Origin of the sequence: Bradyrhizobium sp. BRP23 (genome assembly GCF_020194135.1) — a bacterium.
Taxonomy (GTDB): Bacteria; Pseudomonadota; Alphaproteobacteria; order Rhizobiales; family Xanthobacteraceae; genus Bradyrhizobium; species Bradyrhizobium yuanmingense.
On record NZ_JADYVW010000006.1, the window covers coordinates 230,448 to 283,256 of the forward strand.

The window sequence follows — 52,809 nt, forward strand, 5'->3', positions numbered from 1 at the left end:
CGCCGCGATGCTGTCGACCACGCCGGAGAACTTGCGCATGCCATAGGCATCGACCTTGATCGTCACCGGCTGTCCCGGGCGGATGCGCTTGAGCTGCGTCTCCTTGAAATTCGCATCGATATAGACCTCGTCCAGCGGCACGATGTTGCCGAGGCGCTGGCCGACCGCGACGAAGTCGCCGGTGTTGACCAGGCGGTTCGAGAACGTGCCGTTGACCGGTGCGCGCACCGCGGTGAAGCCGAGGTCGCGCTCGGCCTTGGCCAGCGTGGTCTTGAGCTCGGCGAGCTGCGCTTGCGCTTCGGCCTGCTGCGCCTTGGCGACGTCGACATTGCTGACGGCAACCTCAAAGGCGGCCTTTGCAGCCCTGACCGCGGCGGCGCCCTGGTCGCGTCCGGCTTCCGAGCTTTCGAAGGTGGCGCGCGAGGCAAAGCCCTTGCTGCTCAGCGCCTGCTGGCGCTCGTAATCGAGGTCGGCGCGCTTGAGGCCCGCTTCCGCGGAGACGAGCTGCGCCTTGGCCTGGGCGACCTGGCTGTCGAGTGCGGCGACCTGGCGGCCGATGCGATCGATGGTGGTCTGCTGGGTCGCGATCTTGGTCGCGGCGGCTTGGACCGCGATCCTGTAATCGCCGTCGTCGATGCGGAAGATGATGTCGCCGGCCTGGACGGGCGTGTTGTCGCCGGCGAGGATCGCGGAGATGTGGCCGGCAACGCGCGCGCCGAGCATGGTGTTGTTGGCGCGGACATAGGCATCGTCGGTCGAGATGTAGAAGCGGCCGACCAGCGTGTAATAGCCGGCATAGCCCGCAACGGCGAACGCGAGCGCGAGGCCGAGGCCGGTCAGGACGAATTTGCGCTTGCCGGATTTGGGCGCAGCGGCGGCGGGCGCTTCCGCCGCGGGTGCCGGCGGCTTGTCGGTCACCGGGTTCTCCGGCGCCTCGCGGGTCGGACGCTTCGTTTCCTCGGCGACATGAGGGCGCAACTGCTCGGCAGGGAGTGCGGATGCCTCGGAGCCAGCATCACCACCCGCCTGGTCCTCCACCGCTTCCTGGCGAAGGACGCGAGCCGTCTGGTCTCTCGATGCGGCCATCCAGGCCTCCCCAAAAACGCAACCGAGGGCGCCCGCTGCTGCGGGCGGTCTCCTCGCTGGATCTCAAATACCATTGACCGAACGGTTCGGTCAATATAGAGATCGTGTCCTGCAGACCTTACTGCCGCGAAGCCTTCGTTGGCGTTTCATGGCCCTGATCCGAACCAAAAAGCTTCCGAGACCCTAAACCAATGGTTGTAGCTGCCGGCGAACAATTGCACGTCGTCCCGGACGAGGACAATTCCAAGCGCCGCCAGATTCTGGACGGTGCCCGCAAGGTGTTCATGGATCTTGGCTTCGACGGCGCCAGCATGGGCGAGATCGCCCGCGCCGCGCAGGTCTCCAAGGGCACGCTCTACGTCTATTTCGCCGACAAATTCGCGCTGTTCGAAGCCATCGTCGAACAGGAGGCGCTCCAGCATGGCCAGGTCGTGTTCAGTTTCGATCCCGAGCGCGAGGCCGAGACCACGCTGAAGGAGTTCGGCCTCGCCTATCTTCACCTGGTCTGCCGCCCCGGTGGCGGATCGGCGATCCGCACCGTGATGGCGATCGCCGAGCGCATGCCGGATGTCGGCCGCCGTTACTATGCGCGCGTGCTGGACAAGAGCATCAACCGCCTCTCCGACTATCTCAAGGCCCGTGTCGCCTCGGGCGATCTCGCGATCGACGATTGCGATCTCGCCGCCTCGCAGTTCATGGAGCTCAGCAAGGCCTCGCTGTTCCTGCCCTTCGTGTTCCAGGCGGCGCCCGCGCCGTCGGAACAGCGCATGAGTGCGGTGGTCGAGAGCGCAACGCGGATGTTCCTGGCGGCGTATAAGGCGAAGTAGCCGCGCGTTGCGCCTGTGGGCCGGGCGGCTATATTGCGGCCATGTCTCGTGATCTTCGCCCGCCGCTCGACATCCTCCACTACGAGATCGTCCAGGAACAGGCTTCGGCGCTTGGACGGATGGGCCGCGCCCTCGAACAGAGCCTGTCGCGCTTGCGCGAGTTCGACGCCGCCCACGCAGCGACCGATGTGCCGGAAGCGATGCAACCGGCCAGGCGCAAGCTGGTGCTGGAAGCTGGCCAGGCGCTTTGGATGTTCGTGGTGCAACGCGAGGCGTCCGGCTTGCGCGACAGCCGCCACATCATGCGCACCTACAACGTCCCGGGTGAGGTGCAGCGCTGCATGGGATTGGCACCGGCGCCGCGGAAGCCGGCTGCGGGGTGAACTCCGGCTCGGCTGGGATCAAATTTCGATGTCTTCCATTGCGCGCCACCCGTGAAGGACGCGCCGCCCCTCCCGCGCGAACGCAAAGCAGTTGCCACCGCCGGCGGGCTGATCGTGGATGCGGGCGATGGGGTGGCCCGCAATGTGGCAAAACAGCAGCGTGCCGACTGCGCCGTGGCCGACGAACAGGACGTCGCCGGGACGATGTCGCGCCAGCACCGCCTCAGCCTCGCGCACGATCCGCGCCTGTGCATCCGCGGCACGCTCCCAGCCGCGCACGCTGAGATGAGGCGCGGCGAAGAACTGGTCGGCGACGGCTTCGAACTCGGCCGGCTTCAGGAAGCCGGTCGCCGAACGGTCGTTCTCGTGCATGGCCTCGCGGATCTCGATCATCAGTCCGAGACGAGCGGCAATGATCTCGGCGGTCTCGATCGCCTTCCGCTCGCCGCTGGCGACGATCTGCGTCGTGCTTGCAAGCCAGCCTGCATTCGCCAAGGCTTCGGTGCGCGCGCGACCGACCGGGCTCAGGCCCCATTGCGGCACCGGCACATCGGGATCGATTTGCACCTGCGGGTGGGTGAGATAGCGGACGATAGACATTGCCTTTGACGCGATCGTAGCCCGCATGGAGCGAAGCGGAATGCGGGGACAGTTCTTCCCGGATTGCGCTTCGCTCCATCCGGGCTACTGGCAAATCGGGCTATTCGTCGATGTACTCGTCGTCTTCCCGCTTGTGCATCGTGCTCTTGCGAGCACCGAGCGAACCGGTCACCGACGGCTCGCGCCCGCTCGCATAGGGTCTGCGCGATTGCGCGCGCGAGGCGACCTCTTCGCCCGACACCGCGGCCGGCTGGCAGATCAGGCGGCGGCTGGCGCGGCGCATCAGATCGACATGGATGTGATCGTAGTGAAAGACGTTGGAGCCCGGCGCCAGCACGGTCGTGAAGTGCGCGCAGGCCCCAGCCTGCACGTCGCGCAGGAAGCCCTGCTCTTCCGGCATGCCGCGCCAGCCGTCCTTGATGGTGATGCGGCGGCCGTCGGCGAGCACGAAGGCGGAAATGTCGAGGGCGTTGCCGAAGGCGTGCTCCGAAATATGGGCCCGCGAATTGCCGTTCATCCCGCGGCAGGAATAGGCGGAGATCTGCTTGATCTCGGCGACGCGCACGCCGAACCAGCGCATCGCCGACGGCTGCACGGTGTCGGCGAGCCAGCGGTCGAGCTCGGACACGATCGGACAGGCGAGCGTCGCGGTCGGCTTGATCGCGACGGGACCGACGCTCGTGACGGGATTACCCTGCGCTGGACCAAGACGCGGCAGCGGCTGCTGCGCCGGCGCCTGCGAGTAAGGCGCCGGACGAGCCGGATAGCTCGGTGTGTTCATGTAGCGCGCCGCCCCCGCGGCATCGGTGCCCTCCGGCGGCAGATCGATCTCGTCCTCCTGCGCGGCCACGCCGGGTGCGTTGAGCGACATCGGCCCGGACGACGTGCCGTAGCCGGCGGGCTGGCGCACCGCGCTCTCGGGATAGTTCGAGCGCTGCGGATAGGACGATGCCGGATAGGACGATGTTGGATAGCCTTGGCTCTGCGGATAATTCGACTGCGGCTGCACCGGCCAACGCGGCTGGTTGCCGATGCTGCCGGGCGGACGCAGCGCCTCGTCGGCAAAGCCATAGGTGCCGGAGGCTTCGCCGATGGCGGCGACCTTGAGCGGAAACTCGGCGCCGCAGCTGCCAGGCCCGGAGATCGGGTCGATGCGGACGATGTCCGCACTTTCCTTGACTGCGCCCGATTTCAGGCATGCGGCTTCTGCCTCGGCCCGCCAGGGTTCGCGTTCGGCCTGGAAGAAGCCGCGACCGCAACCCGCTAGCGAAACAAGGACGATGGAGCCGACGAGATACAAACGAACTCCGCGCGTCATGCACGCACGTTCGATGAATTTACTTAAAGACTCTTCAACGTGTTGATTTCAGTGTTCTTTAACCATACCGGGCGCGGCGGCACCGGTTGCTGCCGATGACGAGCGACAGCGAGCCTGACTTTTTCGAAAAGAGACTTTCTGTTAACCATAAGGGCTGCGCGCCAAGCAGCGCGCACCGAGGGAGCGACCTCATGACGTTCGCCGGCAGATTGAGCGTGATCACCGCCTACCTCGCCATGGCCTTCGTCGGCGCCATCGTGCTCGGGATGATTTAGACTCAAAGCACACAGTGACTCTCTTCCCTTCTCCCCTTGTGGGAGAAGGTGGCGCGCGAAAGCGCGACGGATGAGGGGTTCTATCCTCGCGGCACAGTGCTTGTGGAGACAACCCCTCACCCAAGTGAATTCGTGTCGACCAGCGGAGCTGCCCTCTCCCACAAGGGGCGAGGGCACAACAATGCGCATCGCCACGAGCTACGACCGCGCGCTCCATTGAGGTGACGTCGTGATCAGCTCCTCCCGTGGCGCATCGACCCGCGTCCAGTCGTTGCCGGAGCACCAGAAGCGGCCGAGCGCGCAGGCTTCGACGTGCAGCTTGCCGGAGCTCTTCAGCGTCATCGTGGCGTAGTAGGTGTTGCCGCTGGAGCGGCTGTAGATGCTGCCGGTCCAGACATTGTGCTTCTTCGGCTTCATGTTGACGAGCACGCTCTCGCCGCGGCTCGACGCTTCACTGAGCGCGTAACCGCACAACGCAGCTCCACAGCGCTCGATGCGGACCGTGCCCTTGGCGCCGGCGCTCTCCCATTCGCCGAGCAGCGCGTGGCCCGGGTCAGTGCTGATCTGCGCCACCGCTGCGGTCTGATTGATCTCGGTGCTCGGAACGATGACCGGCGGCTCGATGCGCGGCGGTTCGAGCGCGGCGGTCTTCGGCTGATCGGTGCGCTCCAGATCAACCCGCGGCGGACCGGGCCTCAACGTCTCCAGTCTCGAAATCTCCAAGCTTGGCGCCGGCGGCGGTGCAACGGGCTGCGACGTCGCCGCGGCAAGCACGGGAGGCGCCGGTGCCGGCACCACCACAGCCGCTTGGGGCGGCTTGACCGCTGCCGTCGGACAAGCCGGCTGCGGCGCCTGGACCATCAGCGTGGGCGCCGGCTGCGCGGCTCGTGCCATGCCGACATCGTCCGTCGACCTGAGGCTGCGCCTGGAAGCCACCGTGATACAGGACGCAGATCGGCAATTGCGCGGCGCCTCGACATGGAACCGGTTGCCGCCGATCGAGAACGTGTAGGCGCCGGCCTGCGCCGTCGGCGCGATCGCCAGCAACGCGATCGATGTGGCAAGACAGGTGGCAAGCCAGGTTGCAAGCCGCTGCATCTGCGTTTCCCTCGGTGTCGCGACGACGTTACGCAGCGCAGGCGAGGCTGAATGTGCGCTGCATCACCCAGGCGTTGTTCGCTCGTTGTGACGCCCATCACAGAACGCCCGACCGCCGCGGCTTAGGGTCGAACCACGCTTCATTCACCAGCGACACCAGTCCATATCGGGACCGCGCTATTTTCGGAGGTTGTCATGAACAAGCTCTCCATCGCCGCCACCGCCCTCTTCCTGGCTTCGACCGCCGCCGCGCATGCCGGCAATTCGATCTCGTTCCAGATCGAGGGCCAGCACATCCGCATCGAGACGCCGCGCAACTGCGCTTCGCTCAATTGCGTGACCATCGTCGCGCCGGGCCTGTCGGACAAGCCGATCAAGCTGAACAACATCAACCTCAAGGGTCTTGGCGGCTCCAAGGACGATGACGACGACACCACGCCGGCTCCGGCGCCCACGACGGCGCAACCCACGCCGGCTCCCGTGCAGCAGCAGCCCGTGCCGCAAGCGACTGCGCCGGCAGCGCCAGCCGCGCCCGCTGCCCCAGCCGCGACCGCTGCCGCCGCTCCTTCTGTCGGCTTCGACAGCTCGCAGCCTGCTCCTGTTGCTGCGCCTGCCCCTGTTGCCGCTCCCGTCGCCGCGGCTCCCGCGCCGGCTCCGGTGGCTGCCGCGCCCGTGGCCGCAGCGAACTCGCCGATCGGCATCTGGGCGACCGAAGAGAACAAGGGCAATGTCCGCGTCGAGCAGTGTGGCGCCAATCTCTGCGGCTATGCCGAGAAGACCAATGAGCGCATCCTGATCAACATGAAGCCCGAAGGATCGAAGTGGAGCGGCCGCATTCGCGATCCCAACTCCGGCCGCAACTACGACTCCACGATCTCGATGAAAGGTCCGAATACGATGCGCGTGCAAGGCTGCGCCTTCGGCGGCATGTTCTGCGGCGGCCAGACCTGGAAGCGCGTGAGCTGACCCGCGGAGCGCATCGCGAAAAGTAGACAACTCTTCGTCATGCCCGGGCTTGTCCCGGGCATCCACGTTCTTCGTACCGCAATCAAGACGTGGATGGCCGTGCCTTCGCCGCGCCGTAGCGGCTTCGTCCGTGCAGGCGGGACAAGCCCGGCCATGACGGAAGGATAGCTAGCCCCTGCCCCGACGACAGACGTTCATCCACCATTCAGCCACACCCCGTTGAAATCGCCCGATCTCGCCTCACGCTCTCACCGGGAGTCCTTCGTGACATCAATGCTGGCTTGGCGCCGCCTCGTATTCGCGCTCGCCCTGCTGGCCTTGCCGCTGGCAGGCGCTGGTGTAGCGTGCGCATCCGAGACGATCGAGTTCGCACAGGCGCAACCGCAAGCCCAGCCAACGCCCGCGCCTTCGCCGACGCCGACGGCGACGCCGGCACCGTCTGCAGACGCACAGCCCCCCGCCGTCGAGCCGATCGGCAACGTCGCGACCGTGACGGGGATCGCGACCGTGATCCGCGACAAGAATTCCTATCCGCTGCGCGTGCGCGACGATATCTATCTCAACGACATCGTGCAGACCTCGTCGAACTCCGCGCTCGGGCATCACCTTCAACGACGCCACCACGTTCAACCTCTCGGCCAGCGCGAAGATCACCATCGACAATTACGTCTATGACGACGGCGGCAAGCAGAATTCGGCGATCTTCGACGTCGGCAAGGGCACGGTTGCCTTCGTGGCGGCCGCGGTGGCGAAGACGGGCGACATGAAGATCACGACGCCGACGGCAACGCTCGGCATCCGCGGCACCACCGGGGTCGTCGACGTGCCCGAAGGGGCGGCGGCGAACCGGGCGCGAACGTCAACATCAAGCTCTATCCCGACGCCGACGGCCGGGTCGGCCACATCGATGTCGAGGAACGCGCGAGCGGCGCGCGGCTCGGCGCGCTGACGCAAGCCGCGAGCGGCTTTGCGATCCGAGCGGGCGCAGCCACGGCCGGCGGCATGCGCTTTGCTGCCGTGCCGATCATAATTCCCGCGCCGCAGATCGCGCGCGACCGCGGCTTCGTCGGCCAGGTGCATCTGGCGCAGACCGCGGGCCGGCAGATCGTCATCGAGCAGCGCGACTTCCGTCGCGCCAATCCGGCTGCGCTCAGCCGCATTCCGCGGCCGGCACAACCGCCGCAGCAGCAACAATTGCGGCCGACGACAACCCCAGGCCGGCAGCCGCAACGACCGAACGTCCAGCCGCGACAGGACAATCGTCCGGGTCAGCAGCAGCCGGGCACGCCGAGCCGGCAGGGACTACAGCAAGGCATGCAGCCGCAGCCCGGCCAGCCGCAAGGTGCCGGCCGTCCACGCGTACCGCAGACCCTGCCGCAGCGTGATGGACAGATTCAGCCCGGAGGAATCGTGCCGCCGCAACCGGGCGGGACACAGCAAGCAGATCCGCAGCAGCCATTGCCGCGCACAGGATTGCAACCGGGCCAGCCTCCGGCTCAACAACCAGGTATGCAGCGCCCCGGCGGCTTCCAGCCACGCCTCCCCGCCGCGCAACGTCCCGCAGCGCCGCACAGACCCGCGCCCGCTCCGAAGGAGAAGGAGCGGCGGTAGTCTTCCTTCTCCCCTTGTGGGAGAAGGTGGCGCGAAGCGCCGGATGAGGGGTTCTATCCACTCGCCGGACCCGCTCGTGAGGATAGAGACCCCTCACCCGTCTCGCCGCTATTGCGGCGAGCCACCCTCTCCCACAAGGGGAGAGGGTGCACCTTCAATGCCGCACTGAAATTGCGCGTAAATAACTCACGCCTCGCCGCGCAGCCAGGCCTTCACCTTCCGCAACAGGCCGTGCCGCAATTCATCGACGGAAGCTGCTTCCGCAGGTGTCAGCGTCTGCAAAGATGCATGGATGTCGTCTTTCGCCAACGGCGACACCGGCTCGGAAACCTGCTCCGGGGCGAACAGAGGCGCCAGCCCTGCCGCCGCGAGCGCGATCGGTCCGATCTGAGTCAGGAAGACGCGTTCGTATTCGCGCGACAGACGGGCGATCGCGTCGTCCAGCGTCAGCCAGTCGACCGCCTTGATGTCGTTCATCAGCTTGCGGACCGGCCCGCCGTCGGCCTCCATCCGCCAGTAATGCACGACCTTGGAGCGCCCGCCGGACTGATAGACCAGCGTGCCCAGAAATTCGTGCACGGCCACGTCGTGGCCGGTCTCCTCCAACACCTCGCGGTGCGCGGCTTCCCTCGGCGTCTCGCCGTCGTCGAGCTTGCCCTTGGGCAGGACCCATTCGTTGCGCTTGCGCTGGCGCACGACTGCAACCAGCGGCACCGGCGCGCGCCGCAACACAATACCACCCGCCGCCATGACCGGCGCCCGCGCCATCGTCACATCCGTATCGATCGAATCGTCCCCGCCCGACGATATAGGCGGCGGGGGCGGCGGATTGAAGGCTACTTTCTCCTGAGCAGCGCTTGACCGGCGCGAATGCGCGTGCCCTCGGCAATGCCGTCGCAGAACGAGAAATCGCCGGGCGCGAGGATGATGATGGTCGAGCCGTGCTCGAACCAGCCGAGCTCCTCGCCTTTGCTCACGTTGACGTCGCAGGGAAAATTGACCGGGCCGCGCGTCTGCGCGTTCAGCACCATGTCGAGGAAGTGCAGGCGGATGCTCGCGACCAGAATCGCCGCCACCGGCACCAGCGTCACGGCTTCGCCGGTCGACAAATGCGTGCGGATCACCGCGCGCTCGTTCTTGCAGAACAGACGCTCGACGCGCTTGAGCGCGATCGGGTTGACGTTCCAGACGTCACCGTGGATCAGCGTGACCCGCTCGATGTGCGCGTCATAAGGCGCATGGAAGCGGTGATACATGCTCGACGTCAGCCGCAGCGTAACGAAAGAGCCGTTGCGGTGCTGCTCGACCAGCGCGGAATCGCCGACGAGATCGAGCAGCGAATAGGGCGCGCCCTTGACCTGGAACAGCTCGGTGTCCGCGATTTTCCCGTGAGCGCCGACGATGCCGTCCGAGGGGCTCGCCACCACTGCAGGATCAGGATCGAACGGCCGCAGGCCCGGCTTCAGCTCCCGGGTGAAGCAGTCGTGCAGACTGCTGAACTGCGTCTTGCGCGCCTCCGACAGATCGAGGTCGGAGAACAGCTTCCACAGCGCGATCGAGAAGTCCCGCACCAGGGGATTCTCGATCTTGGAGAACCAGCCCATGAAGCGGGTCAGGGCCGCGCGCGGGATGCGGTTGGTCAACAGGAAGTTGAGGTCTTCCTGCTGGGTGAAAGAGGCGATGAGGGCTTTGACTGTCATGAATCTGTCAGCTCGCAGGTTTAGCGCTTGTTGTCATGGAAACGACACTCCCGATTCTCTCGATGTCCGTGGCCGCCGCAGCGTCCGCTGCCGCCGTCCTCCCGAAGATCAAGGCGCGGGTCGAACTCTCCCGCGCCAAGCACCGCTCGCTGGCCGGGCACTCGAAGATGTCGCGCCGGGTGGCGCGGCTGCTGCCGTTCTACGAGTTCGAGGGTGATCAATACTTCGCCTGCGACGGCGCGCCGGCGAACATCGCAGCGCAACGCAAGGACGCCTTTTTCCGTCTCGCCAGGCTTTACGCCGAGCGCTACCCCCGGGGTCGCGCGATGACGAAGGAAGCGGCGGAGACGATCTCCGACCTGAACTTCACCGAAAGCTACCGCGTGCCGTTCCAGTTCTCGCGTCTCGTCCGCGAGCATCTGGGCACGTCGACCTTCATGGAATCCTCGCGCGGCGTCACCGTCACCGACGTCGACGGCAACACCGCTTACGACCTCACGGGCTCCTACGGCGTCAACATCTTCGGCAACGACTTCTACAAGGAGTGCATCGAGGGCGCCGAGAAGCGCGCGCATGCGCTGGGCCCCGTGCTCGGCCCCTACCATCCCGTCATCCTCGAGAATGTGCAGCGGCTCTGCCAAATCTCCGGCCTCGACGAGGTCTCGTTCCACATGTCCGGCACCGAGGCCGTGATGCAGGCGGTGCGGCTGGCGCGCTACCACACCAAGCGCACGCATCTGGTTCGTTTCGCCGGCGCCTATCACGGCTGGTGGGGCGACGTGCAGCCGGGCGTCGGCAATCCCATTCCTGCGCACGAGACCTATACCCTCGCCGAGATGTCGGAGAAGACGCTGCATGTCCTGCGCACGCGCAAGGACATCGCCTGCGTGCTGGTCAACCCGCTGCAGGGGCTGCATCCTAACGCCAACGCGCCCGGGGATTCCTCGCTCGTCGATTCCTCGCGCGAAGGCCATTTCGATCGCGCGGCCTACACCGAATGGCTGAAGAAGCTGCGCGAAGTTTGCAGCGAACGCGGCATCGTCCTGATCTTCGACGAGGTGTTCGTCGGCTTCCGCCTCGCCGCCGGCGGCGCCCAGGAGTATTTCGGCGTGCGCGCCGACATGGTGACCTACGGCAAGAGCCTCGCCGGCGGCCTGCCGGTCGGCGTGGTCTGCGGCAAGCGCGAATTGATGCGGCGCTTCCGCGACGACCGCCCCGCCGACATCTGCTTCGCCCGCGGCACCTTCAACTCGCACCCCTACGTCATGACGGCGATGGACGAGTTCTTGAGCCGCCTCGCCAGCCCGAACTTCCGCGCCGTTTATGATGGGCTGGAGGAGACCTGGAACGGGCGCGTGAAGAAGCTCAACCAGATGATGCAGGATGCCGACCTGCCGGTGCGCTTCGCCAACTTCTCCTCGATCTGGACGGTGAAATACACCACGCCGTCCCGCTACAATTGGATGCTGCAATATTACCTGCGCGCCGAAGGCCTGGCGTTGAGCTGGGTCGGCACCGGACGGCTGATCTTCAGCCTCAACTACACCGACGCCGACTTCACCGAAGTCGCCGACCGCTTCGTCCGCGCCGCGCAGAAGATGAAGGCCGACGGCTTCTGGTGGCACGATGGCGTGCTCACCAACAAGCAGATCAAGCGCCAGATCCTGAAAGAGATGCTGGCCAAGCGCTTCGGGCGCTGAGGCTTTCTGACACTTGGCCCCGATCACCGCTCGCCCTTCTCCCTCGCCCCGCTTGCGGGGAGAGGGTCGGGGTGAGGGGGACTCTCCGCGCGTGCGGTGAGCATTGACGCACGACCATCTGGCAGCATCCCCGCGGAGAGTCCCCCTCACCCGAATTTGCGCTCCGCGCAAATTCGACCTCTCCCCGCACGCGGGGAGAGGTGAAGGAAGCACCGCGTTCGCAGTCCCGAACACGTGGATGCCCGGCACAAGGCCGGGCATGACGTAGCCATCAGACATCGGAGCGTGTCGCGTGCGCCGCGCGCTTCAAGCGTGCTGCTCTTCGAGCACGGGCTCGTCGATGAAGCCCAGCGTGTGCTCGGGATTGAGGTGCAGGCCGGGATCCATCAGCTCGCCGCGCATCAGGGCGAGCGGAGCACCGCGATAGAGCATCAAATCGTGGAACGGATCGGTCAGGATCTTGGTCATCCAGACGAGGCCGGTCTCGACGTCGCGGATGAAGAACAGGTGCACGGTGCGGAACAACAGGCCGCCGCCGCCGACCACGAGCCAGATCTTCGCCACCTGCCGCATGAAGTCGGTCGCGCTCTGCCAGGGCGTGAAGATGCCGAACAGGGTGGGATCGACGACCAGCACCAGCGGCGACAGCGCCCAGATCGCCATCAGCACCACCTTGCGCTGCAGATTGTAGCCGACCTTGATCTCTTCCTTGTACTCGTGCGTCGCCTGATTGATGTGGTCGTAGGTGTGCGGCTCGAAGAAGAAATGGCCGGCCTGGCGCGAGGTCATCGACACCAGCCAGCCGACCAGCGCGGAGACGACGGGATCGATGAACAGCCAGACATAGGCGAAGAGGAAGCTCAGCGCGCTGACGAAGTGCAGGCTCTGATTGATGCGGCTGTGGTGATAGTAGCGATGGTCGTCCCAGCGCTGGATCCGCAGCTGCTCGAGATAGTTCTTGATCATGCTCATCCCCAAAATGCTTTCGGGTTCAGGATTTACAGAGATTCGATGTAGGCCGTGTGACATCATCATTTTGTCATGTGACGATGTGCAGCGGCGCGATGACGCACGCGACGCGTGAGCTCAAGCCGCCTTGGCGACGTCGACCTTGCGGAAGCGCACCAGCGAGAAGTGTCCCAGCGGCGGAATCAAGCGGCGCTCGGCAAGCTCGATCCCGTGCGCGCCGGCGAGCCATTTGGCGTAGCGCGACCAGGCGAACTCGGCGGTGCGGAAGCCGAGCGGACGCACCACCGGCTGCAGCTTCTGCTCGATGAAGCGGCGCATGCCGGTGTCGGCGCTGACGCGGGTGAGGATGATCAATTCGCCGCCCGGACGCAGCACGCGGGCGAATTCGTCGAGCGCCTTCTCCGGGTTCGGCACGGCGGTGACGACGTATTGCGCCATCACGACGTCGAAGGAATTATCGGGGAATTCGAGCTTCTCGGCGTCCATCACCGCGAGGCCCTCGACGTTCTTCAGCTTCTGCTCCGTCACGCGGCGGCGCGCCTTGTCCAGCATCGCTTCCGAAATGTCGGTGCCGAAGATGCGCAGGTTCGGCGCGTAGAGCGGCAGCGAGATGCCGGTGCCGACGCCGACCTCGAGCACGCGGCCGCCGATCTTGTTGGTGGCCGCGATCGCGGCCTGCCGGCCCTTGGCGAACACGCCGCCGAACACGAGATCGTAGACCGGCGCCCAGCGGTCATAGGCCTGCTCGACCGTGCCGCGCGTGAGGTCGAGCTGCTGGGTGCCGTCAAGGTTCATGATCTTAGCCATCGATGAGGTTCTCGCTGTGGTTCGAATAAACGGTCAGCCGCGCACCGGCCGCCGCGCCATGCGAGGCGAGGCGCGCAAGGAGCGGCTGGGCTGCAGTGAGGTGAGGTTGCCGACGAACTGGCGCGCGCTGTTCTCCCAGGAGCGCTCCAGCGCGAAGTTGCGGCAGGTCTCGCGTGACATCGTGAGCGCGCGCAGGCAGGCGGTGCGCAGATCGTGGTCGATCGCGCCGATCGGGTGATCGGCAATGACGTCCTTCGGGCCCGTGACCGGAAACGCCGCAACCGGCGTGCCGCAGGCGAGCGCCTCGAGCTGCACCACGCCGAAGGTGTCGGTCAGGCTCGGAAACACGAATACGTCGGCCGCGGCGAGATGCGCGGTGAGATCCGCCCCCTTCTTCTCGCCGAGGAAGACTGCGTCCGGATATTTCTTCTCCAGCGCCGCCTTCTGCGGGCCGTCGCCGACCACGACCTTGGTGCCGGGCAGGTCGAGCGAGAGGAACGCTTCGAGATTCTTCTCCACCGCCACGCGCCCCATCGTCATGAAGATCGGGCGCGGCAGGTCGAGCTGTGCCGGAGCGTCGGGATGAAACAGCCCGGTGTCGACGCCGCGCGTCCAGAAGCCGAGCCGCTTGAAGCCGCGCTCGGACAGCTCCTGCCGCAGCGAGGGCGTCGCAACCATGGTCATGGCGGCGGCATCGTGGAAGTGGCGCAGCACCGCATAGCCGACGCCCGCCGGGATGCCGGTCCGCACCGAGACGTATTCCGGAAAGCGCGTCGTGTAGGAGGTGGTGAAGGCGAGCCGGTTGCGGCGGCAATAGGCGCGCGCCGCCCAGCCGATCGGGCCCTCGGTCGCGATATGCAGCGCCTCCGGCGCGGCCTTCTCGATCCGCCGCGCGATCTCCTTCGCCGAAGGCAGCGCAAAGCGCAGGCCCGGATAGGTCGGCAGCGGCCAGGACGGAAAGCCGTCGGGGGTGAGGAAGTCGATCTCGACGTCGAGGGTCTTGGCCGCATTCGCCAGGGAGGTCAGGGTGCGGACCACACCGTTGACCTGGGGATGCCAGGCGTCCGTCGCGATTAATACCCGCATGGGAAAATCCCGAGAGTTTGATGATTCTCAGGCATCGACCATCAACGAAGGATATTTCAGGCGTGTGACGTCACAGAAGTGTCGGCGCGCTGTTTTGTTCGTTAACGAGCCGGCGGGGCCACGAAACTGTCATGAAACAATTCTTGCGGCCGTGAAACCGTTTTCGGTTTTCCGCGCAAATGTCCCGAAACGTTTTGCCGTTAGGACTTTAGGCAACGGAGCACCGCAACGGTGCCGCGGTGAGCAAAACACCGAGCAAACAGGGGCGATCACATGTTCAATCTGGACACATTCAAGACGTTTTCGCGCGCCGTTGCACTCAGTGCCGTCGCGGTCTCCGCAATCGCGTTCGCTGGCGCAGCCAAGGCCGCGCCGGTGCAGATCTTCCCGTTCTTCCAGCCGCTGCCGCCGATGACCGCGCCGCAGCCGCTGCAGCCGTATCAGCCGTCGTATCAGCCCTATCAGGCGCCGACCTACCAGACCGAGCCGTCCGAGGATCAGGACGCGGTAGAGCTGCCGGCCCGCTTCCGCCGCCAGACCGTCTCTTACGCGACGCGCGAAGCGCCGGGCACGATCATCATCGATACGCCCAACACCTATCTCTATTACGTGCTCGGCAATGGCCAGGCATTGCGCTACGGCATCGGCGTCGGCCGCGACGGCTTCACCTGGTCCGGAATCCAGTCGGTGAGCCGCAAGGCCGAGTGGCCGGCCTGGACGCCGCCGCCGGAAATGATCGCCCGCCAGCCCTATCTGCCGCGCCACATGGCCGGCGGCCCCGGCAATCCGCTTGGCGCGCGCGCCATGTATCTCGGCGGCACCATCTACCGTATCCACGGCACCAACGCCCCCGAAACGATCGGCAAGCGCGTGTCCTCCGGCTGCATCCGCATGACCAACGAGGACGTCACCGACCTCTATTCCCGCGTCAACGTCGGCACCAAGGTGATCGTGCTGCCGATGACCGAGCGCCGCGCAGACCTCGGCGCCGCGAGCCGCTGAAGCGACAGGACAACGTAACGCGAACGGCCCCGGAACCCACCGGGGCCGTTTTCGTTTGCCCTGACATCCCGTTGCGCCTGTTGCGGCGCAATCCCCGATGGAGGCGCAAATGCGACCACGAAGGCAACCCTCGCCAAGCCCATGGCTGCACGCCCTCGCCGGCGCCGGAGCACTGACGCTGCTCGTGTCCGCGCCCGCCTCGCTCGCGCAGCAACCCGCGCCTGACGACGCCGGCAAGCAGGCTTTCAACAATTCCTGCCGCACCTGCCATTCCATGAAGGAAGGCGACAATCGCCTCGGTCCCAATCTCAACAAGATCGTCGGACGCAAGGCCGGCTCGCTGCCGGACTACAATTACTCCTCGTCCATGAAAGAAGCCGGCTTCGCCTGGGACCAGGACAAGCTCACCCGCTTCATGGTCAAGCCGGACGAGGTCGTGTCCGGCCACAAGATGCAGCCCTATGGCGGCATCTCGAAGGACGAAGCGGGTAAGGTGGTTGCGTATCTGCAAGCGGCGGGCGGGCAATAGATCGCAACGCGCTCTTTCCGCTGTGCGATTGCGGTGCGCTTACCGGCTGACTGCGCCCCGCCACTCCGCTATCAGCCTCAGCCACGCCGCGGCGTGGAACGCGCTCATCAAGAGATACATCGGCACCATCCCGCCGAGCAGAGAGCCCTGCCCGGCGCCGCACAGCATCTCCGCGGGCCCACCCCCGGGCAAAGCCGTCAGTACGGCCATGATGGCGAAGGTCGGCGTGGCCGCCAGCCCCAGCCATCTGGCGAGGTGGCGTGCGGCCGCGACGCCGTCGGGGAGGCCGCTGGGGACCGCGCTGACCGGACCGGTCATTTCCGCTCCCCCGCGGCCTCCTCACGAAACGCCTTCTCGCCGGCGTCCGAGATCTCCACCCATCGCTTGTCGGGCGCGGCGCCTTCGGTGTAGCTGTCGTGCCAATTCCACCATTTGTAGGTCGGGGTCTGCGGATAGCCTTTCGGCGAGTCCTCCCACACCTCCTGGCGGCCGAGCGGGGTGATGTCGAGATAGTTCCAGGTCCCACCCATCTGCTCGTCGCCGCGGCTCTTGACGAAATAAGTGCGGAAGATGCGTGTCCCGTCTCGGTAGAACACATTCGTGCCGTGCCATTCGTCGACGCCGAAATCGGCATCGAAGCTGTCGGTGATGGTGACCCAGGGCATGATCCAGCCCATCCGCTGCTTCAGCCTGACGATGTCGGCTTGCGGCGCACGCGAGGCGAACACCAGCGTGGTGTCGCGGGCATTCAAGTGCGAGACATGGGCGACCTGGTCGGCCACCATGGAGCAGCCGCGGCAGGCCTGATCGGGCCAGCCGAACACGCCGGGCTCGAAGAAGGCGCGATAGACGATCAGTTGCCGCCGGCCCTGGAACAGGTCGTGCAGACTGAGCTTGCCGCCGGGCCCCTCGAACGCATAGGTTTTGTCGACAGCCATCCACGGCATGCGGCGCCGCTCGGCGGCCAGGGCGTCGCGGGCACGGGTATGCGCCTTCTCCTTCACGAGCAGCTGCAGACGGGCCTCCTCCCAGTCCTGCGGCGACACCACCGGTGCGGTCTGCATGGCGGTGTGTCCGTTGGTTCCTGCTTTTTCTGCTGATGTCATCATGACTCTCCAAAGCTTTTGCTCGACGTCCTGCCAACGACTTCTGGCACCAAGCGGTTGCGCGGTGGGAGTAACAAGTGTGGCGGGATTGACATGGAATCGCTGATCACTGCCGCTGCGCGCGCCTTAGAGGCCGGTGATCCGCTCGGCGCCCTGAACCGCGTCGCGCTGCGCAACGATGCGCCGTCGCTGGCGCTGCGCGGCATCGCGATGGCGCAGCTCGGCGATCTCGCCAAGGCCAAGTCGCTGCTGCGCACCGCCGCGCGCGCCTTCGGTCCGCGCGAGGCGGTGGCACGCGCAAGATGCCTGGTGGCCGAAGCCGAGATCGCGCTGGTCTCGCGCGATCTGAACTGGCCGGTGAAGACGCTCGCGGCGGCACGCGCGACGCTCGAACAGCACGGCGATCTCGTCAATGCCGCCCATGCAGGCCATGTCGAGGCCCGCCGCCTGCTTCTGGTCGGGCGCCTCGACGAGGCCGAGCGCACCCTCGCCGAAGTCCGTCCCGCCATGCTCCCGCCCGCGTCGCAGGTCGTCCGGGAGCTCGTGCTCGCCGGCATCGCCATCAGGCGGCTCAGAACGAACGACGCGCGCACAGCGCTCGGCCGCGCGGCTCACGCAGCGCGCCTTGCAGACATTCCGGCGCTCGTGGCCGAGGTCGACAGCGCGAGCCTGATCCTCGACACGCCGGCAGCACGCCTGATCGCCCGCGGCAGCGAACATCCGCTCTTGCTGGGAGAGGTCGAACGTCTGGCGACCTCGACGGCGCTGGTCGTGGATACCTTTCATCACGTCGTGCGCAGGCAAGGCGCCGCGGTGTCGCTCGGAACGCGTCCCGTGCTGTTCGCGCTCGCGCGTCTCCTGGCCCAGGCATGGCCTGCGGATGTCTCGCGCGAGACGCTGATATCCGGCGCCTTTCAAGCCAGGCACGCCGACGAATCGCACCGCGCGCGCCTGCGCGTCGAGATCGGACGACTCCGCACCAAGCTCGCGCCGCTGGCCGATATCAGCGCGACGAAGCAGGGCTTCGTGCTGGCGCCGCGGAAGACGCGCGACGTCCTCGTGCTGGCGCGGCCCGTTGAGGAGAAGCACGCCGCCGTCCTCGCCTTTCTTACCGACGGCGAGCCATGGTCGAGCTCGGCGCTCGCGCTTGCGCTTCGCATCAGTCCGCGCACCGTGCAGCGCGCGCTCGAGGAGCTGGCGCGGTCGGGCAAGGTGCAGTCGTTCGGACACGGACGGGCGCGCCGCTGGATGACGCCGCCCGTTCCGGGTTTCCCGACAGGCTTGTTACTCCCCACGCCGCTCCTGAAGACGTAGGATGCGCGTTAAGCACAGGGAGCAAGCACATGAAACGTTCAGCCGCCGAGATCGTCACGGAGTATGGACCCTTTCCAGGCGTCGAGGCCGTGCATGGCGTCACCTATGACGGCACGCGCGTCTGGTTCGCTTCCGGCGACAAGTTGAACGCGCTCGATCCGGCCGACGGCAGGATCGACCGCTCCATCGACGTCGCCGCGCATGCGGGAACGGCGTTCGACGGACGGCACCTGTTCCAGATCGCCGAGGACCGCATCCAGAAGATCGATGCGGCTTCGGGCAAGGTGCTCGGCACCATTCCGGCGCCGGGCGGCGGCGGCGATTCCGGCCTCGCCTGGGCCGAGGGCTCGCTCTGGGTCGGGCAATATCGCGACCGCAAGATCCATCAGATCGATCCCGAAACGGGGAAGATCCTCCGCACCATCGAGAGCAAGCGCTTCGTGACCGGGGTGACCTGGGTGGACGGCGAGCTCTGGCACGGCACCTGGGAGAACGAACAGAGCGATTTGCGTCGGATCGACCCGGAAACGGGACAAGTGATCGAGCAGATCGACATGCCCGCCGGCACGATCGTGTCAGGCCTGGAATCGGACGGCGGTGACCGTTTCTTCTGCGGCGGAGGCAATCGCGGCAAGGTGAGAGCGGTCCGGCGCCCGCGGCAAAGCTAATCATGCGTCCTGACGTGACGGCACGCCGACGGCGCGTTCACAATCCTTAACCTGTTCGCCCCAATTCCACCCAACGGGTGCGCTCTAGCGCCCTCCTCGCCCGCCCTGTAGAATCCCCGTCGGGGCGGCTTGGGGGATTGATGCGTCTGACGTGGAATCTGAAGACTATCCTGATCGGTGTCGCGGTGCTCGCGGCGTCGTTCTTCATCAGCCTGAAGGCGATGGACTGGCTGGCGCCGCGCGCGACGAATTCGGCGCCGCCGGTCGCACAGCTGCCGCCGCTGCCGCCGGCTTCGAAGAGCTCCATCGTGATCGCGCCGGTCGCCATCGCGCTGTCGGCGATCCGCGAGCAGGCCGAGAGGGCCGCGCCGCGCAATTTCGCCGGCAAGGCCGACAACCCGATCTCGCAGATCCTGGAGAATGCCGATATCGGCTGGTCCGCCGTCCGGGGCCCGATGGCGGCAGCCGGCGACAAGGACGTGCTGACGATCTCGACCCCGCTCACCGGCAAGCTCAACGTGACCGGCTCTCTGTCGTCGAAGGCCACAGGCGCGCTCGGCGATGCGCTTGGCAGCGTGCTCGGCGGCGACGCCGCGAAGCGGATCGGCGCGGTCAACATCAAGAACCTGAACGCGAGCGCGGAGATCAAGGGCAACGTCGTCGTCACCTCGCGCCCGAAGCTCGCCGCCGCCTGGTATCTGGAGCCCAATCTCGGCGCCCAGGTCAATCTCGGTGACACCAACCTCAACGTCGCCGGCGCCAAGGTCAACGTGCCCGCGCAGGTCAAGCCGCTGATCGACAAGACCGTCGGCGAGCAGATCAACGCCGTCTCCGAGCGCATCCGCAACGATCCCAGCCTGCGCGAGAATGCCAAGGCGCAATGGATCAAGGCCTGCCGCTCGATCCCGCTGCAAGGATCCAGCGCCTCGGCGGCGCTGCCGCCGCTCTGGCTCGAGATGAAGCCGGTGCGCGCGATCGCGGCGCAGCCGCGCGTCGATGCGCAGGCCGTGACCTTATTGCTCGGCCTCGAAGCCGAGACACGCGTGACCTCGACGCCGACCAAGCCGGACTGTCCGTTCCCCGACAAGATCTCGATCGTGCCGCCGACCGGCACAGGCGTGAGTATCGGCGTGCCGATCGACGTGCCTTTCACCGAGATCAACAAGCTGATCGCAGCGCAGATGGTCGGCCGCACCTATCCGGAGGACGGCTCCGGCCCGGTCGACGTCACCGTCAAGAGCGCCAACGTCATCCCGTCGGGTGACCAGCTGCTGATCTCGCTTCTGGTGCGCGCCAAGGAGAAGAAGAGCTGGTTCGGCCTCGGCGCCGAGGCGAATGTGCACATCTGGGGCCGGCCGGTGCTCGACCAGGCGCAACAGACGCTGCGGCTCACCGACATCCAGCTCGCGGTGGAATCCGAGGCCGCGTTCGGCCTGTTGGGTGCCGCCGCCCGCGCCGTCGTCCCGCAGATGCAGCAGGCGCTGCTGCAGAGGGCAACCCTGGATCTGAAGCCGATCGCCGCCAACGCCCGCGAGAAGATCGCCGCCGCGATCGCCGATTACCAGAAGAGCGAGGACGGCCTCAAGGTCGAGGCCAGGATCGACAGCCTCACTCTCGCCGACATCGCCTTCGATTCCAAGACCCTGCGCGTGGTCGCGGAAGCCGGCGGCTCGCTGAACGTATTCGTGACGAAGCTGTCGGGGATGTAGCGCGTCCCTGCGCATCGCAGGGCCGTCGCATGTGAGAGCTCTTCCCTGCGGCCATCCTTCGAGACGCCCGCTTGGGCGGGCTCCTCAGGATGAGGGCGGAGTGCGCGGCAGCTGTTGCAACGAGCACGGACGCCGATGAGTCTCATCCTGAGGAGGCGCGCAAGCGCCGTCTCGAAGGACGAGGCGTGCGTGCAGGCGCCGCCACCCGTCAGAGGCGGTTGTCCCGCCACTCGCCGGACCCGCACAATTCCTCGTCGCTTGCGCCGCTGGCATTCTCGCTGCAGGATGCTAATCTCGCACGCGCATTGTAGGGGACAACGCGAGGACAACATGGAAGCCGGCATGGTCACGCCTGCGCCGGCGCTGGTGCGTTTTTCCGGCATTCAAAAGACCTATGATGGCGAGCATCTCGTGGTGAAGAACCTCGACCTCGACATCAGGAAGGGCGAATTCATCACCCTGCTCGGCCCGTCGGGATCGGGCAAGACGACCACGCTGATGATGCTGGCCGGCTTCGAGGTGCCGACCCATGGCGAGATCTACCTCAGCGAGCGGCCGATCAAGAACGTGCCGCCGCACAGGCGCGACATCGGCATGGTGTTCCAGAACTACGCGCTGTTTCCGCACCTGACGATCGCGGAAAACATCGCCTTCCCGCTCTCGGTTCGCAAGTCGAGCAAGGCGGAGACGCAAGAGCGCGTCAGCGCGGCGCTGCGCATGATCAAGATGGAAACTTTTGCGCACCGGCGGCCCGGGCAATTGTCCGGCGGTCAGCAGCAACGCGTGGCGCTGGCCCGCGCGCTGGTGTTCAATCCGCAGCTCGTGCTGATGGACGAGCCCCTGGGCGCACTGGACAAGCGGCTGCGGGAGCAGATGCAGCTGGAGATCAAGCAGCTGCACGAGACGATGGGCATCACGATCGTCTATGTCACCCACGACCAGAGCGAAGCGCTCACGATGTCGGACCGCATCGCCGTATTCAACGACGGCATCGTGCAACAGATCGACCGCCCCGACGCGCTGTATGAGCATCCCGTGAACAGCTTCGTCGCCCACTTCATCGGTGAGAACAATGTGCTCGCCGGCACCGTGGAAACCGTGGAGAGGGATTATTGCCGCGTCGCGCTGGCCGGTGGCAGCACAGTCGCCGCACGGGCGGTCAACGTGTCAGGCGCAGGCGCATCGACCTCTCTGTCGGTGCGGCCGGAGCGTGTCGCAATAATTCCCAATGGCAATTCCAGTGAGGGACCGAACCGGCTGCCGGCAAAAGTGCAGAACACCATCTATCTCGGCGACCACGCGCTGGCCGTGCTAGATGTGGCCGGCAACGCCGAGTTCATGGTCAAGCTTCAGCCGGGAGCGCATCACGGCCTAAGACCTGGCGAAAGCGTGTTCATCACCTTCCGCCCGGAAGACTGCCTCGCCCTCGATCCCGTCTGATCTGCCGGCGACGAAACTGAAACAATCAATGTCAACGCAACTCACATGAAGAAGGAACGAAGACCATGCTGAAGCGCAAGATTGCTCTGGGTTTCGCCGCGGCATTGGGCGCCGGTGTCGCGCTGACCAATGTCGCAGAAGCGCGTGACCTCACTGTCGTCTCGTGGGGCGGCGCGTATCAGGAGGCCCAGAAGAAGGTCTATTTCGAGCCGTTCAAGAAAGCATCCGGCATCGCGATGAACGACGAATCCTGGGACGGCGGCGTCGGCGTGCTGCGCGCCAAGGTGCAGGGAGGCGCCGCCACCTGGGACGTCGTCCAGGTCGAGAGCGATGAGCTCGCGGTCGGCTGCGAGGAAGGCCTGTTCGAGAAACTGGACTATTCCAAGATCGGCGGAGAGGCCGCCTACATCCCGCCGTCGGTCAATCCTTGCGGGGTCGGCGCCATCCTCTACGATTTCGTCCTCGGCTACGACAAGGACAAGCTGAAGGAGGCCCCGAAAGGCTGGGCCGACTTCTTCGACACCAAGAAGATTCCGGGCAAGCGCGCGCTGCGCCAGGGCCCGAAGACCACGCTGGAGATCGCCCTCATGGCCGACGGCGTCGCACCGAAGGACGTCTACAAGGTGCTGGCGACCGACGAAGGCATCGAGCGCGCCTTCAAGAAGCTCGACACTATCAAGGGCGACCTTGTCTGGTGGAAGGCCGGCGCGCAGCCGCCGCAATTGCTCGCCTCCGGCGAGGTGGCGATGACCTCGGTCTACAATGGCCGCATCGACACCGCGAACAAGAACGAGAAGAAGAACTTCGGCATGGTGTGGGACGGCGCGCTCTTCACCCTCGACAGCTGGGTCATCCTGAAGGGGAGCCCGAACAAGGATGCGGCCTACAAGTTCCTGGACTTCGTCGGAAAGGCGGAGAACCAGTCCAAGCTGTCGGAGAACATTGCCTATGGCACTTCGAACAAGGATGCCGCCGGCCGGCTCGCGCCCGCCGTCCTGAAGGACCTGCCGACGGCGCCTGACAACATCAAGAACGCGGTCGAGATCAACGTGGCCTTCTGGCTCGAGAACATCGACCGCCTGACCGAGCGCTTCAACAAATGGGCCGCGAAATAGCGGGAGCAGCTAGAGGTGCGCGCGGACAACTCGCCCGTGGCGCATCCTTCGAGACGCCCGCCTACGGCGGGCCCTCAGGATGAAGGTCTGAGTCTGTGGCAGCGACGTTACTGGCACCAATGTCAATGAGCCTCATCCTGAGGAGACCGCGAAGCGGTCGTCTCGAAGGACGAGGCGCTTGCTCAGGCTGCTCCAAGAGGCTTTCTCCATGACAGCAGCGCCCGCGCTCGGCGCCGATAACAAGACTGAGGTGCCGCTCAAACGCCGATTGAGGCGTGCGGAGCGGACACGCCAGGTCAAGGCATTGGCGCTGGTCCTGCCGCTTCTGCTGTTTCTGCTCTTCACCTTCGCAGGTCCCATCGCCGGCATGCTGTGGCGCTCGGTCGAGGACTGGGAGGTGCGTCGGGTCCTGCCGCAAACGGTCGCTGCTCTTGCCAGTTGGGACGGCAAGGACTTGCCGGATGAAAACGCCTATGCGGCGCTTGCAAGCGACATCCTGGCGGCGCGCGCCGCCGGCACCCTTGCGATTGCGGCCAAACGGCTCAACTACGCGCTGAACGGCTTCCGCACGATCCTGACCAGCACAGGACGCAATCTGAAGGCGGTGCCTGAGCCCGGTACGGCCAGGGAGACGCTGGGCAGGATCAACCCCGCCTGGCGCGAACGCGCCACCTGGACCACGATCAAGGACGCCGGCGGCCCGATCACCGGCTTCTACCTGCTCGCCGCGCTCGACCTGACGCGAAACGCCGACGGCGCGATCGTCGCCGCACCACCGGATCAGGCCATCTACCGCGACATTTTCCTCCGCACCTTCCTCATCAGCCTCGCTGTCACGGCCCTCTGCCTGATTCTCGGCTTTCCGGTCGCCTACCTCCTGGCGACGCTGCCGCCCGGCCGGTCGAACCTCTTGATGATCTTCGTACTGCTGCCGTTCTGGACGTCGCTCCTGGTTCGCACCTGCGCCTGGATCGTCCTGTTGCAGAGCAAGGGCGTCGTGAACGATAGTCTGCTCTGGCTCGGCATCATCGACGCACCCTTGCGCCTGATCTACAACCGCTTCGGCGTCTGCGTTGCCATGACCCACGTTCTGCTGCCGTTCATGATCCTGCCGCTGTACAGCAGCATGAAGGCGATCTCGCCCGCCTACATGCGTGCCGCCGCTTCGCTCGGTGCACCGCCCCTCACCGCCTTCCTACGGATCTACCTGCCGCAGACCCTGCCTGGCATCGGCGCGGGAAGCCTGCTCGTCTTCATCCTGGCGCTCGGCTACTACATCACGCCGGCCCTCGTCGGCGGCGCCGCCGACCAGATGATCAGCTACTTCATCGCCCTCTACACGACCGAGACGGCCAATTGGGGCCTTGCTTCGGCGCTGGGCGCGGTGCTGCTGCTCGCCACCGTTCTGCTCGCTCTCGTCTACGGCAAGCTGGTGCAGGGCCAGCAGGTCACGGGAGGGATGAAGAATTGAGCGACAATTCCTCCTTGCGCACCCCCAGCCAGCGCATCGCGTGGACCGCGACTATCGTTGTCTCCACGCTGGTGTTCATCTTCCTGATCGCGCCCATCCTTGCGATCATGCCGCTGTCGTTCAGTTCCAGCTCGTACCTCACCTATCCGCTGCCGGGCCTTTCCTTGCGCTGGTACGACGACTTCGTCAATTCGCCGCGCTGGATGAACTCGCTCAAGAACAGCGTGATCATCGGCGTCGCCTCGACGCTGTTGTCCATGGTCCTCGGCACGCTGGCCGCGCTGGGGCTGGCGCAGTGGAAGAGCCGGTTCAAGCCGCTCGTGCTGGCCTTCGTGCTGTCGCCGGTGGTTGTGCCCGGGGTCATCACCGCGGTCGGCCTGTACTTCTTCTTCGCGCCGATCGGGCTGACCGGCAGCTATCTCGGCCTGATCCTGGCTCACACCGCGCTGGCGACGCCCTTCGTAGTGATCACGGTCGGGGCGACGCTGCAGAGCTTCGACACTAATCTGGCACGCGCGGCCGCCTCGCTCGGCGCCTCGCCAATCTACGCGTTCCGTCGCGTGATCCTGCCGCTGATCCTGCCGGGTCTGGCATCAGGCGCGCTGTTCGCGTTCGCAACCAGCTTCGACGAGGTGGTGATCGTGCTGTTCATGGCGGGTCCCGAGCAGCGCACCCTGCCGCGCGAGATGTTCAGCGGCATCCGCGAGAACATCAGCCCGACCATCACGGCAGCGGCCGTGATCTTGACGACCGTCTCGGTCATCTTGCTCGCCACCCTGGAAGCCCTGCGCCGACGCAATGAACGGCTCAAGGGCAGCGGGGATTGAGGACGCAGGAAGTTAAAGACACGACAGCGCGCCCGGTGAAAACCAGGCGCGCTTCGTTCAGGCAGTTACGCGAGCCGCATTACTCCGCGTACTTGAACTGCGGCATGTTTTTCAGCTCGTCCTTGCTGGCATTGAACACGGCGTGGTCCGGGTACCATTTTGACGCGGACGACGTCGATGCGGTCGCGGCAGGCCTGTCGGTACCGGTCGCAGCGCCGGTCGTCGTGCCGGCGGGCCGGGCGCCGGTGTTCGCGCCGGTGCCGGTATAGGCGACGGGCTCGTTGACGAACTTCAGCTTCTCGTAGGGCACGGCGACCAGATGCTCGCCCATGCCGAGGAAGCCGCCGACGCCGATCACGGCGATCTTGATGTCACCGTTCTTGTCCATCAGCAGGTCATTGATCGTGCCGATGTTCTCGTTGGCCTCGTTGTAGACCTTCAGGCCGTCCATCTTCGAGGTGCGCCACTGGCCGGAAGCCGTCGTGGTCGTTGCGGTGGCCGCAGGGGCCGCCTTGTCGGTGGTGGCGGCGGGCGGCGTTTGCGCGATTGCGACGGTCGCAAGTAGCGCGGTACCGGCGAGGCCGGTGACGATCGATTTCATCAACATTGTTGTCCTCTCCTTCACAGAAAACTCGTGCGGAGAAAACCGCTCTGATCGGGCGCAGTTCCGTGCGTGCCGCAATTTCGTCGCGCCATGCGCGAACTGTTCCTTCGTCACTCAGGAACATTTTGCGGTGCACGGTTCCCCGCCGAGGATCATGCGCATTGGGGCAAGGCAGGACTGCGGCGAGGACCGCGCCGACCCGGCGTCGCCGAGGTCAGCTCTTGTAGTCGATCAGGAGCGCGGCGAAGCTCGAATTGCCGGTTGAGCTGCCATTGGCACCGTAGGAGGATGCTGACGATTGCGATTGCTGCAGCGCCTGGAGGAATTGCTGGAGGATCTCGGCGGTGGTCTGGTCCGTCGAGCTACTGCTCGTCGAATCCGTCGTCGTCGAATCCGAAGAGCCGTCGTCCGGCGGCGGACCGCCTGGTCCACCCGCGCCGCCCGCGAAGGCGGACTGAAACACGCTTTTCAGCTCCTCGGCCTGTTCGGAGGTCAGCGTCCCGTTCGACACTTCGCTCGAGATGAGGTCCTCGATCTTCGACTGCATCTCGTCCTTGGAGGGAGGCGCGCCGCTCGACTGGCCGCTCGATCGGCTCTGCTGGAGCGCCGTGTCGATATCCGTCAGCGCCGTCGAGAGCGCGGACTGGTCCGACCAGAGATCGTGCCGGCGGAGACTTGCGACTGCAATTCCTGCCGAAGCCGTTGCAGTGGCGATTGATAGCTGCCGGCGGAGGCCGCCGAGATCGAGGTCATGATGGCTCCCTTCGTTTTGCGGGTTTCGCCGCGGACCACGCCACGGTATGGTTAACGGCCTTAACGAGAGCTTGCCGCTCGGCGGTGGGGCGATTGCCGTCCGTTGCTGACCGCCCGGTAGAAACAATTCGAAACAAAAATCTTCGCCTTTTGGCCGGAATTTTGGACAAACAAGGTCCATGGCCGTTCCCCATCCCAACATCCTGGTCGTCGAGGACGACCGCGAAACCCGGACGCTGATTGCGAAATATCTGCGCAACAACGCCTGCAACGTCACCGCCGTCGCCGACGGCCGCGAGATGTCGCGCGCTATGGCCGACCACCGCGTCGATCTCATCATCCTCGACGTCATGCTGCCTGGCGAGGACGGCCTCAGCCTGTGCCGTAAGGTGCGCGCCGAAAACCAGACGCCGATCATCATGCTGACCGCGCGCGGCGAGGACGTCGACCGCATCGTCGGCCTCGAGATGGGCGCGGACGATTATCTGCCGAAGCCGTTCAACCCGCGCGAGCTGCTCGCCCGCATCAACGCTGTGCTGCGTCGCCAGGCGGCCGCGCAAGCGGCGAGCTCGGTCGAAGGTGCCTCCGCGCTCACCTTCGAAGGCTGGCGCATCGATCTGCGCTTGCGCGAGCTCCGCAATCCCGCAGGCGCGCGCGTCGCGGTGACCAGCGCCGAGTTCGACCTGCTGCGCACGTTCTGCGAGCGGCCCGGCCGCGTGCTGTCGCGCGACAGCCTGCTCGACCTCACGCAGGGGCGCAGCACCGGCTCGTTCGAGCGGTCCATCGACGTGCTGGTCAGCCGCATCCGCCGCAAAATCGAGCCCAATCCGGCCGATCCCACCCTGATCAAGACGGTGCGCTCCGGCGGCTATCTGTTCACGCCACGAACCGAGGTCGCGAAAACCGAGGCAGCAAGCGCCGAAGCGACCGCAGTGCCCGTGAGCAGCTGAGGGGGACGACGATGAAGCCGTTCTCGTTCTTCCACCTCAAGGGTATCGGCGGGCAGATCGCCGCGCTGGTGCTGGCCTCGACAGTGGCGCTCCATCTCGTCATCACCACCGCCTTCCTGATTATCCGGCAGGACCGCCCTGATGCCCCGCCGGACCGGGCGCATCAACTGGCCGATGCCGCGCTGCTGCTCGAGGCGGCGGAGGCGAGCGAGCGTCCGCGCCTCGTCACCGATCTCGCGCGCGCCTTCCCCGGGCTCGGCATCGAGATGCTGGCGCCCGGCACGGCCAATCTCGCGGAGAGCGACAGCCTGCATCTGCGCTGGATGCGCCGCCATCTCGGCCGCGCCTACAAGACCGGACGGCTGGCTTCAGGCAGCATCGAGCCCCGTATCGGCGTGCAATTGCCCGACGGCACCGTGATCGCGGGCCATGTCGATGGCGCCCCGCGGCCGTTGTTCTCTGGCGCGCCCTGGCTGATGGCACTGATGAGCGCCTTCATCTGCGTCACCGTGCTCGGCCTGTGGGCGGCGCGCGCGCTGACGAGGCCGCTGTCGTCCTTCGCCGCGGCGGCGGAGAATTTCAGCCTCGAGGGCGCCGCCGAGCCGCTGCCCGAGCGCGGCCCGGAGGAGATCCGCGCGGTGGCGCGCGCGCTCAACCGCATGCACGAGCGGATCGTGCGGCTGATGTCGGACCGCACGCGGATGCTGGCGGCGATCAGCCACGATTTGCGCACGCCGATCACGCGGCTGCGCCTGCGCGCCGAGTTCATCGAGGACGAAGCCAACCGCAAGCGCATGCTGATGGATCTCGACCAGATGCGCGCGATGCTGGAATCGGTGCTGTCGCTCTTGCGCGACGACCGCAAGGTCGAGGCGGTGACGCTGGTCGACATCGCCAGCACGCTGCAGCTCGTCGCCGATCAATTCGGCGACATGGGCCAAGTCGTGCACTATGTCGGGCCGGCGTCCGCGACCGCCGCCGCGCGGCCCGACGATCTGCATCGCGGCGTCACCAACCTGGTCGAGAACGCGGTGCGCTTCAGCGCCGAGGTGACGATCCGCCTCGACGTCTCGGACGCCATGCTCGTCATCGACGTCGAGGACGACGGCCCCGGCATTTCGGATGCACGCAAGCAGGAGATGCTGGAGCCGTTCGCGCGCGGCGACGACGCGCGCACCATGGACTACTCCACCGGCTTCGGGCTCGGCCTGTCGATCGCGCGCGCAATCGCGCTCGGCCACGGCGGCGAGCTGTCGCTGCATGACCGCGCCCCGCGCGGCCTGATCGTGCGGATGCGATTGCCGGTCTCGCAGGCGCCGCGCCTTGCCGCCTGATCAAGCCGCGAGCGGCGGGTGCTCGATCGCCTCGTGCGGGAAGATCGCCACCGCCTCGAAGCGGTAATTGCAGGCGTGGCAGGTCCAGAGATAGGAGACGCGCCCTTCGCCCGGCTCGATCCAGTCAGGGAACGGGATCGGTGTGCCACATTGTGCACAAGGGTTCTGCTTGGGAATGTCGTCGATGTCTGCAGGGGTCATGGACGTCTCCCGAGTGCTGGCTTTGACTAGCGATTGTTGGGCGAATGCGCGAAATGGACAGACCCGCTGTCACGTAAGGCGCTCCACCAGCTCCGAGCTTAACCCAGGTTTAAGTCGCAAAAGCGACGAGCCGGCGAAAATCGCCGTTGGTGACATTTCGCCACATCATCGCCGTGTTCCCACGGCCTAACGCGCTGGGGCGCGGGTCCGTTCTGCCGAGGAATACTTCGATGAAAATCTTACGAATTGTCGCGCTGCTCGCGGCCGGATTGACGTTGCCGCAGGCAGCTTGCGCCGGGCAAGCCGAATATGCCGAGATGGTGGCCGCCCATGCCCGCGCCAACGGCGTGCCGGAAGCACTGGTGCATCGTGTCATCATGCGTGAGAGCCGCTATCAGCCGCATGTGGTCGGTCGCGGCGGCACTATCGGGCTGATGCAGATCAAGCTCGCGACCGCCCGCGGGGTCGGCTACACCGGCGATGCAGCCGGCCTGCGCGATCCCAACACCAACCTCACCTACGCTGTGAAATACCTCGCCGGCGCCTACCGCGCCGCCAATGGCGATCACGCGCGAGCCGTGCGTTATTTCGCGGGCGGCTATTACTATGCTGCAAAGCGCCAGCGGCAGGAGGCGGTCCAGGTCGCCCATGCGGGCGAGACCATGGGCCAAGGCACTATGGGCCAGCCCTGGCTCGAGCCGAACGGCAATCCGCAGCCGATGTTCGCCGCTCCGACCCACAGGAAGCTCGCCCAGCGCGTCCGTAACGCGCGGGCGCAGGTTCCCGCTCATTGATCTCCGTTATGGCCGGGCTTGACCCGGCCATCCACGTCTTGCATCTGCGCCAAGTACGTGGATGCCCGGGCCTTCGCCTCGCCGAAGCGGCTTCGGCCGCGCAGGCGGGACAAGCCCGGGCATGACGACTGTTACCGCGTTGACCACCCCATCCTGCTGGCATACATTACCACCGTTCCGAGGGGTGCTCCGAGGAGGAGCTGAGATACCGCTAAATGGGCAATACCGCCCAGGACCGCGGTGACCCTTTGAACCTGATCCGGGTCATGCCGGCGAAGGGACAGGGATGTTGCAGACCATTAAGCGACCGGATTCACCGGTATCCATCATCGGCGCAGGCATCGCGGGCGCCTGGCAGGCGTTGCTGTTCGCGCAGGCCGGTCATGCCGTCACCTTGCACGAGCGCGGTGACGAGGCGATGACGGATGCCACCAGCCATTGGGCCGGCGGCATGCTCGCGCCCTATTGCGAGGCCGAAGTCGCCGAGCCCATCATCAGCCGCCTGGGGCTGCGCTCGCTCGATCTCTGGCGGCGCGAGCTGCCCGACACGCCGTTCAACGGCTCGCTGGTCGTCGCCCACCCGCGCGAGCGCAACGATTTCGAGCGGTTTGCGCGCATGACCGAGCATCACCGCCGGCTCGATGCCGCCGGCCTAGCCGCGCTCGAGCCGTCGCTGGAGGGCCGCTTCCGTGACGCGCTGTTCTTCCCTGCCGAGGGCCATGTCGAGCCGCGCCGCGTGCTGCCGCAGCTGCACGAGCGCATCAAGGCTGCCGGCGGCACCATCAAGTTCTGCAGCGACGTCACCGCGAACGAGCTTGACGGCATCGTCATCGACTGCCGCGGCCTTGGTGCCGGCGACGAGCAGAGCGAGCTTCGCGGCGTCAAGGGCGAGATGATCCTGATCGAGACGGACGAGGTGCAGCTGGCGCGCCCGGTGCGGCTGATCCATCCGCGCTGGCCGCTCTACGTGATCCCGCGCGAGAACGGCCTGTTCATGCTGGGCGCGACCTCGATCGAGGCCGAAGACACCGGCGTCAGCGTGCGCTCCGCGCTGGAGCTATTAGGGGCCGCCTACACCGTGCACCCGGCGTTCGGCGAAGCCCGCATCGTCGAATTCGGTTCGGGGCTTCGTCCCGCCTTTCCCGACAATTTGCCGCGCATCGGCATTCGCGATCGCAAGATCAGCGTCAACGGCCTCTACCGCCACGGCTTCCTGATCGCGCCTGCGCTCGCCGAGCTGACGCTCGCCTATGTCGAGCGCGGCCAGATCGACAACGAGGTAATGCAATGCTCCTGATCGTCAACGGCGAGCCGCGCGAGGTGAACGCGGCCAGCGTCGATGCGCTGCTCGCCGAGCTCGACTACGAAGGCAGCCATTTCGCCATCGCGCTGAATTACGACGTCGTGCCGAAAAGCCGCTGGGCCGAGACGCGACTGAAAGCCGGCGACGAGATCGAGATCATCACGCCGCGGCAGGGAGGGTGAGCCGAATGACGGAGCGCGCCTTCCATCTGCCGCCCGTTCAGGGTTCTTTCCGTCATTGCGAGGAGCGCAGCGACGAAGCAATCCAGAGTGTCTCCGCGGATGAATCTCTGGATTGCTTCGCTTCGCTCGCAATGACGGCGGAGAGAGCGTTAATCGAGGAAACACCGACATGGTGACCTTCTACGGCAAAACCTTCGCCTCCCGCCTGCTGATCGGCAGCGCGCTCTATCCCTCGCCTGCGATCATGCAAGAGGCGATCCGCGCCTCCGGTGCCAACATCGTCACGGTGTCACTGCGGCGCGAATCCGCCGGCGGCAAGACTGGCGATGCGTTCTGGAAGCTGATCCGCGAGCTCGACGTGTCAGTGCTGCCGAACACCGCGGGATGCCGCACCGTGCGCGAGGCGGTGACGACGGCCAAGCTCGCACGCGAATTGTTCGGCACGAGCTGGATCAAGCTCGAGGTCATCGCCGACAACGACACGCTGCAGCCCGACGTCGTCGGCCTGGTCGAAGCCGCCGGCATCCTGATCAAGGACGGATTTGAAGTCTTCCCCTATTGCACCGAGGACCTCTCGGTCGCGAGCCGCCTGGTCGAAACGGGGTGCAAGGTGGTGATGCCGTGGGCCGCGCCGATTGGCAGCGCCAAGGGCATCACCAACCGCGATGCGCTGAAACTGTTGCGCGAGCGGCTGCCCGACATCACGCTGGTGGTCGACGCTGGCTTAGGGGCGCCCTCTCACGCCGCGCAGGCGTTCGAGCTCGGCTATGATGCCGTGCTGCTCAACACCGCCATCGCCAAAGCCGCCGATCCCGTCGCAATGGCGAACGCCTTCCGCCTCGGCTGTGAGGCCGGCCGCACCGCTTACGAGGCCGGGCTGATGAACGCCCGCGACTTCGCCTCGCCCTCCACTCCTGTCGTTGGGACCCCGTTCTGGCATGCCGTATCCTGATCGCTTCTATCCCGTGGTCGACAGCCTGGCCTGGGTCGAACGCCTGACCAAGCTCGGCGTCGGCACCATCCAGCTGCGCGCCAAAGAGCTGAACGACGCCGACGCGCTGCAGATCGTCACCGACGCGCTGGCCATCACCAAGGACACGCAGGCCAAGCTGGTGGTGAACGATTATTGGCGCGCAGCGATCGTTGCGGGTGCAAAATACCTGCATCTCGGCCAGGAGGATCTTGCAGACGCAGATCTCGGCGCTATCCGCGAGGCCGGCCTCAAGCTCGGCATCTCCACCCATGACGATTCCGAGCTTGAAACCGCACTGGCCGCGAAGCCCGACTACGTCGCGCTCGGCCCGATCTTCTTCACGACCCTGAAATCGATGCGCTTCGAGCCGCAGGGCATTCCCAAGATCACCGAATGGAAAAAGCGCATCGGCACCATCCCGCTGGTTGCCATCGGCGGCATCAAGTTCGAGCACGCCGCGGAGATTTTTGCCGCCGGCGCGGATTCGATCGCTGTTGTCTCCGACGTGACCCAGAACCCCGACCCCGATGCCCGCGTGCGGCAATGGCTCGACGGTTCGAAGGAGGCGGCGTGATGATCGCCCCGCTCCCTCCACTCGTCATTGCGAGGAGCCCTTGCGACGAAGCAATCCAGACTGCTTCCGCGGATGCATTTCTGGATTGCTTCGCTGCGCTCGCAATGACGGAGCAAGAATTCACCAGCGTCGTCTCGGCGCCAATGCAAACGAATTAAACCGGAGGATCCCATGAACATCCGCTCCAACCCCGAAAAGACCGTCCCCGCCGTCACCACCGGCCCCCTGCCCTCCTCGCGGAAAATCTTCGCGACCCCCGACGCCGCGCCTGATATCCGCGTGCCCTTGCGCGAGATCATCCTCTCCGAAGGCGCCGGCGAGCCGAACCTGCCGGTCTACGACACCTCGGGCCCCTACACCGATCCGAGCGTGACCATCGACGTCAACGCCGGCTTGGCGCGCAACCGCAAGCAATGGGTGCTGGAGCGCGGCGGCGTCGAGGAATATGAGGGCCGGCAGATCAAGCCGGAGGACAATGGTAGCGTCTCCACCGACAAGGCCGCGCGCGCCTTCTCGGCCTATCACAAGCCGCTGCGCGGCCTCGACGGCCACAAGGTGACGCAGCTCGAATTCGCCCGCGCCGGCATCATCACCAAGGAGATGATCTACGTCGCGGAGCGCGAAAACCTCGGGCGCAAGCAGCAACTCGAGCGCGCCGAAGCCGCGCTCGCCGACGGCGAAAGTTTTGGCGCCTCGGTGCCCGCCTTCATCACCCCGGAGTTCGTGCGCTCGGAGATCGCGCGCGGCCGCGCCATCATCCCCTCCAACATCAATCACTCAGAGCTCGAGCCGATGATCATCGGCCGCAACTTCCTGACCAAGATCAACGCCAATATCGGCAACTCGGCGGTGACCTCGTCGGTCGAGGAAGAAGTCGAGAAGATGGTGTGGGCGATCCGCTGGGGCGCCGACACCGTGATGGACCTCTCCACGGGCCGCAACATCCACACCACGCGCGAATGGATCCTGCGCAACTCGCCGGTGCCGATCGGCACCGTGCCGATCTACCAGGCGCTGGAGAAGTGCAACGGCGATCCCGTCAAGCTGACCTGGGAGCTCTACAAGGACACCTTGATTGAGCAGTGCGAGCAGGGCGTCGACTATTTCACCATCCACGCCGGCGTCCGCCTGCAATACATCCACCTCACCGCCAGCCGCGTCACCGGCATCGTCTCCCGCGGCGGCTCGATCATGGCGAAGTGGTGCCTGGCGCATCACAAGGAGAGCTTCCTCTACACCCATTTCGACGAGATCTGCGACCTCATGCGCAAGTATGACGTCTCGTTCTCGCTCGGCGACGGCCTGCGTCCGGGCTCGATCGCCGACGCCAACGACCGCGCGCAGTTTGCGGAGCTGGAGACGCTCGGTGAGCTCACAAAGATCGCATGGGACAAGGGCTGCCAGGTCATGATCGAAGGCCCCGGCCACGTGCCGATGCACAAGATCAAGATCAACATGGATAAGCAGCTCAAGGAGTGCGGCGAGGCGCCGTTCTACACGCTCGGGCCGCTGACCACCGACATCGCGCCGGGCTACGACCACATCACGTCAGGCATTGGAGCAGCCATGATCGGCTGGTTCGGCTGCGCCATGCTCTGCTACGTCACGCCGAAGGAGCATCTCGGCCTGCCCGACCGCAACGACGTCAAGACCGGCGTCATCACCTACAAGATCGCCGCCCACGCCGCCGACCTCGCCAAGGGCCACCCCGCCGCGCAACTGCGCGACGACGCCCTCTCCCGCGCGCGGTTCGAATTCCGCTGGACCGACCAGTTCAACCTCGGCCTCGATCCCGACACCGCGAAAAACTTCCACGACGAGACGCTGCCGAAGGAAGCCCACAAGGTCGCCCATTTCTGCTCGATGTGCGGCCCAAAATTCTGCTCGATGAAGATCACGCAGGACGTGCGGGATTACGCGGCAACGCTGAACGACCCGAACAGCGTGGGGATGTCGATGAGCGGCACCGCCGAGGACGGCATGGCGAAGATGAGCGCGAAGTTCAAGGAGATGGGCGAGAGCTTGTACCTGGATGCGGAGAAGGTGAAGGAGAGCAATCGGGTGTTGTGAGGGCCTTCTCCAGGGTGTCCGGACCAATTCCGGACACCCACCATTCGAAACGCGCGGCATCACCTCATCTCAAAGCTTCAGATACTCGGCGTCACTTAGTATCGTGTATTTTTTTGGACTTAGCAGAATCACAATCTGTGACCTGCACAAGGGCAGAACCACCTCGAATTGCTTGATCGCTATTGGAATGCTGAAGTCGCTCCCGTCATCAACCGCATTGTGGACTGGCCACCAATCTTCGAACGCATTATGTGCCGGATCGCAACCAAGCGCAGGAGCCACTAAGCGCTGAACCCCTATATTCTTTTTCTTTTTGATCAACGCTCCGTTCTGATCCATTGCCGGGCTACCGTTACTCATCAAATAAATCCCAGCATCTCCCACAAGCCAAAGCGCTCGTTTCGGACTTTTCCTACCATCCCAAGGGAGAGAAATTGGAGCATTTCTGGCGTGATCAACGAGACGCCACACAGTTGCAACATCAAACTTTAGAACAACGCTTCCATCCGGTGCTCGAAGCTTTTTCGCGGCAACAGTACTTTCCAAGCAAGCGACCAAAAAGCAGCATATCGCTCCGGAGAGATTTACCGCCAGCTCAGCATGATGGCGTGGCACCTCTCGGTTCAAGTTCGCCTTCCCGTGCGCATCTCCCAGTTTGTTGCGCATCTCGCCTACGCGGGTAACAATCGTCTGGCTCGCCCCAAAAACTGACTTAAACAAAGTGTCGGTATGCTGAGTTGGAGCGATTCCGAGATTCGATGCCACGAGGTAATATAGCTTCGGCAAATCCCATGTATCGTCATATTGAATCTCGAGCTCATCTAGCGCAGTCTTGCACATAGTTTCGAGCATCGCGCGAGCTGCTGTTACTGCACCATCGCGGTCATCCTCCAATCGACCAATTGCTTTTTGCCAATCGGAGTAAATGGCGTCATATCGCGAATGCGCAAGCCGCTGGTCTATCAATCTCGATAGTGGCGCCCTAGAATCGGGAACAGACTGGTCGGTCAATAGCTTCTCCCGGCTGGTCTAAACCAAGGACGTGAGATCAAGGGCCTCTAGCCGCAACGCACAATTCGGAGCTATCAGGTCTTCCGATTGCGCAACTGCAGCTACCCGAATACCATGCCCAGCCCGTTGATGGACCTCCAACTAAACTAGCTTCCCCTCCTGCGAGCGGAGGCGGCACGTTGTCGGAGTTCGCGCCCACCGTTCGTTCCTCTGGGTCCGAACCGCGATCCTGCTGGAGCCCCCATGCCCACCATCACCGCATTCGAGTCCTCCCCCGACCGCGGCAAGGGCCACGCGCGCGACATGCGGGTGCGCTGGGCGCTGGAAGAGGTCGGCCAGCCCTACGACGTTCGCCTCGTCTCATTTGCGGCAATGAAACAACCTGCCCATCGCGCGCTGCATCCGTTCGGGCAGATCCCGACCTATGAGGACGACGATCTCACGCTGTTCGAGTCCGGCGCGATCGTGCTCCACATCGCCGAACGCCATGATGGCTTGCTGCCGAAGGATGCCAACGCGAGGAGCCGCGCGGTCGCATGGATGTTCGCTGCGCTGAGCACGGTGGAGCCGCCGATTGTCGAGCTCAACATGGCCATGCTGTTCGAGCGCGACAGGAGCTGGTACGCCGAGCGTCTGCCGAGCTTGCAGGAGCGCGTGCGCACCAGGCTCGGCGAATTGTCCCGCCACATCAGTGAGGCCGACTGGCTCGACGGCGCTTTCAGCGCCGGCGATCTCTTGATGGTGACGGTGCTGCGCCGGTTGAACACGTCAGGCCTGCTCGACGAAGATCCCGATATTGCCGCCTATGTCGCCCGCGGCGAGGCGCGGCCGGCGTTCAGGCGGGCGTTCGAGGCGCAGCTGGCGGTGTTCACGGCCGCGTCGCGTTCGTAGCCCGGTTAGCCGCTTCAGCTCAGCTTGGCCAGCTCGCGGGCGAGGTTGGCACGGGCTTGCCGATCGAACATCGCGGCGAAGGCCGGATCGGGAAAGATGACCTCGCGTGCCGCGAAACGGCGCAGCACGCGGGCGCGGCCGGCCCGATAGTCCTCCTCGGCGACATGGCTGAACTCCCGGCGGATCGCGGCGGCATAGGCATCGTAGCGGGCGGGATCGGCGCCGAGAATGCTGAGGTCGATCGAGATCAGGATCGCCCCGAGACGATCGCCGGGGGGAACGTCGTGCGTTTTGGTCAAGCGGATCAGGCGGCCGACCTCCTGGCGAAGCTCGGCGCGGACGTGCTGCTCGGCGAGCTCCGCGCTGCGCTCCTCGTTGTCCGTCCGCGTCGGATCGTAGACGGCGTCGTGCCACCAGATCGCTTCCGACAGCGTCTCGCGCTCGGCGGCCGAAAGACCCTCGGCGCGCGCGAGCGCCGCCAGGCAATCCTCGATATGCGCGAGATTGTGATAGTGGCGGCCGGGCGCCGCATAGGCAGCGACCAATTCGTCGCGGGTCATGGGCGAAGTCTCACGTCGTCGATCTTGTTGATGGCCATCGTGATCTCCCGGACCAGAGGATTGCGGTCATCCTATTGCGCAAAAGGCAATTCGCAAATGGCGCTCTGACGTAGCCCGGATGAGCGCAAGCGATATCCGGGGAGCCCATTCCCGCATGTCGCTGCGCTCTGCGGGCTACGAGGATTGCATCCGTTTCCACTCCCTAGCATGCTGGCCTCCGCCACCCCGGAGGAGCCCGCCCATGCTGACCCTCTACTCCTACCCAGAGCTCTTCGGCGTCGCCGACAACAACGGCTACGGCCTCAAGGTCTATGCGTTTCTCAAGCTCGCGGGCGTGCCGTTCGTGCATGAGCACGTCTTCGATGCCTCGGCCGCGCCGCGCGGGCAGCTGCCTTACATCGTCGACGACAGCGAGATCATCGGCGACAGCGAGACCATCATCGCGCACGCGACTAAGAAATACCGCCTCACGATCGACGCCGGCTTGTCATCGGAACAGCGCCGCACCGACCATCTCGTCACGCGCATGCTGGACGATCTCTACTGGGTGATGTCCTATTCGCGCTGGAAGGACGAGCGCTTCTATCCGGCGTTCCGCGACGCCTTCATCGCGCAGCATCCGCAGATCGACCCTACCGGCTTCGAGAAGGCCAAGGCCTACAACGCGCAGCGCTATCACTTCCAGGGCATCGGTCGCTACACGCCCGAGCAGGCCTACGCGCGGGGGCTCGCTGACTTGCAGGTGCTGGCGGACATCGCGCCGGCGCAAGGCTTCGTACACGGCGCGGCGCCGACGAGCGTTGATGCCGGCATCTACGGCTTCATCGCCAACATCTATTACTTTCCGATCCCGACGCCGCTGAAGGCCTTCGTCGATGCGCACGCTAACCTCGTCGCACATTGCGAGCGGGTGCATGCGATGGTCGGGAAATCGTAGGGTGGGTTAGCTTCGGGCGGCGCGAAGCGCTGTCCGAAGCTAACCCACCACTGTTCGTCTCCGGAGACGCCAAAGAGGTGGGTTACGCCCCGCGGATTCGCTGCGCGGATCCGCAGGGCTAACCCACCCTACGGCACCGTCTTCTACCGCATCGTGATCGCAAGCCCGCTGAGATCCGCATTCGCCATCAACCCCACCTGCGTGCCCGACAGCTCCAGCACTGCGCCCTTCTGGTTGGTCAGCACGATGGCGCGGGCGCCGGAGCCGACGGCGATGCCGGCACCGGCGGCGCCGTAGACGCCGGCAACGTCGGAGGGACGGTTGATGTTGGAGACGCGGCCGCGCAGCACGGTCTTGGATCCCCCGAACACCAGGCCGTAGTCGAGGCCGCCGGTGGAGAGCCCGTACGAGCGGCCGCGGAAGTTGAGCACGCCCGAGCCGCCCGAGCCGCCGATGATCCAGCCCGCCTTGTAGATCGTCAGCGTCACGAAGCCGCTGTCGGCCTGCGCGGTCGTCGAGAGGCCAGCCAGGGCGACGATGGCGACGCACGCGGCGCGGAGGGTGGATGCGAGCTTCATGGGGGTCTCCGGGGGCTGTTTTTAAAGGAGGGTTCGAATCAGACGGAGCGAATGTACCTGATCGATCGGGGCGGCAACATGATCGGCGGGCGTTTCCGCAAGCAAGGCGGCGGCGAGACTCGCGGAAGGTCCTCATGCTCCGTCATTGCGAGCCAACGGGTCCGCGCGAAGCGCGGCCCGATGACAGGCTCCGCGAAGCAATCCAGAATCGCTCCGCGGCGGCAGTCTGGATTGCTTCGTCGCAAGGGCTCCTCGCAATGACGGGTGAATGGCCTGCTCTCTCGCCACGCGCAGGCCGCACGCGGGGAGAGGCGAAGACCACCATCGCCATCGTGCCATAATGCCCCTGTTTTGCCCGACGGAGCAACCGGATGCTTCGCGTTTCGCGAATTCTGGAAAACATCAATGATTTCCGTGCGGCGCTTACTGTGCATGGGGTTGTTTTCGCACTTTTGTTTTGAGCATCCCCGCGCCAGCCGCTACGCTCCTGCGTCCGCCCCCGTCCTGAGGTGATCCCATGCCGATCCAGCATTTCGCGCCCCCGCCGCATGTCAAGGCGCCGCCGCTGTCCTTTGCGACGCGGGTTGGCGACCTCCTGTTCGTCTCCGGCATTCCCGGCTTCGATGCCAATGGTGCGCTGCCCGACGGCTTCGAGACGCAGTTCGCCAATCTCGTCGTCAACATCAAGCGCGTGCTGGTCGAGGCCGGCGCCGGCATGCATGATCTCGTCAAGGTCAACGTGCTCCTGACCCGCGCCTCGGACGTCGCCGCGATGAACGCGCTCTATGCCGGCGCCTTCGGCCCGCCGCCGTACCCGGCGCGCACAACTTGCGTGGTGCAGGCGCTGCCCGATCCGAAGATGCTGATCGAGATCGAGGCGGTCGCTTCGCTGGCCAAGTAGAAGCCTAGTCAGCTGCGTGTGACCTATCGGGCACGCGTCCAAACCAAATGCGTTGGGCACAGCTGACATGTCCGTGAATGGCGGCCCCCCGGCTTGCAAAGGACCTGCTTTTACCGCACGAATTTTTTCGGTCCCATGTCCCACCAGGAGATACTTCATGCGTCGCCTTCTCGCGCTCAGTGCCGTTGCCGGCATCGCTAGTTCCGTGTTCGCCGTGCCCGCCTCCGCGAAGGTCGGCTATTACGTGATCCGCTGGGACAACACCGGCATCTGCCAGGTCTGGAACGAGGACCTGCAGTACAAGCCGTTCCAGTTCGGGGTCTCTACCTACAAGGTCGTCAGCAAGCCGTTCCCGACCTTCCAGCAGGCCTCGGACTTGCAGATCAAGATGCGCACCGAGCGGAAGTGCACGCTCTGAGCCGGGCGCGAGAGTAGCGTTTGGAGGGCGGGTCGCGCGGGCGATCCGCCCTTTTGCTTTGCGTGGCCTGAAGCGCTTCCCCGGCCGCCATCAGACCTGTCCCACGCACATTTTTTGAACCTCGGCGGCGGGTGGAACTACTCACATCTTGTCCGGGGCGCATGCCAAGCGCGTCCCGCACCACCCCTCCCCGTCATTGTCGGGAGGCGCATCACATCATTCATTTGAGGAGCTGATCATGCGTCGTATTTCCATGCTGTGCGCTGCCGCCGGTCTTGCCGTCACCGCGTTCGTCGCCGCGAGCCCGGCCGAAGCCAGCTATCATCTGATCCGCTGGCAGGACACCGGCTTCTGCCAGATCTGGGACGAGAGCATCCCGACCACGCCGTGGCCGGCCGGCTATCACCGCGCCAGCGCCAGCGTGCCGACCTTCGTCGATGCACTCATGGTCAAGGACGCCGCGCTCAAGAGCGGCAGCTGCAAGTGGTAAGGTAATCGATCGGCGGACGAAGAACCGGGCAAGGACGCGGGCGTCCTTGCCCGGTTTGCTTTTCGAGGCCTGAAACGCTCACGCGTCCTTGTGCGCGCCGGGATGGATCAGGATGTCGCGCGCGGCGGCGAGGTCGATGAAGGCTTCGGCACTGCCGCCCTGGTCGGGATGCAGGCCCTTGGCGGCGCGGCGATAGGCCTGGTTGATGTCCTCGCAGGTGAGTTGCACCGCGAGCGGCAGGCCGAGCATCTTGCGGGCGCGATCCTCGCTGGAAAGCTTCTTCGGCGCGGCGTTGCGGCGGCCGAAGCGCGGCGCGGTCAGATCGTGCACGACCTCGAGCACGACACCGACGCGGCGCTGGGCCGCCAGCGTCACGCTATGATCGTCGTTGTCGACGGCCTGGCGCAGCACCGGCAGCGCCTGCTCGGCAGCCTGGCGCAGCGTGACGTCGCTGCTCATCCGCGCGATCTCGGCCACCAGCCGGCCGGCCTCGGCCCAGTCAGGCGCTTGCGCCGACCGCAGCCGCTCCAGAGCGAGTTTCCAGGTTTCGAGCCGTTCCATCATGCGCGCAACGTTTAGCAATCAGGATCAGTATGCCAAGGCCGCCGTTTCCGACCCCTTAATTTCGCGTTAGCGTTTCGTGAAACTTCGAAACGAAAACGGGAGGAAACTGCCATGGCGCTGCTCGCAAACCACATCGCTGTCGTCACCGGCGCCGGTTCCGGAATCGGCCGGGCGATCGCCACCGGCTATGCGCGGGAGGGCGCGCAGGTCGTGCTGCTCGACGTCAACGCCGAGACGGCGGCGGAGGCCGCGCAGGAGATCCGGACAGCGGGCGGCAAGGCCGAGAGCTTTGCGCTCGACGTTGTCAGGCGCGAGGATTGCTTCGCGCTCGCCAGGCAGATCGCCGACAAGATCGGGCAGGTCTCGATCCTCGTCAACAATGCCGGCATCACCCGCCGCAACGCCTTCACCGCGGAGACCGAGACGGTGGCGAAGGACTGGAACGACATCATCTCGCTCAACCTCAACGGCGTGTTCAACGTGACGCAGGCGTTCCTCGCGCCCTTGCGCGCCAGCAAAGGCCGCATCGTCAATATCGGCTCGATCCAGTCCTTCGTGCATCTGCGCACGCCGAGCTCGGCGGCCTACACCACCTCGAAACACGGCGTGCTCGGCTTCACCAAGGCGCTCGCGGTCGAGCTCGGCAAGGAAGGCGTGCGCGTCAACGCGATCGGCCCCGGCTTCATCGAGACCAACCTCAACGCCAATGCGCGCGCGACCAATCCGGCGCTGGTGCAGGCTTTCATCGATCACACCCCGCTGGCGCGCACCGGCAAGCCCGAGGACATCGTCGGCCCCGCGGTGTTCCTCGCCTCCGATCTGTCGGCCTATGTCACCGGAACCATCGTGATGGTGGACGGCGGCTATCGCACGGTGTGAGGGATGCGAGGCTCGCACCAATCGCGGCGGCATCTGGGCATTCTCAAGATCAATTCGGTGCAGCCCCTCCAATTAACCTTTCATTAACCAAACCGGACCACCGTAGATTCACGGCTTGGGGGTCGTTGGTTCTCGATCCGCTTCCGACGATGGAAGCGGGCGTTGATCGGGAGGTGTTTTGATGACCACTGTTCATGTCGCCGCGTCCGGGCCGGACGCACAATTCCTTGCCCCGAACCAGATCGTTCCGCTTCTGATCGGTGCCACCGTCGACGAGGTCGAGCGTGAGCTCGTGATCCAGACGCTGGCGCGCTGTGACGGCAACCGCACGCGCGCCTCGCGCGTGCTCGGCCTTTCCGTACGCACGCTGCGCAACAAGATCAGGCTCTATGCCGCCTCCGGCATCGACGTGCCCGCCTGTCAGGATTAGCGCACGACATCAATCGGCCAGCGACGGCGCGCTGCGCAGCCACGCGCGATCGATGAGGCGGCCGCTCGCGCCGCCGATTGATGTTGATCAAGCCTGGCACGATGCGCGGGCAGAATTGCTGCTGTCGTCAAACGCCGCTAAGTAGCTTGCTCCAGGTGAAGGGAGCGGTGGCGTGGCAGACGACCAGGGACGACGGCCGGGGCCTCAGGGGCCTCGCGGGCGGCAAGGCGAGCCGGGACGGCCGGGGCCACAGGGGCATCCGGGCCGGCGCGGCCCCGACGGCGCACGCGGCAAGCCCGGGCCGCAGGGCAAGCCGGGCCCGGTCGGGAAGGCCGGGCCGCCCGGCAAGCCCGGTCCGCAAGGCAAACAGGGCGAAGCCGGTCCGCGTGGGCCAGCCGGCGCACCGGGACCTGCCGGGCCGCAGGGACCGGCGGGGCCGCAAGGCCCGCGCGGCGAGCCGGGTCCGCCCGGCCAATTGCCGTCGATCGAGCAGGTGCTGCCCTGGCTCGACCAGCTCTTCGACGCCTGGGACGAACGCCGCCGCCAGCGCGAGCGCGAAGCCGCCGAGCGCGAAGCGCTCGAAGCCGCCGTCCAGGAGACCGACGAGGCAATCGTCGATGACGAGGGCGATGACGTCGACGATCACAGGAAGAAAAAGAAAAAGAAGAAGCAGGGCAAGGATAGCCGACGGGTCTAGTCGGGCCGATCCTCGCGCCGCGGCAGCATGCCCATGCGCTCGAATTGCCAGCGCATGGCGCGATACCAGAGATAGCCGACCGCCGCGCCGCACAGGGCGAGGATGATCACGTTCGCGCTCGAGAACGAGCCGCCCCACCACATCATCCACGCGGTCCACAGCAGCGTGAAGACGATGGCACCTGCTTTCAAAGGAAGAAGGGGGTGGCTCATGTCGTGCTCCGGGCGATCAAAACCCCGGCCGCCATCATCGCAAGCCGAGGCAGCAGATACCGTGAGCCAGATCACGGAGCACGCTGCCTGACCTCACGTACCGAAGCGCAGCCGCGAACGCTCTTTCGCCTTCTCCGCCTCAACCTCGCGGTCGCGCGCCGGCGCGTTCGTATGCAGCGAGGTCAGGAGTTTTCGCGCCGCCTCGGAGACCTCGGCCACCGCACGATCGAACGCCGCCTCGTTGGCCTGCGACGGCTTGTTGAAACCCGACAGCTTTCGCACGAATTGCAGCGCGCTGGCGTGGATCTCATCCTCCGTCACCGGCGGCTCGAAGTTGAACAGCGTCTTGATGTTGCGGCACATGCACATTCTCCCGGCGTTTTCCTTAAGACGAAGGTCCGAGCCGAAATCCTACATCCGCCTTCTCGCTTCTGCGACCAACTTGGTGGATGCGCATCGCCACAAGCTGATCTCGCAGCGCATCATAAGCGGGGGCGCCGGCATCGCATATTATTTGAGCATGCATTGCAGTGACGGCTCAGGCTTAATCCGTGCCAACGATAGGGAAAGACGCGCAGGACAATCGCGCGCCCATGGCACGATACGCGACGAGGAGGATCGCATGCACAGGCTCGCACTGTGCGTTTGGTTGGTTGCGGCGACAGCGCTGGCAAACGTTGCGTTCGCGCGCGACAATGGCCAATACGACCACGTTCCGCCCGACATCCGCGCCTGGTTCAAGAGCGTGATCGCGCCGAACGGGGTTCCCTGCTGCGACATCTCCGACGGCCATCGCACCGAGTATGACGTGCGCAATGGCGCTTATTGGGTGCCGATCGAGGGACAATGGATCGAGGTGCCCGGACGCGCCATCATCCGCGACCAGGGCAATCCGATCGGCCAGGCCGTGGTGTGGTACGTCCACCACCGCGGCTCCATCATCATCAGCTGCTTCGTGCCGGCGGATGCGGTGTAACGCGCCTTGGTAATTTCCATTGGCTGGCGACGGCCCGATCGGGTAGCTTGAAGCCAGCTGAAGCGGAGGCACGCCGTTGACCGATCTTAGCGCCGAAGACCTCGCCACCATCTATGCCAAGCCGAGCCCGCGCGTGATCGCGAAGGCACGGCCCGCGATCGATGCGCATGCGAAGAAATTCATCGAGATGTCGCCATTCTGCGTGCTCGCGACATCGGGAGCGGACGGCAGCGTCGACGCTTCGCCGCGCGGCGGCGGCATCGGCTTCGTCCGCGTCGCCGGCCCCAACCAGCTGCTGATGCCCGACCGCTCCGGCAACAACCGCATCGACAGTTTCCGCAACGTCGTCGAAGGCTCAGGCTTCGTGCATTTGCTGTTCTTCGTGCCGGGCATCGAGGAGACGCTGCGCGTCGGCGGCCGCGGCACGCTGTCGGCCGACCCGGATCTGCTCGCCTCGATGGTGGAATTCGGCAAGCCGCCGCGCGCGGTGCTGAACGTCGCGGTCAGCGAGGTCTATTTCCATTGCGGCAAGGCGCTGATGCGCTCGAATCTGTGGGGGTCGGAGAAGGTGCAGCGCTCGGTGATGCCGAGCATCGTCACGGTCATTCACGAGCAGACCGGCCTCGGCGAACCGGCGAGCCAGGAGGCCGTGGAAGAGCTCTACAAGACGCAGCTGTAGCCGAGAGCGGTTCCGCAAAACGAAACGACGTGCGGCAACACGTGGATGGCCGGGGTCAAGCCCGGCCATGACGATGGAGGGAGCCGGGCCCGAGCTTAGTGCCCCTCGCCCTCGAGCCCGCCGACATGCTTCTGGGTGTAGAGCTCGAGGCCGATGCGGCCGATCAGATCGAGCTGGGTCTCGAGGAAGTCGATGTGGTGCTCCTCGTCGCTCATCAGCTTCTCGAACAGGTCGCGTGTGACATAGTCCTTGGCGCTGTGACAGTAGGTCGCCGCTTCCTGATAGAGCGCCCGCGCGCTCATCTCGGCGGCGAGATCGCACTCGATGATCTCCTTGACGTTCTGGCCGATGCGCAGGGGATCGAGCACCTGCATGTTCGGAAAGCCGTCGAAGAACAGGATCCGCTCGGTGAGCTTGTCGGCGTGCTCCATCTCCTCGATGGATTCCTTGCGCCAGACCTTGGCCATGTCCAGCAGGCCCCAATTGTCGAGGAAGCGGTAATGCAGCCAGTACTGATTGATCGCAGTCAGCTCGTGACGCAGCGCCTTGTTGAGATAGTCGATGACTTTTGCGTCGCCCTGCATGGTTCACTCCAGCTCTTGCAGTCCAAATCGGTCCCAAACCGAGTTTAGAACGCTTCTAAATCACTTTGCGAGCGAGAGCAACCGGCTACGGGAACCCAGCCGGGGAAAAGCTCAGCCGGAATTGCGGAAGTTTTCAGCAGGCCGCGAGGGCGAACTCGGCGGGTTCGGCGGTCTCGTCGTTGGCGGCCACGGTGTGGCTATGCGGGCAGCCGGCGCAGCAGGACTGCGCACAGGGGCCGAGCGCTTCGTCGATGATACTCTTGATCGTCCGGGCGCAGCGCCCGCATTCGGCGCTGCAGCCGAGACAGCCATAGACCTGTTTGGCATGCCGCACGGCGTCGTCGGACTCGGCGACGGCGGCGCGGATATCATCATCGCTCAGCACGTTACAGGAACAAACGATCATGGAAGCGGCAGGCCCTTCGGTGATGCGCCATCATCGATATTTAACAGGCCGGCCGGATGCAAAAGGAAAAACAGGTATTTGAAGCTATTCCAAACTGGCCTGATCAAAGCCTAGAACGGCTCTAAATCAAGCTCTTGCGCTGGATCAAGATTGTAGCCCACTAGTCGCCGCCGCCGCCGCCTCCTCCTCCGCCGTCGCCACCGCCTCCGCAGTCGCCGCCGCTACTGCTGCTATCGCTGCTGGAACAGCTTGCGCCGTCGCCAGAGCTCCCCGAACTGCCGCCGGAAAGCCAGCTTCCCAGCGAGAAGCCGTCATTCGTCCCGGAATAGGTGCTCTCCCCGCTACTCCCTCCGTGGCTGCCGGCGGTAGCGCGGGAGCGCCGTGCGCGGTTCTGGAGATGTGCGATCCAGCCGTAGCCGACCGCGAAAACGATCCCGGCCGCAATCAAAGCATTAACCATCGCGTTGCCCATCATCGTCTCCCGGTGGGACCCATACCAATTGGTCGTCTCCGGCAAAGGTGCCGTTCATTGATCATTCAAGCGGAATATGGAACCTTGCGGCCCAAAGGTTCCCGCGTGTTCGTCTGAAAGGTCAAGCAATGAAGAAGTCGCTCCTGGCGGTCGCTGCCGTCGCCATTCTGGCCCTGACGGCCGGAACGCCGGCCCATGCCCAGCGCGGTGTCGCGGCAGGCGTGGCCGCCGGGATCATCGGCGGCGCCATTGTCGGCGGCGCGCTGGCTTCTCCGTATTATTACGGGCCTAGCTATGGCTACTATGGGCCGGGCTACTACCCGCCGCGCTACTACGCCCCGGGTTCAGGCTATGTTGCCGACGACTATTACGGCGGCTGCGTCTGGCAGAAGCAGCGCTTCTGGGATGGCTATGCCTGGCGCGTCCGTCGCGTCCGAGTCTGCGGCTGAGGCGCGCCAAGCCGGTTCACTACGGATGCGCCGTTCATCTCAGGGCCTGAAAAAGACCGCTTTTTCTCGTCACAGCTCCGTGTGCGTTTACCGTGGATTGACCATTTGCGCGCTTCCTAGCTGCAAGGCCAATTCCATCAGAGTGTGCGTGAACCTTTGAAACCCGGGCGCCTCTAGCAGGAGGAACCCATCTCCCAGGAGAGCCAAGAGCATGAACAAGACTTTAGTTGCCGCCCTCACGGTCGCGACGGTCGCCGGTTCGCTGGTGACCGCCGCTCCGTCCGCGAAGGCCCATGACGGCGTCGGCGCCGGTATCGCAGCCGGCCTGATCGGCGGCGCCATCGTCGGCGGCGCAATCGCCTCCAGCCGTCCGGCCTATGGCGGCCCCGTTTACATCGCCGAGCCCCCGCCGCCCGCGCCCTGCTACTGGCGCCGCGAGCGCTATTGGGACGGCTACGGCTGGGTCAGCCGCCCGGTTCGCGTCTGCTACTGATCTGATCGCCTGGCGCTGCGCGCCGCGATCGGTAAGCCCGGCCGAGAGCATCGGCCGGGCTTTTTGTTTGCGCACGCTAAAGCGCGATGCGGTTAGGATGAAGCGTCATCGCGCTTTAGGTTATTGTTTGAGCATGATCTTTTCGGAAAACCGCTTCACACTTTTCCGGATCATGCTCTATCGCGCCGCCTGGATCGAACGCAGCACCTCTTCGCTCGGCCAGCAATCGAGCTTGAGGCCCGCCGACTTCTGATAGGCGCCAAGCGCCGCACGCGTCTGCATGCCGGCCTTGCCGTCGATCTTGTCCTTGTAGAGCCCGATCCGCGTCAGCTCGCGCTGCATGGTCTCGACGTCCTTGGTGCGCAGCTGTTTCGAGGCCGCCCATGGCGTCGCGAACGGCAGCGGGTTTGTCATGCGGTCGGCAAGGTGGCCGACGAACAGCACGTAGAGATCGGAGAAATTGTATTCCTTGATGACGAAGTAATTCTTCGTGGTCAGGAATGACGGGCCGTAGATGCCTTCGGGCTGGAGCAGCGAGGCCGGCTGCGCCTGCTCGGCGGCGCTGAGCTTTTGGCCGCGTACCGGGACAAAACCCTCGCGCAGCCATTGGCCGATCGGCTTCGTCACCTCCGGCACGCCCGTCGTGCAATCGACCTTCGCCGGCGCCTGCACCTCGTAAGCCCAGCGCACGCCGCTCTGCCAGCCCTTGTTGACGAGCTGCTGCGCAGCCGAGGCCAGCGCATCCGGCACCGAGTGCCAGATGTCGATGCGGCCATCGCCGTCGAAATCGACGCCATGCTTGTAATATTCGGACGGCAGGAACTGGGTGAGGCCGGTCGCGCCGGCCCAGGACGAGCGCATGTCCTTGCGCGTGACGACGCCTTCATCGAGGATCTTGAGCGCGGCAATGAACTCGTTGCGATACTGATCCTTTCGGCGTCCGACATAGGCCTGCGTCGCCAGTACGCGCACCAGATCGTAGGGCAACGTGTGCCGGCCATAGTCTGTCTCGCGGCCCCAGATGGCGAGCATGACGGTCGCCGGCACCCCGGACTTCTTCTCGATCTCGTCCAGCGAGGTACGATGCTTTTGGAGCAGCCGCTGCCCCTCGCCTGCAAGCCGCGCGATCGAGGCTTCCTTGACGTAGTCGGCCGGCACCTGCACGAACTCGGCCTGCGACGGCGCACCCGTTGCCGGCCGCCCGGGCAAGAGCAGATCGGGCAGCTTGTAGTCGGGCTCCAGCCCGCGCGTTTGCGCATCGAACGTTGCGCGCGAAACGCCGGCCTGTTGGGCCTCCGGCCACAACGAGGCGATGAACTGGGTGAAAGCGGCGTCGGCAGCACGGACGGGCGACCAGCTGCAGGCGATGACGATCCCCGCAGCGATGAGCGCCCGTCGCATCATGCCGCCATCACCGCGTCAGCTTCTTGTACTTCACGCGGTGCGGGATGATGCTGTCCTGGCCGAGCCGGCGCATCTTGTCCTTCTCGTAGTCCTGGAAATTGCCTTCGAACCATTCGACGTGGCTCTCGCCCTCGAAGGCGAGGATGTGCGTCGCGATGCGGTCGAGGAACCAGCGATCGTGGCTGATGATGACGGCGCAGCCGGCGAAGTCCTCCAGCGCCTCTTCGAGCGCGCGCAGCGTGTCGACGTCGAGGTCGTTGGTCGGCTCGTCGAGCAGCAGGACGTTGGCGCCGGACTTCAGCATTTTTGCGAGATGGACGCGGTTGCGTTCACCGCCCGAGAGCGCGCCGACCTTCTTCTGCTGGTCCGCGCCCTTGAAGTTGAACGACGAGCAATAGCCGCGCGAGTTGACTTCCTTCTTGCCGAGCAGGATCAGTTCGTTGCCGCCAGAGATCTCCTCCCACACGGTCTTCTTGCCGTCGAGCGCGTCGCGCGACTGGTCGACGTAGCCGAGATGCACGGTCTCGCCGACCGTGATCGTGCCGGAGTCCGGCTTCTCCTGAGCGGTGATCATCCTGAACAACGTGGTCTTGCCGGCGCCGTTGGGACCGATCACGCCGACGATGCCGCCGGGCGGCAGCTTGAAGGTGAGGTTGTCGATCAGGAGACGATCGCCAAAGCCTTTGCTGAGCCCCTCGAAATCGACCACGTTGGCGCCGAGCCGCTCGGCCACTGGAATGATGATTTGCGCGGTCTGGGTCTGCTTCTCGCTCGCCTTCTTCAGCAGCTCCTCATAGCGCTGGTAGCGCGCCTTCGACTTGGCCTGGCGGGCCTTCGGCGACGAGGCGACCCATTCCTGCTCGCGCGCGAGCGTCTTCTGGTGCGCCGCATCCTCGCGGCCCTCCTGCTCCAGACGCTTCTGCTTCTGCACCAGCCAGGACGAGTAATTGCCCTCGTACGGGATGCCGCGGCCGCGATCGAGCTCGAGGATCCAGCCCGTGACGTTGTCGAGGAAGTAGCGGTCGTGGGTGACGATCAGGATCGCACCGGGATAGTTGCGCAGGTGCCCTTCCAGCCACGACACGGATTCCGCGTCGAGATGGTTGGTCGGCTCGTCCAGCAGCAAGAGTTCGGGCTGGTCGAGCAGCAGGCGGCACAGCGCGACGCGGCGGCGCTCACCGCCCGAGAGTTTCGTCACGTCGGCATCATCGGGCGGACAGCGCAGCGCGTCCATGGCCTGGTCGACCTTGCTGTCGAGATCCCACAGGCCCTGGGCCTCGATCTCGTCCTGCAGCTTGGTCATCTCGTCGGCGGTCTCGTCGGAATAATTGAACGCGAGCTCGTTGTAACGGTCCAGGATCGCCTTCTGCTTGGCGACGCCCTGCATGACGTTTTCGCGCACGGTCAGCTTGGAATCGAGCTGCGGCTCCTGCTCGAGATAGCCGACGCGGGCGCCCTCGGCGACCCAGGCCTCGCCGGTGTATTCCTTGTCGAGACCGGCCATGATCTTGAGCAGGGTCGACTTACCCGAGCCGTTGACGCCGAGCACGCCGATCTTGGCGTCCGGGTAGAAGCTCAGATGGATGTTATCGAGCACCTTCCGGGTCGGGTAGCTCTTGGTCAGGCCCTGCATGAAATAGATGAACTGGCGCGCCATCGGTCCCGTGAAACCTTCGATTTGAGGAAATTTGCTTCGCCAGCGATGTAGCGATCCCGCCCCCAAAGGGCAACGTTTTCCGTCCGTTCACCACGGATGAATACGGTCAGGAAACCATCCGGCCACCGATCCGGACAATTGAAACCATCTTTTAATAAATCAGGCCAAAGCTCGGTTTCGCGCGGAAACAGCGCCACCCGCTCAGAACGAACGGGGAGCACAGCGAGGCCGCATCATGGCTCTGATCGAGACCAATTCGCTTCCCATTCCGGCAGGAGCCGGGCGCACTTTCGGGTTCGCCTCGGAGATCAAGGCCTTCTGGAAGCGCTTCTTCGTCACCGCCTTCAATCCCTACCGGCCCGAGCTGCATTACATGCGCGGCCCCGGCCCCGCCTGGCGCGCCAAGCACGGCATGGATGCACCGCTTCGCTTGAAGCCCCGCGACCTCTGAGCGACGATCTCCTATCGGATTTTTGAAGGCGCAGGCTGCTTGCGCGCCGGCGCGATTGCGCGCAAACCATGGCCAGGTTCCGATGACGGCGCCCGCCTGGCGCCTTCACCTCTCGCCATGGATGAACGCTGATGAGCCGGCTGCGCTGCGCAATCCTCGACGACTATTTCAATCTCGCCCTCGACGTCGCCGACTGGCCGAAATTGTCGGATCGCGTCGACGTCACCGTGTTCAGCCATCCCTTCGCCTCCGAGCAGGCCGCAGCCAGTGCGCTCACCGACTTCGAAATCATCTGCGCGATGCGCGAGCGCACGGCGTTTCCCAAGAGCCTGTTCGATCGCCTGCCGAAGCTGAAGCTGCTGCTGACCTCGGGCATGCGCAACGCTGCGATCGACATCGAGGCCGCGAAAGCGCGCGGCATCGCCATCGGCGGCACGCAATATTCCCGCGATCCGACGGCGCCGCTCACGATGGGCCTGATCCTGGAATTGACCCGCGGCATCGGCCGAGAGAACGCGCGCATGCATGCGGGCGAGTCCTGGCAGACATTTGCCGGAGTCGAGATCGAAGGGCTGACGCTCGGCGTCGTCGGGCTCGGCAAGCTCGGCAGCAAGATGGCGGGCATTGCGAAAGCGTTCGGCATGAACGTGATCGCCTGGAGCCCGAACCTGACGCCGGAAAAGTGCGCTTCTGTTGGCGTCGGCTACGCCACCAAGGAGGAGCTGTTCGCCAAGGCCGACATCGTCACCATCCACGTGGTGCTGAGCGAGCGCTCGCGTGGCCTCGTCAGCCGCGCGGATCTTGCGCGGATGAAACCGACGGCCTTCCTGGTCAACACCGCGCGCGGGCCGATCGTGGATGAGCAGGCGCTGCTGGACGCTTTGCAGCAGCGCAAGATCGCAGGCGCCGGCCTGGACGTGTTCTCGGTCGAGCCGCTGCCGGTCGACCATCCCTTCCGCAAGCTCGACAATCTCGTGCTGACGCCGCATCTGGGCTACGCCACCACGGATGGTCTGCGCATCCATTACGGCCAGATGGTCGAGGCGATCGACGCCTTCACCAAAGGCGGCGAGCTGCCGCGGAAGCTGGCCTGAAACGAAAAGGGCGTGCCGACGGCACGCCCTTCGCAATCTCATCGAGTTGAGGCCCTCAGCGCACGGTGACCGGCGCGGGCAGCGGCGGCACAACGGTGGGCTGCGTCCCCGGGACCGGGCCCGCCTGGGCGGACATCGGAGCCGGCCCGGCAGCGCTCTGCGTCGGCGCAGCGGAGGCCGTCGCCGTTCCCGGCGGCGGACCACCCGGCATCACGACAACGCGGGTGCCGA

General features: G+C 65.3%; 61 protein-coding genes, 2 pseudogenes and 1 riboswitch (2 of these 64 running past the window's edge). Of the genes and pseudogenes, 38 read left to right on the forward strand and 25 right to left on the reverse strand.

Translation table 11 applies throughout. The annotated features are described in order from the left end of the window. A protein-coding gene (locus I6F24_RS18595) for an HlyD family secretion protein (protein WP_225149086.1) crosses the window boundary here: on the reverse strand, positions 1–1,086 show its 5' portion. 228 nt of this gene lie to the left of the window's left edge; the window shows 1,086 of its 1,314 coding nt (coding positions 1–1,086); it begins with the start codon at positions 1,084–1,086; its stop codon lies beyond the left edge, outside the window. A gap of 191 nt (positions 1,087–1,277) precedes the next feature. On the opposite strand from I6F24_RS18595, the gene I6F24_RS18600 reads away from it, so the two are divergent. Continuing rightward, positions 1,278–1,913: a TetR/AcrR family transcriptional regulator gene (locus I6F24_RS18600; protein ID WP_225128345.1), complete on the forward strand. Its 636-nt coding sequence runs from the start codon at positions 1,278–1,280 to the stop codon at positions 1,911–1,913. 41 nt (positions 1,914–1,954) lie between these two features. Next, entirely contained in the window at positions 1,955–2,296 is a 342-nt protein-coding gene (locus I6F24_RS18605) for a DUF6665 family protein (protein ID WP_225128347.1), read from the forward strand. 18 nt (positions 2,297–2,314) lie between these two features. Here I6F24_RS18605 and I6F24_RS18610 read toward each other — a convergent pair whose 3' ends face one another. Next, positions 2,315–2,896, reverse strand: a complete 582-nt coding sequence (locus I6F24_RS18610) for a histidine phosphatase family protein (RefSeq protein WP_225128350.1) — start codon at positions 2,894–2,896, stop codon at positions 2,315–2,317. Between the two features lie 100 nt (positions 2,897–2,996). Next, entirely contained in the window at positions 2,997–4,214 is a 1,218-nt protein-coding gene (locus I6F24_RS18615; protein ID WP_225128352.1) for an extensin family protein, read from the reverse strand. Positions 4,215–4,309: 95 nt separating this feature from the next. Between I6F24_RS18615 and I6F24_RS18620 the strand changes: the two genes are divergently transcribed. Next, entirely contained in the window at positions 4,310–4,489 is a 180-nt protein-coding gene (locus I6F24_RS18620) for a hypothetical protein (protein WP_158284424.1), read from the forward strand. Positions 4,490–4,687: 198 nt separating this feature from the next. On the opposite strand, the gene I6F24_RS18625 is transcribed toward I6F24_RS18620, so the two are convergent. Next, on the reverse strand, positions 4,688–5,587 hold the full coding sequence (locus tag I6F24_RS18625) for a DUF2147 domain-containing protein (RefSeq protein ID WP_225128354.1): 900 nt from the start codon (positions 5,585–5,587) through the stop codon (positions 4,688–4,690). 195 nt (positions 5,588–5,782) lie between these two features. Here I6F24_RS18625 and I6F24_RS18630 point away from each other — a divergent pair, with 195 nt between their 5' ends. Beyond that, positions 5,783–6,553: a DUF2147 domain-containing protein gene (locus I6F24_RS18630; RefSeq protein WP_225128356.1), complete on the forward strand. Its 771-nt coding sequence runs from the start codon at positions 5,783–5,785 to the stop codon at positions 6,551–6,553. A gap of 273 nt (positions 6,554–6,826) precedes the next feature. After that, positions 6,827–8,164: pseudogene (locus I6F24_RS18635) on the forward strand (FecR domain-containing protein). A 186-nt stretch (positions 8,165–8,350) separates the two neighbouring features. On the opposite strand, the gene I6F24_RS18640 reads toward I6F24_RS18635, so the two are convergent. Continuing rightward, a complete protein-coding gene (locus tag I6F24_RS18640; protein WP_225128358.1) occupies positions 8,351–8,932 on the reverse strand; it encodes an NUDIX hydrolase in 582 nt (193 codons plus the stop codon). Between the two features lie 68 nt (positions 8,933–9,000). Next, positions 9,001–9,864: an archaetidylserine decarboxylase gene (gene asd, locus I6F24_RS18645; RefSeq protein WP_036003438.1), complete on the reverse strand. Its 864-nt coding sequence runs from the start codon at positions 9,862–9,864 to the stop codon at positions 9,001–9,003. Between the two features lie 35 nt (positions 9,865–9,899). Between asd and I6F24_RS18650 the strand changes: the two genes are divergently transcribed. Next, positions 9,900–11,564 (forward strand): aminotransferase class III-fold pyridoxal phosphate-dependent enzyme, encoded by a 1,665-nt coding sequence (locus I6F24_RS18650; RefSeq protein WP_225128360.1) that lies wholly within the window; start codon positions 9,900–9,902, stop codon positions 11,562–11,564. A 306-nt stretch (positions 11,565–11,870) separates the two neighbouring features. Here I6F24_RS18650 and I6F24_RS18655 read toward each other — a convergent pair whose 3' ends face one another. From I6F24_RS18655 to I6F24_RS18665, 3 genes are all read right to left on the reverse strand, one after another. Next, positions 11,871–12,530: a membrane protein gene (locus I6F24_RS18655; RefSeq protein WP_025034507.1), complete on the reverse strand. Its 660-nt coding sequence runs from the start codon at positions 12,528–12,530 to the stop codon at positions 11,871–11,873. A 120-nt stretch (positions 12,531–12,650) separates the two neighbouring features. Then, positions 12,651–13,340 carry a methyltransferase domain-containing protein gene (locus tag I6F24_RS18660; protein ID WP_036003432.1) on the reverse strand — a complete coding sequence of 230 codons (690 nt, stop codon included), beginning with the start codon at positions 13,338–13,340 and terminating at the stop codon, positions 12,651–12,653. A gap of 33 nt (positions 13,341–13,373) precedes the next feature. Further along, positions 13,374–14,426 carry a glycosyltransferase family 1 protein gene (locus tag I6F24_RS18665; protein WP_057026948.1) on the reverse strand — a complete coding sequence of 351 codons (1,053 nt, stop codon included), beginning with the start codon at positions 14,424–14,426 and terminating at the stop codon, positions 13,374–13,376. Positions 14,427–14,699: 273 nt separating this feature from the next. Here I6F24_RS18665 and I6F24_RS18670 point away from each other — a divergent pair, with 273 nt between their 5' ends. Both I6F24_RS18670 and I6F24_RS18675 read left to right on the forward strand, forming a co-directional pair. Then, positions 14,700–15,428, forward strand: coding sequence for a L,D-transpeptidase (locus I6F24_RS18670; protein WP_225149087.1), 729 nt, complete (start codon positions 14,700–14,702; stop codon positions 15,426–15,428). A 97-nt stretch (positions 15,429–15,525) separates the two neighbouring features. Beyond that, positions 15,526–15,957 (forward strand): c-type cytochrome, encoded by a 432-nt coding sequence (locus tag I6F24_RS18675; RefSeq protein ID WP_036003413.1) that lies wholly within the window; start codon positions 15,526–15,528, stop codon positions 15,955–15,957. 39 nt (positions 15,958–15,996) lie between these two features. On the opposite strand, the gene I6F24_RS18680 is transcribed toward I6F24_RS18675, so the two are convergent. Further along, positions 15,997–16,275 carry a hypothetical protein gene (locus I6F24_RS18680; protein ID WP_225136828.1) on the reverse strand — a complete coding sequence of 93 codons (279 nt, stop codon included), beginning with the start codon at positions 16,273–16,275 and terminating at the stop codon, positions 15,997–15,999. Next, entirely contained in the window at positions 16,272–17,066 is a 795-nt protein-coding gene (locus I6F24_RS18685; RefSeq protein WP_225149088.1) for a thioredoxin family protein, read from the reverse strand. Before I6F24_RS18685 ends, I6F24_RS18680 begins: the two co-directional genes overlap by 4 nt. Positions 17,067–17,156: 90 nt before the next feature. Here I6F24_RS18685 and I6F24_RS18690 point away from each other — a divergent pair, with 90 nt between their 5' ends. From I6F24_RS18690 to I6F24_RS18720, 7 genes are all read left to right on the forward strand, one after another. Further along, positions 17,157–18,377 carry a helix-turn-helix domain-containing protein gene (locus I6F24_RS18690; protein ID WP_225149089.1) on the forward strand — a complete coding sequence of 407 codons (1,221 nt, stop codon included), beginning with the start codon at positions 17,157–17,159 and terminating at the stop codon, positions 18,375–18,377. A 29-nt stretch (positions 18,378–18,406) separates the two neighbouring features. Beyond that, complete coding sequence (locus I6F24_RS18695; protein ID WP_036003402.1) at positions 18,407–19,045, forward strand: glutaminyl-peptide cyclotransferase; 639 nt, start codon at positions 18,407–18,409, stop codon at positions 19,043–19,045. A gap of 140 nt (positions 19,046–19,185) precedes the next feature. Continuing rightward, positions 19,186–20,754 (forward strand): DUF4403 family protein, encoded by a 1,569-nt coding sequence (locus tag I6F24_RS18700; protein WP_225112555.1) that lies wholly within the window; start codon positions 19,186–19,188, stop codon positions 20,752–20,754. A gap of 330 nt (positions 20,755–21,084) precedes the next feature. Further along, positions 21,085–22,194 (forward strand): ABC transporter ATP-binding protein, encoded by a 1,110-nt coding sequence (locus I6F24_RS18705; protein WP_036028460.1) that lies wholly within the window; start codon positions 21,085–21,087, stop codon positions 22,192–22,194. Positions 22,195–22,259: 65 nt separating this feature from the next. After that, the gene (locus tag I6F24_RS18710) at positions 22,260–23,309 is read left to right on the forward strand and encodes an ABC transporter substrate-binding protein (protein WP_036013275.1); all 1,050 of its coding nucleotides are present in this window, start codon (positions 22,260–22,262) and stop codon (positions 23,307–23,309) included. A gap of 208 nt (positions 23,310–23,517) precedes the next feature. Further along, positions 23,518–24,780, forward strand: coding sequence for an ABC transporter permease (locus I6F24_RS18715; protein ID WP_225112554.1), 1,263 nt, complete (start codon positions 23,518–23,520; stop codon positions 24,778–24,780). Next, positions 24,777–25,607, forward strand: coding sequence for an ABC transporter permease (locus I6F24_RS18720; protein WP_225149090.1), 831 nt, complete (start codon positions 24,777–24,779; stop codon positions 25,605–25,607). The genes I6F24_RS18715 and I6F24_RS18720 overlap by 4 nt, the downstream gene beginning before the upstream one ends. A gap of 79 nt (positions 25,608–25,686) precedes the next feature. Here I6F24_RS18720 and I6F24_RS18725 read toward each other — a convergent pair whose 3' ends face one another. Both I6F24_RS18725 and I6F24_RS18730 read right to left on the reverse strand, forming a co-directional pair. Next, a complete protein-coding gene (locus tag I6F24_RS18725; RefSeq protein WP_036013268.1) occupies positions 25,687–26,214 on the reverse strand; it encodes a PRC-barrel domain-containing protein in 528 nt (175 codons plus the stop codon). 211 nt (positions 26,215–26,425) lie between these two features. Then, positions 26,426–26,964 (reverse strand): annotated as a pseudogene (locus I6F24_RS18730) (hypothetical protein). A 179-nt stretch (positions 26,965–27,143) separates the two neighbouring features. On the opposite strand from I6F24_RS18730, the gene I6F24_RS18735 reads away from it, so the two are divergent. Further along, on the forward strand, positions 27,144–27,914 hold the full coding sequence (locus I6F24_RS18735) for a response regulator (protein ID WP_225149091.1): 771 nt from the start codon (positions 27,144–27,146) through the stop codon (positions 27,912–27,914). An 11-nt stretch (positions 27,915–27,925) separates the two neighbouring features. Continuing rightward, entirely contained in the window at positions 27,926–29,248 is a 1,323-nt protein-coding gene (locus tag I6F24_RS18740; RefSeq protein WP_225149092.1) for an ATP-binding protein, read from the forward strand. On the opposite strand, the gene I6F24_RS18745 is transcribed toward I6F24_RS18740, so the two are convergent. Continuing rightward, a complete protein-coding gene (locus tag I6F24_RS18745; RefSeq protein WP_036013259.1) occupies positions 29,249–29,449 on the reverse strand; it encodes a hypothetical protein in 201 nt (66 codons plus the stop codon). A 230-nt stretch (positions 29,450–29,679) separates the two neighbouring features. Here I6F24_RS18745 and I6F24_RS18750 point away from each other — a divergent pair, with 230 nt between their 5' ends. The 7 genes from I6F24_RS18750 to thiC all read left to right on the forward strand — a co-directional run bounded on the left by I6F24_RS18750 (position 29,680) and on the right by thiC (position 35,345). After that, positions 29,680–30,243, forward strand: a complete 564-nt coding sequence (locus I6F24_RS18750; RefSeq protein WP_225139103.1) for a lytic transglycosylase domain-containing protein — start codon at positions 29,680–29,682, stop codon at positions 30,241–30,243. A 170-nt stretch (positions 30,244–30,413) separates the two neighbouring features. Continuing rightward, positions 30,414–30,542: riboswitch (TPP riboswitch) on the forward strand. Then, entirely contained in the window at positions 30,530–31,540 is a 1,011-nt protein-coding gene (locus I6F24_RS18755) for an FAD-dependent oxidoreductase (RefSeq protein WP_225149093.1), read from the forward strand. Its footprint overlaps the riboswitch before it by 13 nt. After that, a complete protein-coding gene (gene thiS, locus I6F24_RS18760; RefSeq protein ID WP_225142303.1) occupies positions 31,531–31,728 on the forward strand; it encodes a sulfur carrier protein ThiS in 198 nt (65 codons plus the stop codon). The genes I6F24_RS18755 and thiS overlap by 10 nt, the downstream gene beginning before the upstream one ends. 5 nt (positions 31,729–31,733) lie before the next feature. Beyond that, positions 31,734–31,904 carry a hypothetical protein gene (locus tag I6F24_RS18765; protein ID WP_225149094.1) on the forward strand — a complete coding sequence of 57 codons (171 nt, stop codon included), beginning with the start codon at positions 31,734–31,736 and terminating at the stop codon, positions 31,902–31,904. Continuing rightward, positions 31,898–32,680 carry a thiazole synthase gene (locus I6F24_RS18770; protein WP_109145910.1) on the forward strand — a complete coding sequence of 261 codons (783 nt, stop codon included), beginning with the start codon at positions 31,898–31,900 and terminating at the stop codon, positions 32,678–32,680. Before I6F24_RS18765 ends, I6F24_RS18770 begins: the two co-directional genes overlap by 7 nt. Further along, entirely contained in the window at positions 32,667–33,275 is a 609-nt protein-coding gene (locus I6F24_RS18775; protein ID WP_225149095.1) for a thiamine phosphate synthase, read from the forward strand. The genes I6F24_RS18770 and I6F24_RS18775 overlap by 14 nt, the downstream gene beginning before the upstream one ends. A gap of 171 nt (positions 33,276–33,446) precedes the next feature. Further along, positions 33,447–35,345 carry a phosphomethylpyrimidine synthase ThiC gene (thiC, locus tag I6F24_RS18780; RefSeq protein WP_225149096.1) on the forward strand — a complete coding sequence of 633 codons (1,899 nt, stop codon included), beginning with the start codon at positions 33,447–33,449 and terminating at the stop codon, positions 35,343–35,345. Between the two features lie 69 nt (positions 35,346–35,414). Here the strand turns inward: thiC and I6F24_RS18785 are convergent, their stop codons facing one another. Further along, on the reverse strand, positions 35,415–36,356 hold the full coding sequence (locus I6F24_RS18785) for an abortive infection family protein (protein ID WP_225149097.1): 942 nt from the start codon (positions 36,354–36,356) through the stop codon (positions 35,415–35,417). Between the two features lie 243 nt (positions 36,357–36,599). Here I6F24_RS18785 and I6F24_RS18790 point away from each other — a divergent pair, with 243 nt between their 5' ends. Then, on the forward strand, positions 36,600–37,247 hold the full coding sequence (locus I6F24_RS18790; protein ID WP_225149098.1) for a glutathione S-transferase family protein: 648 nt from the start codon (positions 36,600–36,602) through the stop codon (positions 37,245–37,247). A gap of 14 nt (positions 37,248–37,261) precedes the next feature. On the opposite strand, the gene I6F24_RS18795 is transcribed toward I6F24_RS18790, so the two are convergent. Beyond that, on the reverse strand, positions 37,262–37,807 hold the full coding sequence (locus tag I6F24_RS18795) for a phosphohydrolase (protein ID WP_225149099.1): 546 nt from the start codon (positions 37,805–37,807) through the stop codon (positions 37,262–37,264). 241 nt (positions 37,808–38,048) lie between these two features. On the opposite strand from I6F24_RS18795, the gene I6F24_RS18800 reads away from it, so the two are divergent. After that, a complete protein-coding gene (locus I6F24_RS18800; protein ID WP_225115101.1) occupies positions 38,049–38,744 on the forward strand; it encodes a glutathione S-transferase family protein in 696 nt (231 codons plus the stop codon). Between the two features lie 143 nt (positions 38,745–38,887). Here the strand turns inward: I6F24_RS18800 and I6F24_RS18805 are convergent, their stop codons facing one another. Next, complete coding sequence (locus tag I6F24_RS18805; RefSeq protein WP_036013234.1) at positions 38,888–39,322, reverse strand: hypothetical protein; 435 nt, start codon at positions 39,320–39,322, stop codon at positions 38,888–38,890. A gap of 517 nt (positions 39,323–39,839) precedes the next feature. On the opposite strand from I6F24_RS18805, the gene I6F24_RS18810 reads away from it, so the two are divergent. The 3 genes from I6F24_RS18810 to I6F24_RS18820 all read left to right on the forward strand — a co-directional run bounded on the left by I6F24_RS18810 (position 39,840) and on the right by I6F24_RS18820 (position 41,131). Continuing rightward, positions 39,840–40,223, forward strand: coding sequence for a RidA family protein (locus I6F24_RS18810; RefSeq protein WP_225149100.1), 384 nt, complete (start codon positions 39,840–39,842; stop codon positions 40,221–40,223). Positions 40,224–40,380: 157 nt separating this feature from the next. Next, on the forward strand, positions 40,381–40,641 hold the full coding sequence (locus tag I6F24_RS18815; protein ID WP_036013227.1) for a hypothetical protein: 261 nt from the start codon (positions 40,381–40,383) through the stop codon (positions 40,639–40,641). A 238-nt stretch (positions 40,642–40,879) separates the two neighbouring features. Continuing rightward, entirely contained in the window at positions 40,880–41,131 is a 252-nt protein-coding gene (locus I6F24_RS18820) for a hypothetical protein (RefSeq protein ID WP_036013225.1), read from the forward strand. Between the two features lie 78 nt (positions 41,132–41,209). On the opposite strand, the gene I6F24_RS18825 is transcribed toward I6F24_RS18820, so the two are convergent. Next, positions 41,210–41,695 (reverse strand): J domain-containing protein, encoded by a 486-nt coding sequence (locus I6F24_RS18825; protein ID WP_225149101.1) that lies wholly within the window; start codon positions 41,693–41,695, stop codon positions 41,210–41,212. A 111-nt stretch (positions 41,696–41,806) separates the two neighbouring features. Between I6F24_RS18825 and fabG the strand changes: the two genes are divergently transcribed. The 3 genes from fabG to I6F24_RS18840 all read left to right on the forward strand — a co-directional run bounded on the left by fabG (position 41,807) and on the right by I6F24_RS18840 (position 43,701). Then, positions 41,807–42,574: a 3-oxoacyl-ACP reductase FabG gene (fabG, locus tag I6F24_RS18830; RefSeq protein WP_225149102.1), complete on the forward strand. Its 768-nt coding sequence runs from the start codon at positions 41,807–41,809 to the stop codon at positions 42,572–42,574. 181 nt (positions 42,575–42,755) lie between these two features. Continuing rightward, complete coding sequence (locus tag I6F24_RS18835; RefSeq protein WP_036013218.1) at positions 42,756–43,004, forward strand: helix-turn-helix domain-containing protein; 249 nt, start codon at positions 42,756–42,758, stop codon at positions 43,002–43,004. A 172-nt stretch (positions 43,005–43,176) separates the two neighbouring features. After that, the gene (locus I6F24_RS18840; protein WP_036013214.1) at positions 43,177–43,701 is read left to right on the forward strand and encodes a collagen-like protein; all 525 of its coding nucleotides are present in this window, start codon (positions 43,177–43,179) and stop codon (positions 43,699–43,701) included. Here the strand turns inward: I6F24_RS18840 and I6F24_RS18845 are convergent. Continuing rightward, the gene (locus tag I6F24_RS18845) at positions 43,698–43,913 is read right to left on the reverse strand and encodes a hypothetical protein (protein WP_225149103.1); all 216 of its coding nucleotides are present in this window, start codon (positions 43,911–43,913) and stop codon (positions 43,698–43,700) included. The two genes, I6F24_RS18840 and I6F24_RS18845, sit on opposite strands and share 4 nt — an antisense overlap. Before the next feature lie 93 nt (positions 43,914–44,006). Further along, positions 44,007–44,276 (reverse strand): DUF2277 domain-containing protein, encoded by a 270-nt coding sequence (locus tag I6F24_RS18850; RefSeq protein WP_225149104.1) that lies wholly within the window; start codon positions 44,274–44,276, stop codon positions 44,007–44,009. 259 nt (positions 44,277–44,535) lie between these two features. Between I6F24_RS18850 and I6F24_RS18855 the strand changes: the two genes are divergently transcribed. Together I6F24_RS18855 and I6F24_RS18860 are read left to right on the forward strand one after the other, a co-directional pair. After that, entirely contained in the window at positions 44,536–44,889 is a 354-nt protein-coding gene (locus I6F24_RS18855) for a hypothetical protein (protein WP_036028558.1), read from the forward strand. A gap of 76 nt (positions 44,890–44,965) precedes the next feature. Then, complete coding sequence (locus I6F24_RS18860; RefSeq protein WP_036028502.1) at positions 44,966–45,568, forward strand: MSMEG_1061 family FMN-dependent PPOX-type flavoprotein; 603 nt, start codon at positions 44,966–44,968, stop codon at positions 45,566–45,568. A gap of 95 nt (positions 45,569–45,663) precedes the next feature. Here the strand turns inward: I6F24_RS18860 and bfr are convergent, their stop codons facing one another. Together bfr and I6F24_RS18870 are read right to left on the reverse strand one after the other, a co-directional pair. Further along, positions 45,664–46,152: a bacterioferritin gene (gene bfr / locus I6F24_RS18865; protein WP_036013205.1), complete on the reverse strand. Its 489-nt coding sequence runs from the start codon at positions 46,150–46,152 to the stop codon at positions 45,664–45,666. A 133-nt stretch (positions 46,153–46,285) separates the two neighbouring features. Next, complete coding sequence (locus tag I6F24_RS18870; protein WP_036013202.1) at positions 46,286–46,558, reverse strand: (2Fe-2S)-binding protein; 273 nt, start codon at positions 46,556–46,558, stop codon at positions 46,286–46,288. Between the two features lie 600 nt (positions 46,559–47,158). On the opposite strand from I6F24_RS18870, the gene I6F24_RS18880 reads away from it, so the two are divergent. Together I6F24_RS18880 and I6F24_RS18885 are read left to right on the forward strand one after the other, a co-directional pair. Further along, positions 47,159–47,479: a hypothetical protein gene (locus tag I6F24_RS18880; protein WP_036028505.1), complete on the forward strand. Its 321-nt coding sequence runs from the start codon at positions 47,159–47,161 to the stop codon at positions 47,477–47,479. 211 nt (positions 47,480–47,690) lie between these two features. Further along, a complete protein-coding gene (locus I6F24_RS18885; protein WP_036013199.1) occupies positions 47,691–47,972 on the forward strand; it encodes a hypothetical protein in 282 nt (93 codons plus the stop codon). 177 nt (positions 47,973–48,149) lie between these two features. Here I6F24_RS18885 and I6F24_RS18890 read toward each other — a convergent pair whose 3' ends face one another. Continuing rightward, positions 48,150–49,376 (reverse strand): lytic murein transglycosylase, encoded by a 1,227-nt coding sequence (locus tag I6F24_RS18890; protein ID WP_036028508.1) that lies wholly within the window; start codon positions 49,374–49,376, stop codon positions 48,150–48,152. 7 nt (positions 49,377–49,383) lie between these two features. Beyond that, a complete protein-coding gene (gene ettA / locus I6F24_RS18895; RefSeq protein WP_225149105.1) occupies positions 49,384–51,033 on the reverse strand; it encodes an energy-dependent translational throttle protein EttA in 1,650 nt (549 codons plus the stop codon). A 235-nt stretch (positions 51,034–51,268) separates the two neighbouring features. Between ettA and I6F24_RS18900 the strand changes: the two genes are divergently transcribed. Together I6F24_RS18900 and I6F24_RS18905 are read left to right on the forward strand one after the other, a co-directional pair. Next, a complete protein-coding gene (locus I6F24_RS18900; protein WP_036028511.1) occupies positions 51,269–51,484 on the forward strand; it encodes a hypothetical protein in 216 nt (71 codons plus the stop codon). Positions 51,485–51,615: 131 nt separating this feature from the next. Next, positions 51,616–52,578 carry a D-2-hydroxyacid dehydrogenase family protein gene (locus tag I6F24_RS18905; protein ID WP_036028514.1) on the forward strand — a complete coding sequence of 321 codons (963 nt, stop codon included), beginning with the start codon at positions 51,616–51,618 and terminating at the stop codon, positions 52,576–52,578. A 55-nt stretch (positions 52,579–52,633) separates the two neighbouring features. Here I6F24_RS18905 and I6F24_RS18910 read toward each other — a convergent pair whose 3' ends face one another. Further along, positions 52,634–52,809 carry the final stretch of a L,D-transpeptidase gene (locus I6F24_RS18910; protein ID WP_036013287.1) on the reverse strand. It continues 1,021 nt past the right edge of the window, so 176 of the gene's 1,197 nt are visible here — the last part of the coding sequence; the start codon falls outside the window, past its right edge; its stop codon occupies positions 52,634–52,636.

What these genes read in the sequence shown, in the direction of transcription:
- I6F24_RS18705 (WP_036028460.1), top strand. Translation starts at nt 21,085, where the DNA reads ATGGAAGCCGGCATGGTCACGCCTGCGCCGGCGCTGGTGCGTTTTTCC.
- I6F24_RS18850 (WP_225149104.1), bottom strand. Translation starts at nt 44,276, where the DNA reads ATGTGCCGCAACATCAAGACGCTGTTCAACTTCGAGCCGCCGGTGACG.
- I6F24_RS18835 (WP_036013218.1), top strand. Translation starts at nt 42,756, where the DNA reads ATGACCACTGTTCATGTCGCCGCGTCCGGGCCGGACGCACAATTCCTT.
- I6F24_RS18700 (WP_225112555.1), top strand. Translation starts at nt 19,186, where the DNA reads ATGCGTCTGACGTGGAATCTGAAGACTATCCTGATCGGTGTCGCGGTG.
- I6F24_RS18880 (WP_036028505.1), top strand. Translation starts at nt 47,159, where the DNA reads ATGAAGAAGTCGCTCCTGGCGGTCGCTGCCGTCGCCATTCTGGCCCTG.
- I6F24_RS18855 (WP_036028558.1), top strand. Translation starts at nt 44,536, where the DNA reads ATGCACAGGCTCGCACTGTGCGTTTGGTTGGTTGCGGCGACAGCGCTG.
- I6F24_RS18670 (WP_225149087.1), top strand. Translation starts at nt 14,700, where the DNA reads ATGTTCAATCTGGACACATTCAAGACGTTTTCGCGCGCCGTTGCACTC.
- I6F24_RS18615 (WP_225128352.1), bottom strand. Translation starts at nt 4,214, where the DNA reads ATGACGCGCGGAGTTCGTTTGTATCTCGTCGGCTCCATCGTCCTTGTT.
- I6F24_RS18655 (WP_025034507.1), bottom strand. Translation starts at nt 12,530, where the DNA reads ATGATCAAGAACTATCTCGAGCAGCTGCGGATCCAGCGCTGGGACGAC.
- I6F24_RS18770 (WP_109145910.1), top strand. Translation starts at nt 31,898, where the DNA reads ATGGTGACCTTCTACGGCAAAACCTTCGCCTCCCGCCTGCTGATCGGC.
- I6F24_RS18600 (WP_225128345.1), top strand. Translation starts at nt 1,278, where the DNA reads ATGGTTGTAGCTGCCGGCGAACAATTGCACGTCGTCCCGGACGAGGAC.
- I6F24_RS18800 (WP_225115101.1), top strand. Translation starts at nt 38,049, where the DNA reads ATGCTGACCCTCTACTCCTACCCAGAGCTCTTCGGCGTCGCCGACAAC.
- I6F24_RS18725 (WP_036013268.1), bottom strand. Translation starts at nt 26,214, where the DNA reads ATGTTGATGAAATCGATCGTCACCGGCCTCGCCGGTACCGCGCTACTT.
- I6F24_RS18765 (WP_225149094.1), top strand. Translation starts at nt 31,734, where the DNA reads ATGACGGAGCGCGCCTTCCATCTGCCGCCCGTTCAGGGTTCTTTCCGT.
- I6F24_RS18820 (WP_036013225.1), top strand. Translation starts at nt 40,880, where the DNA reads ATGCGTCGTATTTCCATGCTGTGCGCTGCCGCCGGTCTTGCCGTCACC.
- I6F24_RS18690 (WP_225149089.1), top strand. Translation starts at nt 17,157, where the DNA reads ATGGAATCGCTGATCACTGCCGCTGCGCGCGCCTTAGAGGCCGGTGAT.
- I6F24_RS18775 (WP_225149095.1), top strand. Translation starts at nt 32,667, where the DNA reads ATGCCGTATCCTGATCGCTTCTATCCCGTGGTCGACAGCCTGGCCTGG.
- I6F24_RS18660 (WP_036003432.1), bottom strand. Translation starts at nt 13,340, where the DNA reads ATGGCTAAGATCATGAACCTTGACGGCACCCAGCAGCTCGACCTCACG.
- I6F24_RS18825 (WP_225149101.1), bottom strand. Translation starts at nt 41,695, where the DNA reads ATGATGGAACGGCTCGAAACCTGGAAACTCGCTCTGGAGCGGCTGCGG.
- I6F24_RS18805 (WP_036013234.1), bottom strand. Translation starts at nt 39,322, where the DNA reads ATGAAGCTCGCATCCACCCTCCGCGCCGCGTGCGTCGCCATCGTCGCC.
- I6F24_RS18845 (WP_225149103.1), bottom strand. Translation starts at nt 43,913, where the DNA reads ATGAGCCACCCCCTTCTTCCTTTGAAAGCAGGTGCCATCGTCTTCACG.
- I6F24_RS18620 (WP_158284424.1), top strand. Translation starts at nt 4,310, where the DNA reads ATGACGAGCGACAGCGAGCCTGACTTTTTCGAAAAGAGACTTTCTGTT.
- thiS (WP_225142303.1), top strand. Translation starts at nt 31,531, where the DNA reads ATGCTCCTGATCGTCAACGGCGAGCCGCGCGAGGTGAACGCGGCCAGC.
- I6F24_RS18900 (WP_036028511.1), top strand. Translation starts at nt 51,269, where the DNA reads ATGGCTCTGATCGAGACCAATTCGCTTCCCATTCCGGCAGGAGCCGGG.
- I6F24_RS18715 (WP_225112554.1), top strand. Translation starts at nt 23,518, where the DNA reads ATGACAGCAGCGCCCGCGCTCGGCGCCGATAACAAGACTGAGGTGCCG.
- thiC (WP_225149096.1), top strand. Translation starts at nt 33,447, where the DNA reads ATGAACATCCGCTCCAACCCCGAAAAGACCGTCCCCGCCGTCACCACC.
- I6F24_RS18890 (WP_036028508.1), bottom strand. Translation starts at nt 49,376, where the DNA reads ATGATGCGACGGGCGCTCATCGCTGCGGGGATCGTCATCGCCTGCAGC.
- I6F24_RS18650 (WP_225128360.1), top strand. Translation starts at nt 9,900, where the DNA reads ATGGAAACGACACTCCCGATTCTCTCGATGTCCGTGGCCGCCGCAGCG.
- I6F24_RS18680 (WP_225136828.1), bottom strand. Translation starts at nt 16,275, where the DNA reads ATGACCGGTCCGGTCAGCGCGGTCCCCAGCGGCCTCCCCGACGGCGTC.
- I6F24_RS18790 (WP_225149098.1), top strand. Translation starts at nt 36,600, where the DNA reads ATGCCCACCATCACCGCATTCGAGTCCTCCCCCGACCGCGGCAAGGGC.
- I6F24_RS18675 (WP_036003413.1), top strand. Translation starts at nt 15,526, where the DNA reads ATGGAGGCGCAAATGCGACCACGAAGGCAACCCTCGCCAAGCCCATGG.
- I6F24_RS18665 (WP_057026948.1), bottom strand. Translation starts at nt 14,426, where the DNA reads ATGCGGGTATTAATCGCGACGGACGCCTGGCATCCCCAGGTCAACGGT.
- I6F24_RS18695 (WP_036003402.1), top strand. Translation starts at nt 18,407, where the DNA reads ATGAAACGTTCAGCCGCCGAGATCGTCACGGAGTATGGACCCTTTCCA.
- I6F24_RS18605 (WP_225128347.1), top strand. Translation starts at nt 1,955, where the DNA reads ATGTCTCGTGATCTTCGCCCGCCGCTCGACATCCTCCACTACGAGATC.
- I6F24_RS18815 (WP_036013227.1), top strand. Translation starts at nt 40,381, where the DNA reads ATGCGTCGCCTTCTCGCGCTCAGTGCCGTTGCCGGCATCGCTAGTTCC.
- I6F24_RS18745 (WP_036013259.1), bottom strand. Translation starts at nt 29,449, where the DNA reads ATGACCCCTGCAGACATCGACGACATTCCCAAGCAGAACCCTTGTGCA.
- I6F24_RS18795 (WP_225149099.1), bottom strand. Translation starts at nt 37,807, where the DNA reads ATGACCCGCGACGAATTGGTCGCTGCCTATGCGGCGCCCGGCCGCCAC.
- I6F24_RS18755 (WP_225149093.1), top strand. Translation starts at nt 30,530, where the DNA reads ATGTTGCAGACCATTAAGCGACCGGATTCACCGGTATCCATCATCGGC.
- asd (WP_036003438.1), bottom strand. Translation starts at nt 9,864, where the DNA reads ATGACAGTCAAAGCCCTCATCGCCTCTTTCACCCAGCAGGAAGACCTC.
- I6F24_RS18905 (WP_036028514.1), top strand. Translation starts at nt 51,616, where the DNA reads ATGAGCCGGCTGCGCTGCGCAATCCTCGACGACTATTTCAATCTCGCC.
- I6F24_RS18740 (WP_225149092.1), top strand. Translation starts at nt 27,926, where the DNA reads ATGAAGCCGTTCTCGTTCTTCCACCTCAAGGGTATCGGCGGGCAGATC.
- I6F24_RS18625 (WP_225128354.1), bottom strand. Translation starts at nt 5,587, where the DNA reads ATGCAGCGGCTTGCAACCTGGCTTGCCACCTGTCTTGCCACATCGATC.
- I6F24_RS18810 (WP_225149100.1), top strand. Translation starts at nt 39,840, where the DNA reads ATGCCGATCCAGCATTTCGCGCCCCCGCCGCATGTCAAGGCGCCGCCG.
- I6F24_RS18750 (WP_225139103.1), top strand. Translation starts at nt 29,680, where the DNA reads ATGAAAATCTTACGAATTGTCGCGCTGCTCGCGGCCGGATTGACGTTG.
- ettA (WP_225149105.1), bottom strand. Translation starts at nt 51,033, where the DNA reads ATGGCGCGCCAGTTCATCTATTTCATGCAGGGCCTGACCAAGAGCTAC.
- I6F24_RS18735 (WP_225149091.1), top strand. Translation starts at nt 27,144, where the DNA reads ATGGCCGTTCCCCATCCCAACATCCTGGTCGTCGAGGACGACCGCGAA.
- bfr (WP_036013205.1), bottom strand. Translation starts at nt 46,152, where the DNA reads ATGCAGGGCGACGCAAAAGTCATCGACTATCTCAACAAGGCGCTGCGT.
- I6F24_RS18685 (WP_225149088.1), bottom strand. Translation starts at nt 17,066, where the DNA reads ATGATGACATCAGCAGAAAAAGCAGGAACCAACGGACACACCGCCATG.
- fabG (WP_225149102.1), top strand. Translation starts at nt 41,807, where the DNA reads ATGGCGCTGCTCGCAAACCACATCGCTGTCGTCACCGGCGCCGGTTCC.
- I6F24_RS18630 (WP_225128356.1), top strand. Translation starts at nt 5,783, where the DNA reads ATGAACAAGCTCTCCATCGCCGCCACCGCCCTCTTCCTGGCTTCGACC.
- I6F24_RS18870 (WP_036013202.1), bottom strand. Translation starts at nt 46,558, where the DNA reads ATGATCGTTTGTTCCTGTAACGTGCTGAGCGATGATGATATCCGCGCC.
- I6F24_RS18710 (WP_036013275.1), top strand. Translation starts at nt 22,260, where the DNA reads ATGCTGAAGCGCAAGATTGCTCTGGGTTTCGCCGCGGCATTGGGCGCC.
- I6F24_RS18640 (WP_225128358.1), bottom strand. Translation starts at nt 8,932, where the DNA reads ATGGCGCGGGCGCCGGTCATGGCGGCGGGTGGTATTGTGTTGCGGCGC.
- I6F24_RS18885 (WP_036013199.1), top strand. Translation starts at nt 47,691, where the DNA reads ATGAACAAGACTTTAGTTGCCGCCCTCACGGTCGCGACGGTCGCCGGT.
- I6F24_RS18610 (WP_225128350.1), bottom strand. Translation starts at nt 2,896, where the DNA reads ATGTCTATCGTCCGCTATCTCACCCACCCGCAGGTGCAAATCGATCCC.